We start from the raw sequence: 57,123 nt of genomic DNA on the forward strand, positions 1-57,123 counted from the left end.
TTTTGCTCAGATGGTACCTTGTAATGCAGCTGAGCTATTTTTTGATTATTGCTTTGCTTGTAATTCGCGCGGTTAGGGAACCGCAGCTATTTGCGGGTTTAACAGATGGCGAACAAGCCCTGGGCTTATCCGTAATAGAAGGTTGTGATAAGGGAAAGTGCAAAGCTGACGAAACGACTCAGGCGGATGCCCTTTTCAAGGAGCTTAACAAACAGGTTCATAGTCAACAGCTCTATCGCCTACCAAGGCTATCCCTCCGGGACTTGGCACAACATACAGGGCTTGGAGAGAAAGATATTTCCTGGGCCATCAATCAGGGCTATGGCGGTAACTTTAATGACTATGTTAATGCTCAGCGTTTGGCAGATGTAGTTTCGCAACTTGATTCAGCAAAAGAGAGTGATTCGGACAAAAAAGTTCGTCTCCTCGATATTGCACTTGAAGCGGGCTTTAACTCTAAATCCAGCTTCAACAGCCTGTTTAAGCGCCACCTTGGGATGACTCCTAGTCAGTATTTAGCAGCAAAACCCCAATAATGGTTACTTTGGACGTGCAAAATCTGGATTTCGGACGCTAGAAGCTGATAATTTTGGCATTTTGGCCTCTTTGATTCAAAAGAGGTCATTATGAAGTTTTCTTCCTATTTTGCTCGTTCATGGAAAGCAGCGGTAGCTATTTTAGTGTTCATTAGCGTTGCTGCGCTCGGATCTTGGGGATGTGCATGGTACAACCCTCCCTCTTCCTACGGGTTAGCTGAACAGAATGCTCGCATTGTAGTTACCGATATCACAGTCATCGACACCCAGCATAATACAGCCGTAAGTAACCAAAACCTTGTCATTCAAGATGGAAGAATTGCCCAAATAACTAGCGATGTAATACCTGAGATTGAAGGCGAGCTGAGGATTAATGGCCTGGGTAAATATGTGATGCCAGGCTTAATCGATATGCACAGCCATGTATGGGGGCGGTCCGATCTATTTGCTATGTTAGCGCACGGAGTCACTCGCACAAGAGTTATGGCTGGCAATTCCCCTCAGCGTATTCTTAAAAAATGGATCGATACTGGGGATATAGCCGGCCCTCATATGGTGTTATCCGGTGCACCTGTTAATCAACATTCCCACTATGCCAGTGGCCGACACCACAAGTTTATTGGTAGTAAAGAAGAGGCTCGCCAGCTGGTTCGCCAGCAATATCAACAGGGGTACCAGCAAGTTAAAGTTTATGACGGTTTATCCCGTGAGGTTTTCTTCGTTATAGCTGATGAGGCGCAGAAGCTCGGCATGCCTTTAGCTGGCCACCCACCTTTTGGTATTACTCTCAATGAATACTTATCGGCTAAACCGCAGTCATTAGAACATGTGGAAATGATCTTTCAGGCACATTTGAACTACGGCTATCAGCAGGAGAGCTTCGATGAAATTGTGCAGCAACTACTAGATAGCAACGTACCAGTTAGCCCTACATTAATCGTATATGACAACGTAGCACAGATCGCTCAGCATGGGCCAGACTACTGGCACAGCATAGCTGATGATCTCGAGCTCAATCACCCCGCGATAAAAGCAATGGGTGAGCAGAAGGTTAATGGGATACATAGTGCTAAAGCGCAACAGGATTGGCAGGGTAAATCCAACATTTTCGGAGATATGGCCAAGCAGCTAAACCAAGCCGGTATTGAGATACTGATAGCGTCAGACGGAGGAACCTTCTATACGCCCAACGGCTTGGGCACTATTCAAGAAATGCAACGATTAGTGGAGGTGGGGATTCCTGTTAAAGATGTATTGCGAGCCGCAACCCATCACCCAGCAAAAGCACTGGGCATTAGCAATAAGGTGGGCTCAGTTTCCACAGGCTTTAATGCCGAACTATTATTGCTCGAAGACGATCCACGAGAAAACTTAAACACACTCACCAAGCCCCTAGGGGTAATTTTTGATCAGAGATACTACGATAGACATAGCCTTAGTGAAATGAAAGAGCTAGCTAAAAGCACAGGATCGAAAAGTAAATTCTATTTTTGGTGGATTTTGGATAATTATATTTATTAGCGACGATGCCAGTTAAATAAACTAAGAATGTAACCCACAAAAGACAAAGTCCAGCCGAATTAGAAGGGAATTCCATATTAAAAGGTATAGTCCCCCCACAAAGTGAAGGTGACCAAACCTACTAATATCCTCACTCAGAACCATCTAATTCGGCTAGTAAGCCATACAAACCTCAAACCCAAAGTTTAAAAGTAGATTTTTTAACCTGAGGTTCACTACCAATGATTCAATGAGTTCGAAGTGCGAATTTACAAAATATAGGCACAAAAATGATCTTATTGGATTTTATTAAGTTTGTTTTAATATCAAAGCTACGTAAAATCGATGGATATGTATCGGCAAATAAAGGTTACTTGAACGAGTCTCTATGAGGTTCAAGTAAGCTACAAGAGAGACCTAAGATCTCTGAAAAAGACTCACCTACTTAAAGGAGAACGCTAGAGCAATATAAGAATAAGTAAAAGGCGCTGACCCAAGGTGCTACCAACACCAGGGGCCAGCTAACCACATTGATACGCAAACTATCAAAAGTCGAGTAGACCAAAGGAACTTCCCCTTCGACCTCTCACAGAACCGTACGTGAACCTCTCAATTCATACGGCTCTTCGTATTCAGCACATTTTCAATCTTCCCATTCTCCAGTGTGCAAACAAGCCGCGCATTTGTTGACGAACCTTACCAATAAAGGCCCAACTCTTGAAACAGCTTCGCTTCAGATGCTTAAACTTCTTCCTAGCCCAACGCATCAGCGTTTGATCAAGATACTTCTGTAGCCGATAAACACCATATCTCCGCCCAAAGTGACCATAATAGTTCAGCCAACCCTGTATTGCGGGATTAAGTACCTTTGCCATTTCAGATAGTGATCGATCCACCCAGTTAATCACACGCCACTGCCTAACCTTATCCTTGATCCTCTTGAAAGCTTTAGGGCTCATTGATGGACCAAAGGCGGTGAAGGTTTGTCCATGGCGATTCTTTGCTTTCCTGGGACCAAATCGATAACCCAGAAAGTCAAAATGAATCACAGGGTGGTTGTCTTTGCGGTTGCTGTTCTTGCAATAAACCTTGCGGGTTTTCTCTGGATGAGCTTCAAGCCCGCAGGAAGTCAGGCGTGCCTTCAGCGCTGCCAGTAAGCGATCTGCTTCCCGGGGATTACGACAATGGTAAACCGCATCATCAGCGTAACGCTCAAAAGGAATTTCTTTGTGCGTTCTTACCATCCAGACGTCCAGCGCGTAGTGCAAAAACAAGTTCGCCAACAGTGGGCTGATTACGCCCCCTTGTGGAGTGCCTTGTGTTCGCTCTTCAAACTGTCCATCCTGATGCTGTACCGGAGCCGTCAACCAGCGCTGCACATAGAGTCTGACCCACCGATGATCATTATGTTTATCTAATGCCTTCAGTAGGAGTTCGTGATTAATATTGTCAAAGAAACCTTTGATGTCTAAATCAACCACCCAGATTCTATCCCAGCATCGTTGTCGAGTTCGGCGCACTGCGTCTATAGCAGACTTACCTGGTCGATAACCGTAGGAGTCAGGGTGAAAGACCTTCTCCAATTCTGGTTCCAGCAGTTGCTTAGCCACCATTTGTGCAATGCGATCTTCGATTGTGGGAATACCCAGTGGTCGCAGGCTGCCATCGAGCTTCGGAATATCCACTCGTTTGACGGCTGATGGAAAATAGCTGCCAGATGACATTCTATTCCACAGCTTGTACAGGTTTCTGGCGAGATTCGATTCGTACTGCTCTATCGTTATCCCGTCAATCCCCGCACCGCCTCCATTGGCCTTGATCTGCTTCCACGCTTCCCAAACCGCCCGTTTGGGAATATTGAATGGCTTTGCGCTAATCGTTAATTCCTCCCCCTCTGGGTTGATTACACGGTTAGTCGCCGAATACGACAACCCCTTCGCTCCACGACCATTACAGTCACTTCTCCACTACTACGGGTTGTTCCGCCCCTGTGCCCAGTCTTGGTACTCAACGTCTTGTAGGGCCTCTACTTGACGCTCTTCCTTAACACCTGGACGACAGGTTCTCCTGTTCCACCCAAAAGCCTGTTGTGTGTTCACGCCGCCTTTATGCCGGATGTCACTTGGTCGGTAAACAGGTAACCTCCAAGCTTATCCCCGCACTTAGCCAGTGCACGGGTTTTGACATCATCTTGGTAATCCGCTTTCGACACCTCATCAGCGGTTCATTTGCATTCGTCTCTACACAACATACCTGACGTATCTCGTACGCCTTTTCCTCAAGCGCTTCTAACCAAAGCTCTTTACTCCGATCACCTTGAGGCGGTTTGTTACCACTTCCTGCAAAGCGATAACGGAGGGCCGACCTCCATCTCCTGGATAGCACGTATTTATTTATTTTTTTTATTTATAAAAAATAAATTAAAAAAAATACTCAGGACGCACTGGCTGTATGGATGATACGCTAGATACCCGCTCGTCTTCAATAAAGTGGAGTAGATTCAGCAGCTTGGAGAGTGTCCTCAAGCTCTGGGAGCGTTGCGCCCGCCTTTTCTTCTTCTATGCCTATCGTTCTCGCGCCCCACCTCTTTCAAATCCCACACATTACTTCTTGAATCTTCCCACTACGGAAGGCCATCTTCTATTTTGCAATTCAGCAGGAACGAAATATGTTAATTTTAAACCGCCGAGTTGGTGAAAACCTCAGAATTGGGGCAGAGATCTCAATCACAGTATTGGAAGTTAAGGGAAACCAGATAAGCATCGGCATAGACGCCCCAAGGTCAATATCCGTGCACCGTGAGGAGGTCTATCTGCGTATTAAAAAGAACAAGCGGTAATAGATAAGAGCTACTGATCACAAGTTTGATTTTGTACTACTTTGTGAGTCTATAGCTCGTAAACCCTACAACGGGAAGAGCTGAAGCAGCTGATTTGTGTGAAGTATTTCAAATCCCATGCTTGATTGAACTAACAGGCTTTCGCAGCCAGGAAGATCTATCGATGTCTACATCGTGCGTACAGTAAACTCATTAACACTACAAAAATAGCCTTTGCCCAAGTTCAATAACGTACTCACATCGCCACTATAGAAGCTAGCCTCTAAACCAGTTCTCAATGACCAGTGTCAAGCAACAATACTGCACACAGCCCTGCCCTTTAGCTGCTTCACGCCCTTAACTCGGCTAAGGAGAACCAGAACCTCTCCTTAGCCGCCTAAATACTTTGATCTTTTAAGCAGATAACCCCCACCTAGATTACTACTTCAAACAAAAATTGAGCAGATTTTCCCCACTAGACTTCTACTACTCAATCGTCAGCTATTCAGAGCAACTGTTCCTAGGATTCCACTCTGCTTATAGCCCACTTTCTGTATGTTTTGCCGTTTCAACCTATCTTACACGACGTCCAAATAAAGTTAGCAAGCGCTAGCTCGCCAGATTTTCGATCATCATGACCGTTATTTTCTTACTGTCGATAACTACCACTGAAATAGTAGATGATTCAATAAGTTAAGAGCTTTCTGATATTGCTTGATAGTAGTCATGATGATCGTTTTTCCATTTTGTACGATTAGCCCAAATTCGTATAACCTTCTGATTTAAAATGAAAATTGATCTCTCTCTAACTAGATTGATTCCGAGATAGCAATCAGGATAATAGTGATCAGAATGATTACTATATAAATGTTAAGTGCCTATTGGTGAAATAAGGTAAAGCTGGTGGATAAAGCTCTCTTAAAAAAATATAAAGAATACGCAGCTACGGAGGAGGCTTTTGCGGTACTGTTCGTCCGAAAGTATTTGCGTAAAGCTCAAGGGCATTGGATAGATATCACAGATAGTCGCCAATATGAGATGTCTGATGATGAACTGCATTTCCGCTATGTGCATGGTGGCTTATTTACACGTAGATTGCGGCCTAAATATCCGCCAAAATCAGAATTCACGCGTAATGGTAGTTTTGATGAACGAACTTATACACAGGTAGTTAGGGCTATTACGTGGGAAACCGCACATAAGGATATTGAGCATCAAAAATCGAAGCGAGTATCACCACTAAATTTCAGCATCACAGGTGTAAGTTTCGACAAAAATAAAGGGCACAAAGGATACTTTCGTGATGATGCACCATCAGAAATAAAAGCTTTAGAAAGTAATTTGTCGAATCGAACTGATCCGCTTTGGGATACTGCTATGCAGTACGTAAGCGAGCCTGAATTCGTGTATAAAATTAAGGGGGTGCGGCTGTACAAGGGCCGCACTTAACAAACAGCGGCAGAGCGACAGCCAACGCTGGGCGTTATGCAAAAAAAATGAAAATACTAATTCTAATACTTACAGTCTTATGGTCCTCATCAGTTTTTTCGTCATGTTGGCTGGATCTTGAATCAGAGCAGGTCAGTTTTGAGATCATTGACCTAGGTGCGGATGGTATTGTGACGGTCCGGGCGATATATCCATATGAAATCGACGAGTGGCAGCTGGGTTCTGTCGATTTAAGATACTCCGAAAATCTAGGTGTGCATGTAATTTCCACTTCTTTGGCTAAGGAAGAGCATGGAGATAAGTTAACATCTAAAGTCACGTACAATTCAAACCACTATAATTCAATCGCTATTTGGGTGTCTTATACACACCCAAAAAGTGAATGCATCAAAATAAAGCAGTATGGTGGTTGGTAAATGCATAACAAACCGCAGCAAGCGCACCCTTTGGTCGCTGGGACAGCCAAAACGCTGCGCTTATTTGTCAGCCCCTGTGCGGGGCGTTCAGGCTGTAGAAAAACTAATATATGTCTTTGCCTCCTTAGATGTGATCAAATATTAACCATAAATGGTGATTTTATGTGAATTCTGATTTAGCTTTCACTGATGAGTAGGCTATTTTTCACGTAGAAGCACAGTACGAAAAGAGGGCTGAGTTTTTCTACAGCCTCGTTATGTGTAATTCACGATGACGAAATCACGAAAAATAATTGCTGGGCTTTTACTGTCCTTTATCGTATTCGGAATAATTGAGGCGTTTTTTCCCAAAGAGGGGGATGCCTTGGGACTATTCCATGGTTTTGTGATCTTGGGTTTTTTGTTTTGGTGGATCGGAGTTCATGCGAGTGAAAATGGTATTGTTACTCCGAGGGGAAGCAAAATTCTAACCTTGCTCCTAGCTCCGCTAGGCTTGCCATACTATTTCTATAAGGGGTATGGTTTTAAGAAGGGCACAATACTTTTAGTGGGGGCTCTGTTGCTTTTGGTTCTATCAGTCGGCATGTATATTGTTGGCTTCGGCGCTACCACTCAGCTAAACACATAACAAACGCAAGCAGGATGCTACGGCCCTTCGGGTCTCCGCGGGACGCCCAACGCCATGCGGAAGTAAAAAACTAGAGAAGGAAAACAACTATGAATCCAAATGATCTTGTCGAGCTTTTTGTTAAGCATGGTTTAATTTCAAATGAGCCAGAAGAAAAAGAAGAGGCTTTAGACCTCTTAGATGAGGATGAAGAAATTGAGGTTAATGTGGCTGAGTTACTTTCAGATTGCGCCGAGGAAAAGTCAATTTGGTTTTCAATTGGAGACTGCGTACCAGAAGATATTATCGGAGAGTTTCTAGAAAACTTCTCGCAAATCAAAGAAATTACTGATGGTAAAGTAGAGGTTGAAAACTTATCTTCAGTACCGGCTATTGGTACGCCAGTAAAAAACAGCGAGAAAGTCACTATCTCTTATTCATGGGGTAATAACGATTATAAAATTACATTCTCACAACATGACCCAGATAGTTTTATTAATGAATTTTCAGAATGGGCTAATCAAGCTCTAAATGGCGATTTCTTGTTCTTTAATGACGATCATCCTTTTGGCTACCATATACCAAAAGCCTTAATTAAAGAGTTAGAAAAGGTTGGCATCGAGAACGCGGTGCAAAGTGCAATCGCATAAATCGGGTAGCCGGTAGTTTCTAGCTACCGGCCCCCACACCACCCATCGTGCGGGTCCGCAATGGGCGGTTCCCTATCCGTAATGAATCTCTACCCAACGATCTCGCAATGAAATCAACCCCATCTCTTCGAAGAACTCATTATTGAGCGCAATATGAATACCCTCAGTTTTTGCGCTTCGCCAGTAACTTTTACCGGACGAGCCGCAGGTAACTGCCAGCGACTCACTCACACCCATACGCAGTAAATTTCGAACTTTCGTTCTCACTCTGCGCCAATTCTTCCAATAGCTCATTCATAATCGCCGCCGTATCCAGCAGTCAAGATCTATACATTTTTGATAGCCTTGCGCTATCCCAAAGTAGTTGATCCAATCACGGAGGTATACGGTAAGTTCTTTCAGTTTCTTTTCCATAGAGATACCACGAGATCGCCCTGTAATCTGGCGGACGCGGTATTTAAATTGGCGCAGTGACTTATCATGCCAGACAAGCTTTGCTCCACGGAAAGAAAAACCCAGAAACTTACAACGACTAACGGGGACTACTTGGCTTTTAGTATCGTTAACTTTGAGCTTAAGCTTGCGCTCAACAAAGCGTTTAATACTCACCATTACCCGTTCACCCGCGCGCTTGGAAGCAACAACAATCACAAAATTGTCCGCATAGCGGACGAAATTGTGTTGGCGTTTTTCCAGCTCTTTGTCGAGCAGGTCGAGTACAATATTGGACAGCAGCGGCGATAAAGGGCCACCTTGTGGCACCCCCTCATAACACGCTTGCCAACATCCATCTTCCACCCAGCCTGCACGCAAATAGCTTGCAATCAGTTTGAGTAAACGCTTATCGCTGATTCTTTGGCCAAGTAAACTCATGAGGAAGTCATGGTTGACCCGGTCGAAGAACTTAGACAAATCGACATCTACGGCTATTCGCTTGCCACCTTCGATATACTTCTGTAGCTTTTTCACCGCATGATGCTGTGATCGCTTTGGCCGGAAGCCATAACTAAACTCTGAAAAAGTCACATCGAAGATGGGGTTGGTGATTTGCGCGATAGCTTGCTGAATAACACGATCAAAGATCGTAGGTATCCCAAGGCCTCGCTGACCACCGCCTGACTTGCGAATGTAGACGCGTCTAACAGGCAGCGGCTGGTAATGACCTTGCCGAATGGCTTCGATAATTTCAGCCCCAACTGCCTTGAAGTGCTGCACAAAATCATCAACGGAAATCCCATCGATACCTGCGACACCTTTATTGGCTCGAACGTGCTTCCATGCAGCATTGAGGTTTTCTTTGCTGAGGATAGCGTCGAGTAGATTTTCATTTGAGTTGAGTGTCATGGCAGTGCGCTACGTCAATTTTATATCCGGCTGGCAACATATCGGTAGGCTAGCCCTGTCTTTTAACTCGTGGATTTTGGGTTCAGGTCTTCACCCTGTCCAAGGTATTAATCTTGGCATTTGGCTACTATGCCGTCGGCTGACTTCTGTTCAATCACCTTGGCCATCACTGGCCGAGGCGCCTCTGTGTTCCACCACTTTTTTTTTTACCCCCGCGATGGTGGCTAGCGGGCTGAGCCTACTTATGAGTCAGCGGCCACGCTGACAGCTTTACAGTAGCAGGTTGAACAGATCTCCCCAGATAAGAACGTGAACTTTCACTACACAACTGCATCATTTACTTTACCCGTTAGATCACATGGCTTCGGTGTTCTTGGCCACCTCGCCTCCAGGCTAAGCCTTATATGATGTTTCTGTCCGTCAGCTCGTAGCTTTGCTAGCGGCTTCCTCCCCACAAGACCTCACGGTGTTGCAGTTGCCATTCGCTAGTAGTTAGCATTTAATGGAATTCATTAAACGGTGATCCTCCTACAGGGGACTTTCACCCCATTAGTTCACGCCCATGCTGGGCGTACCAAATTGCTGCATCCGACCACCTACACTCCGCCCGCTTTGTGCTGTACGCTACGCTAGCACAAAGCGGCTCCATTCCGGTGGCGGTTGAGCAAGGCGTTATGCACATGGGATGTATATGAAGAAATATCTGACCGTCTTTGTAGTAGTGATATGTACGAATTCACTCGCTAGCATTCAAGAGCAGCTTACATATGAAGAAGCTCAAGACCTTAGTGCTAAACAGTGGAAAGAATATAAGGATAGTAATCTATACAGAGATTACTTTTCGATATGGACGAATTTCAATAACCAAAACAGAATCGATGAAAGAGGTGGTTGTTACAAATTTGGGCAAGAAACAGTAGATTTGGTTTCAATTCAAGGTTCGGATGGCATAATTCGCGAAGTAATCACGAAAAAAGATGATGAGAAGTCTGCCTGCTTTGTAAAGGCTTATAAAGGGGTGAAATTTCCTAAACCGCCTATTTCCCCCTTTTACCATAGGATGCAAATGAAGTAATGCATAACAAACGCAGGCAATCGGACAGTCAAAACTGTCACGCCTTTTGTATTAAAAGACGCGCCATTTTTTCCTGCCTTCGCTACGGGCGTTATGTGACCGAGCTGAACTCATAGATATGGAAATGGATGAATGACAGAAATTAATGTTAGTGTAGAAGCGGAGATGAAAAGCGATAGCGAAGCAAAGGTATTCGCTAAAAACATGAAGTCGGCAGCAAAGAGCAATGAATATGATTTCTATAAAACCATAAATAGTCTGTCTAGAAAATCTATAGAGAAAGATTATCAAGAGCTAACTATTGAAAATATAAGCCGAAGTAAAAATCTAGTGTATATAACCGCATATAGCGGACGGTCTTCATCAATAAATTGGCTAGGAATGTCTATCTCCAAACTAGGAGTAAAAAAGCTATATATGCGAGAGGGCTGGGATGAGGGTAGCTTTAACTACTATTATCTAAATGGCGATACTGTTTGCAAGAAAACCTTCGATGGAAAAGTGGTACCAAAACTCTCGCCAGAAGATATCGAAATTAATAAAAGACTATTCCTACCTGAAGGCCGTGTGAAAGTTACTGCAACATTAGAGGCATATGAAGAAATATCAGGAGGTAAAGGTAAAAAATTATTGATGGAGTTCTTAACCTCTAGGAATGAGAAGTTCTACTACCAGGGTGAGGGTGAGTTAACGGATCTTGTTTCTGAAGACTATGAAAGCTTGACTGAGTTTAATGCGTCTTTTGAACGAGGAATGCTAAAAGGTGAATATGTGTCTTTTGCTAAACGACCATCAGAAATTGCATACTCATTTAATGAGGAAGTCATGAGACAGAAACACCCAGAAATGTTCCATAAAAGAGTAGAGGATCTACATACTGTAGCTAAATGTCCATTTTGTGGTAGCTCACTTAGGACAGAGAAGGCTAAACAATGTCCAAGTTGTTATAAAAGTTGGAGGGAATGAAATGAGTGAGCACATAAATCGGGTAGCCGGTAGTTTTTAGCTACCGGCCCCTACACCACCCATCATGCGGGTCCGCAATGGGCGGTTCCTATCCGTAATGAATCTCTAACCAACGATAGTGTCGAGCAGATCTTCATTTGAGTTGAGTGTCATGGCAGTACGCTACATCAACTTTAACCGACTGGAAACATATCAGTAGGCTAGCCCTGTCTTTCAACTCGTGGATTTAGGTTCAGGCCTTCACCCTGTCCAAGGTATTAATCTTGGCATTTGGCTACTATGCCGTCTGCTGACTTCTGTTTAATCACCCTACTCATTACTGAGCGGAGCGCTGCTGTGTTCCACCATTTTTTTCTATCCCCGCGATGGTGGCTAGCGAGTTGGGCCTATTTATGAGTCAGCGGCCACGCTGACAGCTTCATAGCGGCAAGTTAAACAGATCTCCCCAGATAAGAACGTGAACTTTCACTACACAACTGTATCATTTACTCTACCCGTTGGATCACTTGGCTTCGGTGTCCTTGGCCACCTCGCCTCCAGGCTAAGCCTTATATGATGTTTCTGTCCGTCAGCTCGTAGTTTTGCTAGCGGCTTCCTCCCCACAAAACCTCACGGTGTTGCAGTTGCCATTCGCTAGTAGTTAGCATTTAATGAAGTCCATTAAACGGTGATCTTCCTACAGGGGACTTTCACCCCATTAGTTCACGCCCATGCTGGGTGTTATTGTGGCGATCGGTTTTATTGATTTTTCGTAGTAACTGAAGGTTTAGTGCCACTAAATAGCACTCAGTATTACGCAATTTTACTGATTGCTATTCGAGCAGTTTCGCTCCTAGAGTGTTCGCTCAGGTATTGTAAAAAGAGGCAGTCCGCTGCAATTTTGTAGAGTGCCAGTAAGATAGGAATTGGTTGGGGAAGGTGCGGTATTCTTTCCTCGTAAATATTGGGCAGCGGCCAGCCAAGCTGTGGCTGGCAAATTGCTAGTAGTCAGTTCTGAGCGCGCCAGCCATAACCAGTCCAGTCAAGCTCGCCCAACCCCTTCGGGGCTGGACAGCCTACGCTCCGCTTCGGCTGCCCTTGCTAGCAGCGTTATATGGCGGGGCCACTAATCAAGAATGTTCAGGGTATAAAAAATGAACGTGAGTTATAAGCAAGGAACTAAAGTAGATTGTCAACGTATAGCTGAACTTGATTATTTGGCATCTGACGGTGCAGTTGAATATCTTTTTCGCGACTTGATACCGAGTTGTTCTGCTTTGCAGCTACTTTGTGATGGATTAGAACAAGACGTTTATCCTCATACTTTTCGCAGTGCTATTGTGGCTGAACTTGATCAAAAAGTTATCGGAATGGCCCTCTCATATCCAGCGCACTATCACTGCATAACTGATGAATTAACCAACTTTTTACCAGCTGATCGAATTGAAAGGTTCAGAGAGTTTTATACCAGTAGAGTTGAAGGAAGCTATTTTCTCGATGCTATGTGTGTTGAAGAATCGTATCGAGGATTGGGTATTGGTAAGTCATTGATAAATCATACAAAAGAAAAAGCGAGTAATGACGGTTACAATGAACTCAGCCTCATTGTGTTCGCTGACAACATTCGAGCTATTGGCCTTTATAAAAACCAAGGATTTAGCGTGGTGAAATATATTAAATTGGAACCACATGAGCTTATTCCTCATGAAGGAGGCTGTTTGCTCATGAAGGCTGAAATATAAAACCATATAATAAGGTTATGATGTTCGTTCCGGCCCTTTGGGCCTCCACCGGACGGTCGCCGCTTCGCAGCGCCCGTCGCATATCACGGCGTTACACTTCTATGAAGGAAAAAATGTGATCGTAGTATATGGAATCAAGGAGAATCTAAACCCGATAAAGGCAAAATTATCCAATGTCATTCACGGCTGCATGCGGTCCGTTCTTGGAATGCCCGAAGACAAACGTGCTCACAGATTTGTGCCATTGGAGAAAGAAGACTTTTATTATCCCGGTGGAAGAACTGACGCATACACCGTCATAGAAATAAACATGATGGCAGGCCGCAAACCCGAAACCCAAAGACTCTTATCAAATCTCTCTTTCAAGAGCTTGAAAGCCAGCTTTCTTTAGCCCCAGCCGACGTTGAAATAACCATTAAAGAACAAGCGCCTTATCAATGGGGTTTCAGGGGTATTACAGGTGATGAGGCAATTGATCTCAAGTACAAAGTCAACGTGTAACAAGTCAATGGTGTGGGACTGCCAGTAAGATAGGAATTGGTTGGGGAAAGTGCGGTATTCTTTCCTCGTAAACATTGGGTAGTGGCCAGCCAAACGGTGGCTGGCAAAGAGCAAGTAGGTCGTTCAGTACGCGCCAGCCATAACCAGGCTAGTCAAGCTCGCCCAAACCTTTTGGAGCTGGGCTGGACAGCCTACGCGTTGCTTCGACTGCCCTTGCTAGCGGCGTTATGCAACTTTAGGATTCGACATGCTAAGCAATGATCAAAAATTGGAGACATATCGAGTTCTAGGTCTAACGGCCATGTTTTCGGGCGGTTCCGAGTATAAGATCGTTTGGGCTATGTACCTACTTGAGTCTGGTATAGAGACAGAAAATTTAGCGGTCCTCGCAACTCTTCTAAAACCCGTTAATGAGTTTGAAGCGGAAGATTACTTTAATCGAGTTTTGTCTGAACTTCGCATAACACGCCCAACCTCGCTTACCGCTATCGAAGGTTATGCCAAAGTTCTAACCAAAGAAATTATTGAAGGTATATTGACCCCAGAAAAGGGGGTGGCAAAGATCTACGAAGCTATTATCCATTTAGATTACCCAGGTTCTCTAGGAGAGTTTACTGCTCTAGAGGATGAATGGTACTGTGAATGCATTAATGGCTGGTCACTAGAGCAAAGAGCCGAAGAAATTGTAAAGGCGAGCAAAGATGCTTATGGGATATTGCGATATCCTAGCTTGTCTGAGGCCTAACAAGTTGCTGCTGTACGTTCCAGCCCTTCGACTTGCTTTCCTATGACCCGATATAAATATATAGTTAGGTTCGAGCAATCCGCATATCCCAATATTTCGATATAAAATAAATAAGGCCAACCCCTATTTTTATAAGCAAGATCCATAAATAGAAAATACGAGGCATCTAACTATGAAGCTCACCAGTGCGCGAAATATCCAAATCATAGCTTTTCTGCTGTTGGCGCTAGTAGTTACACAGGCACTCTTTACCATGCTGTATGTTGCAGAGATTAACCCCTCACGGCAACTTTTCTGGGGGCTGGAGGGCTTGCTATTTACCATTCTTTCAGCTTTTGCTGGAGCGGCCATGGTGCAGACTAAAAACCACCATGTAGGGTGGTCCGCTATTGCATTCAGCTCTGTATTCAACGTGATGCAAGTGAGCATTGGCGCCACTATGTTTATGCCATTTCGGGAGGTCGCTAGCCAATTAGAGGCGCTTGGAGCTGCGGCGGGGGCCGTTGTGGCTTTTTCATTTATGATCTATTACGCGGCGAAATTTTTGCTGGGCTTTGCTGCTCTTATTTTTGGGGTTGCCAAAATGAATGGGAGCTCCAAAGTGCTGGGAGGTTTGACTGCCTCAGTTGGCGTTATTGCAATGTTTGCTAATGCTATTTCGGTTACGTTTGGACGTGATTCCTATTTACCCTCTTCCGTTGCTGGAGCATCGGGTGTTCTTGCAACCTTACTCTTGGCGATTTGTCTTTTGACTATTGCCCGCGAGGACTGATATACGAAATTCAATCTAATAATCAAGTCGGGCGTGACTTCACAACAGATTGCTCGGCCGCCCATTTAAGACTTATAGAAAGAGACCTTTATAGTGGATGAACTAATATATAGCAAAGAAGAGATCCTGTCGGTTCTTAGAGATATCAATGAATTTGTGGTCTCACTGGATCAAATGAATAAAGTACACCACGAGTTTGGTGAAGAGGCGTGGAAAGATGAAATTATTGATTATTTTCAGAGTGCAAGGGTAAGTGATAGGCTAGCGCAAGTACGCTCAATACTTTCAAAGCCGTTTTCGAGTGAAATTGGACCCGATGATATGGATGAGCTGGAGAGAGAAATGCAGGGGGTACAGTATTGGACTTTTAAGGAGTACCTGGCAAAGAAAAATGGCAAGGCGTAGCGTAGGGCGTTTAGCAATGCATTCGATTACACTGCCCCGGCAATGAACAACTCACCCTACTTTCCAAAAACCGCTTATCGAATACGTTAAATTTCGGCAAGGTGATCGGTTGTTAATATATAAGAAAATCGTTCCCAGCCTATCATAGGCTTTCTTAAGGAGCCATCTACAAAAAAGAGGGGCATACTAGTAATGAAATTACTCAAGTAACATCGTTACACTTTACAAGACTAGTCAACGCCACCTACTATGAGGGTTGGATCTCCATTCTTGGGCTTCGAAGGCTTCAATTAAAGAACTCGCCTCCTCACGGGACCCAAAATCATGGCGTTAAGCAATATGAATAAAATTCGAAGAAAAATCCTAACCAAAATCACTTTAATTGTTTTCCTAACAGGTATAGTTTTCTATATATCAATTGTATTCAGGTCAAATAAACCTATAGATTACGCAAGGAAAAATCAATTTAGAGTTGTTCCAATAGATAACTTATTGGTAGATAGGCCAAAGTTATTTGGGCGAGATGAATTGCCAGTCTTTATTTATATTTCCTCTGCTACTGGTGATCCTGTGGTATTGGAAGCTTCTGTTAAATATGATGACTCCGAGTACTATAGATTGATCAGATACAGATCAGGAGTTTATTCAAATGGGAAGAAATATGCCTTCGTTGAGGAGGGTAAAGGTGGTTGGTTTTCTTTGAACGGAACAATGGTTTCAAATCCTGGCTGGTACACGGGTAGGATAAAACCAGTGAGCTATGAAGTAAGAATGGGCAATTTATATTTCGTAAGGTAAATACTTACCAAACAAAGGCACTCGACATCAAAAGTACCACTTCGAACCTCTCCACTATTCAATTGTTACATACCCATCTGTAACTTTGCCTTACGACCCTTTCTTTCTGTAAAGTGATGGTTATTTATCATACGAGGGTTATCAGTGCGAAAGGAATTCTCTAAGGCTTGGCGAAGTCCGAGTCATTGCGGCATAGAGCTTTTTCACGCCTACTTCCATAAGTTTTCCTTTGCCAAGCATTGGCATGATGAACTCGCTATTGGAATCTTCCTTTCTGGCGTAGAAAAGCTCGATTATCGCGGTGAAACAGTGACTATTCCTCAGGGAACCCTTGCTGCGCTTAATCCAGGGGAGATTCATACCGGTTTTTCCGGAAGTGACTCCGGTTGGTACTACCGTATGTTTTACTTTGACACGGCGCTTATTGAGGAAACCCTCAGAGAACACACTCTGCTGAATCAAACACCCGTACCATTTTTGAAAGGGCCACTATTGGATGATCCTGAGCTTTTTCAGCTTCTCTACAAGCTACATAGCAGTCTTGAAATGAACGCTTTATCCCTTTCAACAGACTCTCTACTCACCCTGGCAATTAGCCAGCTCTTTGCCCGTCACGGCGACCAAAAGATCTACCCGAAGGCATCGTCTAACAAACAGGGAGTCTTGAAGGCCCGTGCTTATTTACAGGAAAACTGGCAAAGAAATGTGACACTGGATGAGTTGTGCCAATTAACTGGCATGAGTCGATATCAGCTAATTCGTAGTTTTAATGCCCAGTTTGGCGTTCCTCCACATCAATTCCTAATCCTCCTAAAAACCCAAAGGGCCCGTGCATTATTTCGTACGGGAGCCCAGGTGGCTAAGGTGGCTATCGACTGTGGATTTTTTGATCAGAGCCACTTAAGTCGAAATTTCAAGCGTGCATTCGGTATCACACCTGCTCGCTACTTGAAGTCTGCTCAGCGCAATTTTGTACAAGAACCTTCCTTCTACTCTCTCTAAGCTCACCTATCTCTGGGAAAACAAAGCGCACCGTTAAACGGTGTGAAGCATTTCTCATAGCGATATCTCTTCTACGACATGAGTAATATATATGAGCTTAGAATTTCTATTAGCCTGGCTGGCAGTAATGTTCCCACTAATTTTTAGCCCGGGACCTGCCAATATCACCTTTGCAGCAGCCGGAGCCAGCTTGGGTATTCGTCGCTCCTTACCTTTACTGGCAGGCATAGACATTGTATTTCTAATGAAGGCCTTATTGGTTGGCTTCGGATTTATGAGCTGGCTAATTCACTACCCTATGGTAATGACCATCTTACAGTGGACTGGTGCCATCTACTTAATTTACCTTGCTTACGTTTTTATAAAGCCTAATAGAAAGCCTGGAAAAACTACCACTAAATCGGTAAGTATTTGGCAGGGAATGCTGATTCAAAGTATGAACATTAAAGCTTGGATGATAGTAATTACTATGTTCTCTGTATTCGCACCAAAGCAAGAGGAGAGCAATGAAAGCAGTGTTATCACCTTGATTATTATGATCACCATACTCAACTTTGTAACACATTTCTCATGGATCGCTTTTGGTCGGACCTTATCGAAAGCACTTATCAGCGATAAAAATAGAAATCTGCAAAACAAGCTTTTTGCACTCAGTCTGCTTCTTGTCGCTGTGTGGTTAATTGCTGATAACCCAACCGCTATTAGCCTAAAGGCTGTATGACTTGGAACCTTAGCTCAAAGGTTTAATTTATGAATCAAGCGGCCACTGGTAGTCCCCTGTACCAACAAGGAGAAAAGGACCACGCCAAATACCATAGATTGAATTGTCCACCAATAGGGCAATTCAACTGGAAGAGAAAGCACCAAAGCGACCGCAATAACCCCTCGGAGCCCGCCCCAGCTCATTAACAGACGCCAGGATTTCGGTATCGGGGGGCCAACAAAGCGAGTCAGAGGTGCCACTAAGAATACAGATAATGCTCTAGCTCCTAAAGCAGCCGCTGTAGCAATAAGCATTGCCAGCCATTGGTGGGTAAACATCTCAAAAGTTATCACCAATCCCATAATCACAAAAATAATGCCGGTAAAAAACAACCCCATCCACTCCCAGGTTGGACCCGCATGAATCAAATAGGTGTTATTTTGCTTGCTTAAGCACGCTCGAGCAACAATTGCACATATCATTACCGAAATGATACCTGATACATGAAAGATACTTTCCGCCAAATAGAAACTACCAAATGCAGCGATTACTAAAGTCATTAAAGCCGCACTGGGAGATCGTAGAAACAATATGACAAGAGTGGTTATCAAGCCAAAAATAAGCCCAATCGCAACGCCACCGAAAAATACCATGCAAAAATATAGTGTCACTGAAGTCGCGTCCAACGAAGGAGCTGCAGCCCCCATCGACGAGCTTTCTACAATACCATAGGTAGCTAGCCCTAATACTAACGAATAGAGCACTACAGCTGCAGCATCATTGAAGAGGCTCTCTCCATCCACCAAGGTTAAGAGATCTTCTCCTGTTTTTTCCTGACGCAACTTATTAACTACAGAAACAGGGTCAGTAGCCGCTAAAATAGCCCCGGTTAGCATGGCCGCTACCCAAGGAAAACCCTCCGGATGACCAATGCCGTAATAAGTAATTGCTGCAATAAGAACTGCACAAATAACCAAACCGAGTGTAGAGAATAACAGTACAGGTCCAATCCAGCGCTTTAAGACTTTGGGTTCCAGCTGCCAGGCGGACTCAAAAATTAATACCGGTAAAATAACAAAGAATACCAGCTCTCTGATACTGGTTGCACGCAAACCTGTATCATAGTCAATTATGGGAAGCAACAAAGCCGCCAGCACTCCTGCGACAAGGCAGCCAAGTGTATTATCAATACGTAAGATCCTTGCAATGCCCAGTCCAATAACTGCAGCGGCAGCGAGATATAACCCCTGCCCTACAACAGTGACTATATCATTCACCTATCCACTCCCATTGCCAGTGCATTCTAACTTCGAATACAGACACATCCTCACTGAACACGCCCATCTACAAGTAGAGACTTTACAAGTTTTATATAAGACTCCACATACAAGTGCGCACTCTCATGGCTAGTTAATGGCTCACAGTATCCAAATACAAAAATAGCGTTTCTACTGGTGGTATACGTAATTACCATTAGCGGGTGTGCGGCATGGGTTTGTACGACCATGCCTGACTCAATTTCAAAGTATCGAAGCTCTCCGGCTAGCCGCTGCATATTGCCGGCATTAGAAACACAAATACCAGATGGAAATACAGTGCTTTCTGCCGTCAACATTTTTGCAAAATTTTTCACATCAGAAAATTCGTAATGAGTATCAAAGCTTATTGCAAATGGAGCCTCTTTATTCAAAATCAAACGCAGCTGTTTATCTAAGCCTTTAGCTAGAGACTTTAGACTTTTAGAAAGCATCTCTTCTGTAACACATAAATTGGCCGTTGCCGAAAAGGATCCGACTTCATCCAAGCTTACTGATGGCTTGCATAGTCCACGAATATCTAACGTTACAACTATTTCAGCCTCCCCTGGGAAAGTAGGCATGCTCTGCGCAGCGCAAACGGCTACAGCTCTAAACAATGAACTTAGTGAAACTCCCCAATTTTTAGCAGTTTGTGATAGAGCTTCTGCTACTTCAGGAGGCATCAATTTAAGAATTGAGTGTCCTTTTCTATCTTCAATAGGTGCCGCTTGCTCTACTTCCCATCTTCTACAGCTATTGGATTTCTGTATGCTAAATAAATCAACATCCTTAAACCCAGCCAAGTGAAGATACTCACCCGCACTTTTCCTTAACGGCTTAGGTTCTTGGCTAATATAGCTTCCCTCCCTCTCCAGAAAGCTGTCTAAATCACGAAAAAGTGCCATTATTGACCGGCCATCCAATGCAGCATGATTACTAACAATGATGACCCACTTAACTTCACCATTCACATTAACATGCAAGGTAACCCCATAGGCGCAGTTTTCTATGTCAATAAATTGATTTTGCTGCCAAAGGTATTCACTTTCGTATTCTAACGGTTCATTTAACTGCTTTATGCTTAGAGGCACCTTTTCAAAGCTGACATCACAAACCCAAAAAGGCTTGGCGCCCATTTTGATCCTCGCCCGAAGCATTGGGTGTTTTCCATGCAAAAAGATAAAGCCCTTGCATAACTGCTCGACAGTAACAGAATCGCAGAGACGAACAAACGATATTAGCTGAGTTCCACCACGAGACTCATTAGTCAATTCAATAAATAGAGCTTCTTGGGGCCCCAACTCACGTGAGAGTGGCTCATTCTCCATGCAGGCCTCATATTTGCTAATGGGTAGATCACCAGTGATACAAGAAGCACTCTCCTCAGTATAGGAAAATAGTTAGAAACTGTTTGTTGATATTGGCTATTGATACAGAGAGCGTATCACTAAGACAGCCAGCACAATCACAATACAGTTAACAATCAATTGATTCCTTCGTCTATACAGATAAAAGATTAAAAATACATTGCTAATGGATAGATATCTTATTATCCCTCACTTAAATAGAATTCAACTAACCTTCGTATGAAAAGCAATTTTAAATAACCTCTACAAGAATTCCTTTGCACCAAACCGTCATCACCACTATGGAGAAACTCACCGCAACCGGGTAAGAAAAAGCAAATGCGACTAGCAATCTATGTATTTAAATTGATAGCTTAAACAACACAAGAATAATTCAATCTTCTTTTGAAACCCTCACATAAAAATAAGAAAGCATTCTAGAAACTCTGTATAAAAATTAATGAATTAGACCACCAATAATATCCATATACTGCTTTATATACAGAAGAACACTGTTTCGACTCAAAAGTGGTTCACAGTAACCAAACACAAAAACCGAATTCTTATTGGTTGTATACGAAATGACCGTCAATGGGTTTAGCCCATTAGTTTGAGTCACCATTCCTTTTTCGATATCAAAAAACTTCATCCTCCCACCTAATTTGTTCAAACTTCCTACATTAGATACGCAAATACCAGCAAAGAACGATTCAGAGCCTAAGATTGTCTCTCTCGCCATATTCTCCACTTCAGTAACAGTGTATTCAGACACTATTTTTTTTGCCATCGGACGTTGTTTAGTTAGTACCGTGTATATTTGGGACTGTAAATTTTCAGCATAATCTATGATATCAACCGATGTAGGATCTTCAGGAATAGATAACTGAGTAGTTTGCGAAAACGAACCAATATGCTCTAATGGGATCGGGGGGTACATAAGCCTCTTCCATCTAAAGCTAAAATAATCTCCTCTCCCTTTTTATAGGTTGGTAGGACTACTGAAGCAATTGCACAAAGAATTGCAGTTAACTTTACTCCTCGGTCTTTACCTATTTTTGCTAGCTGATGGAGATCTTCAGGACACAATAGTCTCGCTATTGCACCAGCCTGCCGTTTACTTGCCGGTGCAACCTTCTCAACAGGCCAGCTTAATTATTGATCATCCGCCTCATGAAATATATGGTTTTCACCTACATATCCAGCGACTTCTAAATTTTTAGCGATGCTTTCCCTAAGAGGTAGCGTTTTATTGTCTCTAAAGGGTTTATTTTTTTGCACTAACTGATCCAACTGCAAAAACAGAGTCATAATAGAACGACCATCCATAATCGCATGAATATTATTGACAATAACCCACTGAACCAAACCTTCTTGATTGCAAAATATACTTAGACAATATGCATATCTATCACTATCTATATATTTTTTGGCTTGATTTGAGTATTCTTTCTCAAAATCCATCTCCTCATCTAGCCGGTACACATCTATAGGGATTTCGGAAAAATCCACATCACAAACCCACCGATATTTATTATCTTTCTCGACTCGGGCTCGCAAGAGGGGATGATACTGGTGTAGTACTTTAAGGCCAGAACGTAGCGTATCAATTGCTAGAGGCTCACCAACTCGAATAAAAGAAATAAGTTGCAAGCCCCCTTTTGACTGCCTAGACAGCTCTACAAAAAGAGCTTCTTGGCGTCCCATCTCCCGAGAGGGTATCTCCGATTTCATGGTTGAAGCTACCGTACCTAATAGGCATTCATACCAATTATAGAAAATAATAAAAGTACATATAAATCAAACAATTACGGCATAAGAAGAGAAGTAACACACTATTTCGTAGCAATGTACACCTAGCGGCTTTGTAGATAAGCTCACTTTCAGTTGATATCATAATGACAGCTTTGAATCTGCTCACTAATGATAGCGCTAAATATTCAAACAAGCCGCCATGGGTATTTTCAATATACAAAATAGAGTCAAATATTAACTCAAGGTCACCAGCTAGATAATCAAAGTTCTCAATTGAAATTAGACAAGGATAGAAATATGAAAAATAACATGAGAATACAAGAGGTTATTGACGAACTATATAGTGGAATCTCTGGTCCTTCGGGTTTTCAGCGAGACTGGGAAAGACAGGCATCATTATTTTCCCCTGATGCAAAAATGATACGCACATTTGTGGATAGCAATGGCAAGCCCCAGTCTACGATCCTCAGCGTCCAAGAATATCCAGAAAATTTTGAAAATCTAATTGCAGATCGTCCTTTCTATGAAACTGAAATACACAACATTATCGAGCAATTTGGAAATATTGCTCACGTCTTCAGTGCTTATGAGGCCTGGAGCGATAAGGAGAAAACCCAATTCCTAAAAAGAGGGATAAACAGTATCCAGCTATTGAACGATGGCGAATCCTGGAAGGTAGTGCATATGATTTGGGATGACGAAAGACCCGGGCTGACAATGGAATCGAAATATAACCCCGCAGTCACTGCCTAAACAGCATCTAAGAGCACAATTAGACCCTAAGAGGCATTGCCTCTTAGGGAAACCAAATCCAGACTTATTTTCCTCTCCAGGTAAATCCGCTAAGGCTTGCAATCCTTCAAAATTAAGGCGTAAACTGTACATTAATACAGTTATCGCTAAAAAAATGTCAGATCATCCTTCCACTAAAGCGCCATCCCCATGCAAGGGCCGAGGAACCGCTTCTAACCTCCCTGGGCGCTTTGCTGAACTTTCCAGCTCCCGTGAAACTGATGGCTGGCAAGTGGAGCCTGATCAGCCGGTGAGACTAATAACCTCATCCATTGAGGAAAAGGCGAAAACTATTATCTCAACTAATCAATCACCAGATATCCCTTTCTCCCAATCGATAAACCCCTACAGGGGATGTGAGCATGGTTGTATCTATTGCTATGCCCGCCCAGCCCATGCCTATATGGATTTATCGCCAGGCCTCGATTTCGAGACCAAGATTTTCTACAAGCCAAATGCTGCTGAGCTTTTAGAGAAAGCGCTACGAAAGAGCAGCTACCAGTGCAGTCCCATCGCTCTGGGAGCCAATACCGATCCCTATCAACCTCTGGAACGAGAGAAAGAGATAACCCGTAGTTTGTTGGAGCTTATGCAGGAGTTTCGCCAGCCGGTAACCATTGTCACCAAAAGCCAGCTAATCTTGCGGGACCTCCCACTGCTGGCAGAAATGGCACAAGATAACTTGGCCCAAGTCGCCATTAGTGTGACCACACTAGATAATGCCCTTAAGCGCAAGCTTGAGCCAAGGACCGCTGGCCCTGCTGCTCGTCTGCGAACAATTGAACAGCTGAGTACAGCGGGCATTCCTACCGCAGTACTCGCTGCGCCTATGATCCCCGCTCTCAATGACTGTGAACTGGAATCGATTCTTTCAGCTGCACGGGAATCAGGGGCTGTAAGAGCCGCATATATCCTATTGCGCCTCCCCTATGAAGTTGCCCCTCTATTTCGGGAATGGTTAGAGGTACACTACCCAGAAAGAGCAAAGCATGTCATGAGCCTGGTGCAGCAAAGCCGTGCAGGTAAGGATTATCAAAGTGAATTTTCCCAAAGGCGAACTGGCACAGGCATATTTGCTCAACTACTCCAAAGACGCTTTCAAGTGGCAATGAAAAAGCTGGGCTTGGATCATCGGCGCCTTACCTTGGATTGCTCCCAGTTCAAGCCGCCGCCTCGCACTAATGAGCAGCAGGATTTATTTTCTTGAATCTATGGGCCATATAAAAAAGAAGGAAGAGCTGGGCGTGAATTGGTTTCTCTATCTTGTTCGAACGGCCAGAGGAACACTCTATACCGGTATAACCAATGATTTGGAGAGGCGTTTTGCTGAGCACTGTAGTGATGGCCCAAAGGCGGCAAAAGCACTACGAGGTAAGGGGCCCCTTACGCTCGTGTTCTCTGTGGGGCTACCCGATAAATCAACCGCCTTGAAAATGGAAATAGCCATTAAGAAGTGGCCAAAATCAAAAAAGGAAAAACTAATACTTGGCTCTCATTCCCTGCCAGAAATTTAACTTGCAGAGAAAGCCATTATCACTTTGGAGTTAACAACCATGCCTCTTCTCTTGCAGGAATCTTGCCTTTAAGTCCACCAACAACGTCTCTTGTCGCTAATACTTGTAGGCTATAATCGGCATCATAATATTCATAAATCAAACGGCTCCCAACAGAAAAAGGTGGGCCAGGCATCTGAGTTTGTTCATACTCGAAGGATACGAGGAGTTGAGGTGCGACCTGGGTAATAGCCATTAAGTGTCTGACATATTGCTCACGAATATCTGTGGGGAGGGCTACCAGTGCAGCCCGATCATAAATCGCTACAACCGGCCCCAACTCCTCTCTACCCAAATCGAATATGTTGCCAACAAAAATATCGATGTTGGCACCAGAGTAGCACTTCAGATTACCAACCTGGCTTACCTGTGGGATTACTGCCATTTCACTGAAGAGCTGCTTCACGGCCTCCTCATTGAGTTCACAGCCAACGACTGAGATATTCTGTTCTAATAACCAAGCAATATCTTTCGTTTTGCCACATAGCGGCAAGAAAATCCGATCACCCGGAGACAGAGAGAGACTGGAAAAGAATTCTGTCAACAACGAATTGCCGGCCGCCTCGTGAAAGCCAATATCATTTCTTTTCCACTTATCATGCCAAAATTCTTCCTTCACAACTGGCTCCTACAATCCAAGGTAAAAAAATAGATAAGAAACGAATTACATCAATGAAGAAGTGTTCTGTAGTATTCCATTTCGATACTACTTTCAGACTCATAGGGTTCAGTAAACGCCAAAGCCGTAACAAATACCATTGCTGTAGATAGCAATATACGTTTTAACATTGAACTACACCTCTATTCAATCTTACTGAACCCCTTACAACCCTTTCTCTCAAGCACTCAGATTCATCTTTCAACAAGTCCTTACTGCTCGTTGCTGACGCGGCCATAAAATATCAATCAGGCCGGCAAATGCTGCACCGATGGATACCGTTGCAATCAGTTGAAAGTAGGCATCCAAGGTAATGTCCAACTGCGCAAGAAACGCAATAATGATACCAATGGCATAGCTGGTGACATTCCTAATACCGGTCACCATTCCCATTGCCCATACACTGATAATCGAGAAGAGAAGTGCAATCGGCCCAACCAGGATACTTGGGTCAATTTGCCATTTATGTGCCGCTGTTTGAGCGCCCAACCCCAACCCCAGCCCGGTCACCACACATGCGAGATTGTAGGCACCTGCCCGCCAATCACGCCCCCTGGAGTAATAGGCAATAACACCCAACACCGCTACCCATATTGGCATTCCGCCCAGATAACCGACGAGTGCCGCAACAATGAGAATTGCAAGGATTGGTGACTTCAGTAACTGGGGGGACAAGCTTTTACGCTTGGTTAAAACACTGGGCCACTTCATGATTTCCACTCCTTCGAAGACACCCTGATAAGAGGTAAGATTCCTTGCCTAAAACGTAAAACCCGCCAACACTCTGAAAGGATCTATCAGAACCATTCCTTGATATGAAGCTATTTTCAGGTAGTTCCCACTCTGGGGGATAGAAAACTTCTTCCGTATTCTTGCCCAATCTTGCAATCAGCAGGCAGTAGCACGAAGCAGACAAAACAGACTCACCCGCCGGCCATATGCAAAAAAGTTGAAATGCATAAATTCGACTGATCAAGGCTACTCAAGCGACCTCGTATTCAGGCCGGCAGAGTGTGGGAGCTGCATTCTATTAGATTCTCAAAGGAGTTTTGTCACAGCCCATTACAAGCGTTACCAGGGAATTTCTATCCCGTCATAGTTATAAAATCGACCCGTTTTTGCTGGCGTTGCTGATAAAAGCAGATTTTTTAGTCCGCCGACACTCTCCTCAGCAGAAATCAGTGCTCCGGGGCCGCCCATAGCCGTTTTAACCCACCCCGGATGCAAAGCGAGAACCGTGATTCCTCTCGGCTCTAAATCGATAGATAAGCTTTTAACAACCTGGTTTACGGCTGTCTTTGAAGTTCGGTAGATATATCCCCCGCCAGAGCGATTATCAGCGATACTCCCAACCTTGCTGCTCATCACCGCGATTAGCTTGTGCTCACTGGCCGCAACATTGTCACAAAAAGTTTCTGCCATCATATAGGGGGCGATAGTGTTGGACTCTAAAACTCGACGCCACTCTGCGCGGTCAACAGCGCCAAATCCCACGCCCTTCGGCCCGTAGTAGCCTGCATTGTTTAGCAATATGTCTATCGGCTCTCCTTGAAAGGCCTTACCTAGAGAAATCATCTGTTCGTAGTCGGTCACATCCAAGCCAATCAACTGTATCGAGGCGTAGCGCTCTTGCAACATCGCGAGCTCAGCGGCTTTCTTCGGTTCCCGGCAACAAGCCAGGACCTTCCAACCAATTTCGGCAAACTGGGCACACAACTCAAGTCCAATTCCGCGATTGCAGCCAGTAATTAAAATCGTGCCGGACATTGGCGCTCCTTAAATGGTATTCTTGCAGGAAAGCGATCATAGCAACTGTATAGCAATGTATTACACTCTCAGCGACATACTGTGGCTTTCCCTGTTCTTTGTGGTTCTTTGGTATATCTGGGCCAGTATGGCCGCTAAAGAGCACGTCCGGCGAGCCGCTTCTGATCACTGCCGACAGCTCGGTGTCCAACTGTTAGACGACACCGTGCTTTTGGTTCGTACTCGAATCAAAAAGGATAAGAGGGGATTTTTCAGCCTTCACCGCAGTTACAAGTTTGAGTTTACTTCTACAGGCGAACATCGCTATTCAGGCACTGCTGTACTTCACGGGAATCGCATCCAACAGTTACAGCTTGCCCCCCACCACGTAAGTTAGAGGTACCCATGCAACGCGGCCTATATCGTCACTACAAAGGAAATCTGTACGAGGTTTTACATACCGCAAAACATAGTGAATCCGAAGAGGTTATGGTTGTGTACCGAGCCCTTTATGGAGGCTATGGCGTCTGGGTGAGGCCCCAAAGAACATTTAATGAAACAGTTTCTAAAAACGGCGTTAAATCTCCACGCTTTGAATTAGTCCAGGCATTTGACATAGCTGCCTGACCTGCCTGAAATATCATTAATTTTGGAGGGGCCATGCTTCCTCCAAAGTCACTTTATCTGTCTATTATTTTTTCCAATAAGATAAGCAACTTTCTTCAGTTATACCTGCACCCAATCCAACTCAATTTTTTGTCTAATTTGCTGCTACTCAAGTGTACTATCAGCTTACAACTGACCCCGAAAACCCCCAGCGTTTATTAATCGAATTACTTATAATTTTGAATTGGAATAATCTTGCGCCAACTAATCGTTGGATTTTTCAGCCTTTGAAATAAGCTCTTTCATTCTATTCTTCCCGCCTGGTCAAGATTTCATTATTGCGACATAAATCGGTCAAGTCCGTGCAATAATCGATTTGTAACTTGTCGGCATGCGAGGCTTACCGATGAATCTAAAGAGTTTTGATGTGTCCATAGTGCTGTATATGGTTGAGCGGGCATCACGCCCCAGCTCTCGCCGGCGCTATCTGTGGCTATCTAAATCTGGGGATGGGTGGGCAGCCGGGGCACTTTTATTCACCTATGTATGGCTCAATTCAGCCATTCAACTGCTGTACTTGGCATGTACCGCAGTTGCCTTGGAGCGCGGATTGTACTGGGGGATAAAAAACACGACACGACGACTTCGCCCGCCCCAAGCAATTCCGGGCATGCGTCCCGTAATTGTGGCGCACGATCGTTTCAGCTTACCGTCGGGCCACACCTCATGCGCCTTCCTATTTATAACCGCGATGTCTATACAGGTGAGCCCCATGTGGAGCTTCGGTTATATCTGGGCCACCGGGGTCGGAGCCGCCAGAGTTGGCCTGGGAGTTCATTTCCCGTCTGATATTTGTGCCGGCGCTATTTTGGGGACCAGTGTCAGTTTAATTGTGAGTGCTGCCTTTATATGAAGATACTTTACGGCGTTCAATCCACGGGCAATGGGCACATCAGTCGCTCCCGTGCGCTGGCTAAGCAATTCGAAAAGTATCCAAATCTCGAAGTCCAGTGGTTGTTTTCAGGCCGTCCTAGAGAAAGCTTATTTGAGATGTCTTCTTTTGGAGACTATTGGTGGCGGGAGGGAATGACTTTTATCCACAGTCACGGCCGCTTAAATAGTTTCGCAACACTACGAAACATCAATGCAGTAAGATTCATCAAGGATATAAGAACACTGCCGGTTAATAATTTTGATTTAATTATCAGTGACTATGAACCTGTTACGGCCTGGGCAGCGAAATTTAAGAAAAAACGCAGCATCGGTATCGGCCATCAATACGCCTTTGAATTCCCGATTCCTGCACCTCGCAATAAGTGGGCATCCCGCACAGTACTAAAGTCATTTGCCCCAACACAAGAGAGTATCGGTTTGCATTGGCACCACTTCGGCAACCCAATACTACCGCCAATCGTCCCTCAGAAACCTGGACTCTCCCAAGAATTGGGTGAACATATTCTAGTTTACTTGCCTTTCGAACAGCCTATTCCGATGCTGGACGAACTTTCCAGGCTGCCCTATCGGTTTATCGTCTACGGTATACCCCACAATTTACCTACTTCTAGTAATATTCAAGTTAAGGCCCCCTCAATTAATGGCTTTCAGAAGGATCTGGCAACCTCTAAAGCAGTAATCTGTAATAGCGGATTTGAATTATTGGCTGAAACCCTGGCTCTGGGAAAACCCATTCTCAGTAGGCCTCTCGCCAATCAATTTGAGCAGGAAGCCAATGCCAAAGCACTCGATCAGCTCAAACTGGCCACAATCGTAAAACAGATAAATGCCTGTACGATCGACAAGTGGCTAACCAACTGCCCCCCTCCACTTCGGATAGTTTGGCCTGATGTGGCTCAATCACTGGGCAACTGGATTGCTTCCGGGTGCCGACAAAGCCCAGCTGAACTATCCTCCCAGCTGTGGCGCAAGGTGGTACCAAAGCCCGTTGCAGACGCAGCACCAGTATTTCAAAGAATATCCGAGTAAAAGCACTCTAATAATCGCCAAGTCTATTCATAGAATCAGTCATTGCCCAGTGCACCCTCTCCACGTTTACATATACACTTGAATCGTAGTGTTCCAGCATAAAAATATTCAATGGAAAACTACCTGGAAATTAAACGGATTACCCAAAAAGAATAATGTAAGAGGTAAACATGGCCCATCAGCTGCTCAACGAGCGTGAAATCGATTTTTTGCTTTACGAATTTTTAGATACCGAGGCCCTAATCAATCGCCCTCGGTACAGTGAGCATTCCCGTGAAATTTTTGATGCAACACTGAATACTGCACACACCATTGCAGAAAAATTTTTCGCTAATCACAACGCCAAAGGCGATGAGATTGAACCGAGCTTTGATGGTGAAAACGTCAGCGTTATCGAAGAAACCAAACAGTCCTGGGATGCTTTTGCCTCTGCAGGATTTCTTGCCGCTCACTGTGATGCTGAGGAAGGCGGGCTGCAATTGCCAGAAGTTATTCTGCGCACAGCACTCGCTTATATGGCTGCAGCAAACGTTGCCAGTGCTAGCTACCCGTTCTTGACCATAGGCGCGGCCAATCTGGTACGCACTTTCGCCAGCGAATCGCTTAAAAAGCAATTCCTTCCACAAATGTTGGACGGGCGTTTTGCCGGGACTATGGCACTAACTGAACCGGATCAGGGCTCCGCGCTGTCAGATATTCGCACTAGCGCCCTACCAGAAGAAGACGGCAGCTACCGCATTCATGGGCAGAAAATGTATATTTCTGGTGGCGATCAAAACCTCACTGAGAATATCGTTCACCTGGTTCTGGCAAAAATTAAAGGCGCACCCGCAGGTGTGAAGGGAATATCACTTTTTCTGGTTCCCAAATTCCTTCTGGACGAGCAGGGGAATCCAGCAAAACGCAATGATGTAAAACTCGCAGGCCTGCTACATAAAATGGGCTACCGCAATACCACATCAACGGTATTGAGTTTTGGTGAGGACAGTGGCGCTGTAGGCTACCTGATCGGTGAACCCCACCAGGGCCTGAAGTATATGTTCCAGATGATGAATGAGGCTCGTATCAGTGTGGGAGCTGGCGCTTCTGTACTTGGATACCAGGGGTACACTTACTCTCTTGAGTACGCCAAAGGCCGCCCGCAGGGGCGTATGCCCTCTAACCGAGATCCTGAATCCAAACAGGTCCCTATCGTCCAGCATGCCGATGTTCGCCGTATGCTACTGATGCAAAAAGCCTATGCTGAAGGTGGCTTAAGCTTGAGTGTTTATGCCACCTCACTTTACGAGGATGAGCATACAGCCCCTACAGAAGAGCAGCGCAACAATGCTGCAACACTGCTCGATCTGCTAACTCCCATAGTAAAATCCTGGCCCTCCAAGTACTGCCTAAAAGCTAATGAGTTGGCGATTCAGGTTTTGGGGGGAGCGGGTTATATTCGTGAATACCCGGTAGAGCAGTTGTATCGAGACAATCGTCTTAACGCAATTCACGAAGGTACAGAAGGCATCCATGCCCTGGATTTACTGGCCCGGAAAGTACCGTCAAAAAATCTTGCTGGCTACCAACTGTTACAGGCAGAGATCCGCAATACGATTATGCAGGCCAGGGATAAACCTAAGCTCGAATCGATGGCCAAAATGCTGGAAGAAGCCCTGGAAAAGTTGGATGAGACAAGTTTTGCATTATTCTCCCAGCTTCAGGAAGATGTGGATCGCGGCCTGGGTAATGCCACCCTATACCTGGATTTATTTGGCTGTACCGTAGTCGCCTGGTTGTGGCTACAGCAGGCAGTTATCGCAGAAAAAGCACTGGAAAAGAATCCTAATAGTGAAGCTCAGGATTTTTACCAGGGTAAATTACACACTGCGAAATACTATTTTGAATGGGAGCTACCAAAAACAGAGACAGCTATCGCACTGCTGAAATCAGGCAATAGCATTCCTTTCGACATGCAGGAAAATTGGTTCTAGTTAAACGACTTGTCGAGCAAAACGGAAATTACAGTTGTACCGTAATTTCCGTACCTCCCTGAGGAAGAGGGGCTGCATTTATTTGCCCTTCATAGCTCTCAACAATATCCACTACCACGGCAAGTCCAATACCCTGCCCAGGTTGCTGTTCATCGGCGCGAACGCCCCGCTGGGTAACCGCTTGCCATTTCTCACTGTCCAGCCCTGGGCCATTGTCTTTAATTCGAATAGACAGTTTGCGAGTATCTTCCATATTCTCAACGGCAACCGATAATTTCCCGTCACCATATTTATAAGCGTTATCCAGCAAATTACCCAGGACTTCCATCAGGTCACCTTCGTCACCATAAAACAGGGTGTTTTCAGCACAGGAACTTTCGACATCACACGGCTTACTGCGATACACCTTTTCAAGCGCATCCAGTATTTTATGGAGCAGTGGCGCGACCGGTGTCCCCCGTATAATGGATTTCGGCGAACTGGTTACTGCCCGCTGCAGTTGATAGCTGATAATACTGTCCATCCGCTGCACCTGATCCGTTAGCGTCTTGCCGGCGGTTGTTGAATCTCCAGAAAATTTGAGACCTTTCAATACCGCTAATGGCGTCTTCAGGCTGTGGGCCAGGTCAGCTAATGTATGCCGGGTTTTTTCTCTCTGGCGGCGCTCATTTTCAATTAACAGGTTTAAATTATCTGTTAACGGACGCAGTTCCCGAGGAAAATTCCCCTCCAGTCGATCTGCACCCCCACTCTGCATCTCCTGGAGAGCGTTAGCTAAGGCTGTTAACGGCGCAAATCCCCAACGTAGAACCAGCCACTGAGCGAAAATTAATAGCAACCCGCCCAATCCAAGCCAGTGCCACATCGTTGAACGGAACTGTTCCACCTGGGCCTGAAGCGGAGCCGCATCCTCAAGTACTGCAAAGGTAAACAGCTCTTCACCTTCCAGCCCCCAAACAACGCCTTGGCGAAAGCTGCTAAAGCTGCCTTCTTTCCCCGGAATAGATACTTGTGAATAGGATTCTTGCCCTTGGGAGAGCGGATAGAACTTCAGTTGTGGCATTGCCAGCGCCGACTCCGACCGCCAGATAACCTCACCTTCACGATCTATAACGGCCCCAACCAAACCTGAATCGGGTTGGTTAAAGCGTTGCTCTGGCAAACTTGGGGGAAGAGTCAGAGTGTTGCCTTCCGGCTCAGCAACAGCCAGTAGAGTGTAAATATAGAGCTGTAGCTCCCGCTGCTTAGCGTCATCTAATGAAGTTCGGTAGGCATGTTCAAGGACTCCCGAGATGAGAAGGATAAAACCAATCAGCACGAGACTGGTAACCAGGGCCAGGCGGCCCTTTAAGGAACCCAAAATGTAAGAAAGCAGGGAAAAACCGACTGATCTCACTGCGGAATCACAAAGCGATAGCCACGACCGCGCAGAGTTTCAATGGGCTTGATCTTGGCCGCTGCATCAATTTTTTTACGCAGGCGACCGATGAACACCTCTATCACATTGCTGTCCCGATCGCAGTCCTGCTCGTAGATATGCTCAGTCAGAGTAGTTTTTGATACCACCTCATCTGGGTGCAGCATCAGATATTCAAGTACCTTGTATTCAAATGAAGTCAGGTCCAACTCAACTTCATCCACGCTAATTCTTTGCGCACTGGTATCCAGAACGATAGGTCCGGCTTTAATCGTCGGTGATGAGAAACCTGCGGAACGGCGAACCAGGGCATTCAACCGTGCGAGCAGTTCTTCAGTATGAAAGGGTTTTACCAGGTAATCGTCCCCGCCAGCTTCCAAGCCGGAGACCCTTTCCTGCCAGTGTCCCCGAGCCGTTAAAATCAGGATAGGAAAATGCTTCTCTTCACGGCGTAGTGTTTCAATAACCTGGATACCATCAATTTTGGGTAAACCCAGGTCCATTACTGCAACGTCGTAGGGATATTCCCTCCCCAGATAAAGTGCCTCTTCTCCATCGGGGGCTTCGTCAACAGTGTACCCGGCCGTGCGCAGGGACTCTGCCAGCTGCTGCCGCAGTAATGCTTCATCTTCAACTAATAGTGCGCGCATAGTAATTACCTTATTGCGGCTCGCAATTATTCTGCTAGCGGGATATACGGCCGCTCTGTTTATCAACAAACACCACATAAACCTGGCTTTTGGCCGACAGTCCTTTCACCCGATACACGGCTCGCCCCTGTTTCTTGGTCTCAGAAATGGCGAGAATTTTTCCACCAAAGCGTTGTTTTACGATTGAAGCAGCCCGATCCCTTGAGATTTCTCCCCCTTGAACACGAAGAAAGTGGGGCTGGAAACTCTCCCGCTCATAAGCGGGGTAGCTGTGTACCGTGGCACTGCAGAGCGCCGGCAAAAACACAGCGGTAAAAGCAATAAAGCCAAGTAAGGTACGATTCAGTTTCACGGTGCGGCTCCTGTGGATATCCAATTTTCCACCCTTTATAAACTCCCTGCCGCCCTCAACCGGTCTCAAAGAGCCGGTGAGACGTCGACATGGACCCGGATTCTATCGCCCGGATGATGGTCAGTGCGAGTCAAGTAAACTTGCCCATTATACCGATAGCGGACATCGTATCCGACTAATTCCCTTCTTGTAGAGTATTCATCTACAACATGGCAACGGGATTCTGTTGCATAGTGGACTGGAGCATTGGCACGGCTGATCTGGTTACCTACCAGGGCGCCCACCAAAGCCCCTGCGATTGTGGCGCCGCCACGATTGTGACTGCGATGATAACCGTAGCGTCCACGGTGGCCGTGATCGCCTAAGTTATTGCCGATTGCAGCACCTATAAGTCCCCCCACTACAGTACCTGCCGGGGAAGTCGGCTCGCGATAGACAACCTGTTCATCGCGACACTGGGTCCTCGGTGTAACAACCTGAACATCGGTGTAGACGGGAGTAACCTCGGTAACTCGCGCATAATCATAGCCACCCGCAGCATAGCCTCGGGGGCCCGCGCTGGCAGTAGAACTTAGACCCACCAGTGCCGCAACTGCCGCACCCGCGATTAGCTGTTTGTATAGTTGCATGATATATCTCCCGCTAGTCATCATCGGGAGCCAGATTACTTAAGATGATCTGAATAGACGCTGAATTACACTGTCGTACCAGCGTAGTAGCGAGGTAAAACGATAAGCCAGCCTCTCAGGATTGGAATTTGAATGGCAGGGCACTATTCAGAAGCCCCAGATGAACTATCAGTCTCCTCATCACCCTCTCGTCGGTCACTGGCCTCTCGATCACGCCTTGGCCGAGAATCCTGGTGCCTTCTCCCCCTTTCGTGTTCCCTTCTGGGCCTATCTCCTCTCGCCCGGTCGCCCCTTGGTCGGTCTTCTCTGTGCCGGTTTCCTCTAGGTCTATTCTCATCGGACCTATCCCTCCTAGGCCCATCTTCCCTGAGTCTATCCCCTTGCGCTCGCTCTCCCCGAGCCCTATCACCTCTGGGCCTTTGCGGCTCGCTCCTATCGCCCCTGGCTTCCCGCCAGCGCTCGCGCACTTGCTCTCTCTGTTCGGGGGACATCTGCCGAAATCTCTCACGAGCCTCACGGATACTCTCACGCCTGCCTTCCGGCAGGGCGCGGTACTGTCGATAAGATTCCCGCAGCTGATTACGGCGTTCCTGGGGCAGAGACTGCCATTTTTCATAGCGCTGCCGAGCATTGTCACGCTGCTCAGGGCTCATTGAGTTCCATCGACGCGCACCCCGCAACAACCTCTCCTGCTGGCTATCAGACATGTTGGGCCAGCGCTCTTCCATGCCCTGCAACAGCTTGCGATCACTATCACTTAGGCTTTTCCACTCCACCGACCACGCCATACCAGCCCAAAGCAGAGAGGCTGCCATCAAACAAGTTGCGACCAGGGTTTTAATCATGACTGTCCCCCAGCCATATATCTTTGCTTTTGGTGCCTTCTTGGGTTTGCCCGGGACCTTGAACCAACTCGGGATCTTCAGGGATAACGACATCACCTTGTTCATCGACCCACTCTTCCAGGAATAACAGGAATTCCTCCGGCAGAGGCTCAGCTTCCTCCGCCTCGGTAGTACCTGGAAATACGAGCGCACACATAGATATGATGAATAAAACACTACGAAGAGTGCCCATCCAACTCCTCCGCCAACCACTGATAAAACTCCATATCCTCAATCATCTCGATATCCATATCTTCATCCAGCAGCCAATCACCACTCACTAGCAGCTCTGTACGACTTTCATTATTGATAACAGAACTGGGCCACCATAGAGCAAGAAATAGCACTGCGGCAGAAGCCGCTGTAACTGGAAGGTATGGATACAAGGTGTTGAGTGAAAAGTACCGTTTTTTATTATTTTGATCTTGCGCTGCGGAGCGGATTCGCCGCAACTCAGCCAGGGTTTCCGTATCGAGCGATCTCTCTCTACGTATAACAGCGGCACTGGCCGCTCCGAGTATACGCTTCTCGTTAGTCGATGAATTGTTTTCTAAATTACTCATTCCATCGCCTCCAAATGAACCCGCAGGCTGCGCAATGCTCGAGAGAGGTGAGTCTTCACACTTCCCTCGCTACAAGCCATAGCCCCTGCTGTCTCACTGACATTAAAGCCTTCAACGCAGCGCAACAAAAAAGCCTGCTGTTGACGCAGAGGTAACTTTTCAATGGCGCGGTCAATGGCATCAATCGTACGTTCACCGATTAGGACACTATCCGGGCTGCGGCCGTTGGGGTCGGGAAATTCACTCAGATCCCATTCATCGCCTTCGCTATTAATAGGAAGTTTATCTTTCAACAGCTGCCAACGGGACAGGTTTTTCTTGCGACGATGCCAATCGGTTATGCGGTTATTAAGAATGGTAAAAAATAATGGGCGCCACTCCGCACGGTCTCGGCAGCTATAGCTTTTGACGAGTGCAAGCATAGAGTCCTGAACTATATCCAGCGCATCATCACGGTCCCCTACAGCATATTTCGCCATAGTGAATGCCCGCTTTTCAACTGAAGCGAGAAACTGATCCATAAAAGCCGATTGAGGTCCCTTGACGAGGATGCAATCCTTCTACGGCTATTGCGGAGCCTCTAAATAATTCCGTGATATTTCTTTGGCTGTCAGGGCAGCTCACAGTCTAGGCGCGGCTTCACAGGAGTGTTTAAACCTTTTGAGAAGTCGCAGCACAGAGTATGAACCACTCTGAAATCCCCGTAGGACAGACTTAGAAGGCCCCAGCTACTGCATAGCTCTTGCAAAGGACTAAGGCTTTTATCAGCAGGCTGCGCCTAGCGACTGCAGTCTTCCAAGACTATAGAAATATCACGGAATTATTCAGAGGCTCCTTAGTTTGCCGCAACCCACTAGATAATGCCTGCTACAACCAACAATCACTAATCGTTATTGTTGTCACGGGATCTACGATGGTGCTTTTTTGTCCGCTCGCCGCGTTCGTTCTTCCGATCGTATCTATTATCTATTCGCTCGCCTTTTTTATCGAGGCGCTCGTTTATTTTCTCACCTTTGTTATCCAGGCGCCTATCGATACGATCACCTTTTTTATCTAAATGTGCAGCTAATTTATCTCTCCCATTAGCGGCAGCCTGCTCAGACCGCTGGTCCAGGCGCTCATTAATACGATCACCTCTATCGTCGAGGCGCTCTTCAATACGATCCCCCTTTCTGTCGAGACGATTTTCAATACGGTCGCCGCGATCATGTCCATCATCCTCACTGCTTTCAGCTTGCAGCGAGAGGGGAAAACCAAGGCTAAGCGCCAGTACTGACAGTCCTATCAGTTTATTCATAAGTTGCTCCAGTTCCGTGAACAAAAAACTCAATGCGTTAACAGCACTGACTATAACGTCAGGCACCAGAGCTGGTTGACAGGACTCCTATGAAAAATCGGCGAAATCAGAAGACAAAAATAATCGGTGCACAAAGTACCATTCTCTGTTCAACCCTCTACAACTTCCGGGCCGGGCACTTCATCGCCGAGCCAGCGTTGTGTCAGGGTGCCAGCAGTCATAGCGCCGTTAACATTAAGCGCGGTTCGCGCCATATCAATCAGAGGTTCAACAGAAATTAGCAGAGCTGCGATAGTAACTGGCAACCCCATTGCCGGCAGTACCACCAAGGCTGCAAAGGTCGCCCCGCCACCAACGCCCGCTATACCGAAAGAACTGATCATTACAACCGCCACTAAAGTAGCAATCCATACTGGGTCCCATACATTGATCCCCATCGGCACTGCCACCATCACTGCCAGCATGGCCGGATAAATACCGGCGCAGCCGTTTTGCCCAATAGTCGCACCGAAAGATGCAGAGAAATTGGCAATTGCTGGAGACGTACGCAGCTGGTCTACCTGAGTCTCGACATTCAGGGGAATAGTTGCAGCACTGGAGCGGGAGCTAAAGGCAAAAACCAGCACCGGCCATACCTTGGTGAAATAGTGCAGCGGATTGATACCATTAATAAGTAGCAACAGACCGTGCACCAGGAACATCAAACCAATAGCCGTAAAGGAGGCCAGCACAAAACTCAATAAGTTAAGAATATCCCCCATACTGGATTTAGCGATCAGGCCTGTAACCAGGGCCATCACGCCGTAAGGGGTAAAAGCCATCACTAGTCGCACCAGCTTCATAACCCAGACTTGAGCCACATGAACGAAGCGCTCAATCGCTGCGCCCTCTTCGGGAAATTCACGGCGAACCGCCAAGGCTGCCAACCCTAAAAGCACCGCGAATATAACCACCGCTATAACAGAAGTAGAGCGAGCCCCGGTCAGGTCCAGAAAAATATTGCGCGGCACAAAAGAGGTAATAATCTCAGGAATGGAAAGGTCTGTGACCTTGCCAATACGCTCATTCAGTACTTCCACTCGCGCAGCTTCCCTGGAACCCTCAACCAATCCCGCAGCCGACAAACCAAATAGCTCGGCCATAGCCACGCCAATTAGAGCGGCCACCGCCGTTGTTCCTAATAGCACCCCCAGGACTGAAATACTGATTTTGCCCAGCGCCTGGGTATGGCTGACTTTAACTACCGCCACTAATATGGAAGTCAGCACCAGGGGCATCACGAGTAAATACAATAGATTTACGTAACTGTCCCCTATCATCTCTACCCAGGGTATCACCTCTGCGGGTGCAGCCCCCCATCCGCGAGACAGTTGCAGGGTGCTTCCAAAGATAACCCCAAGAATCAGGCCAGCCAGCACTGCTGGTGCGAGGGAGTCACGGCCTCGCTGCCAGCGAAAAAGTCCGTATAGAAAAACAATAAATAGAAGCAGGAAAGCAAATGAACTGATATGCATAAGGTCTGGGTCCCACCCGGAACAAAAGGGGAAAGTGGCGGCATGCTATCAGCGATCCGCCACAAGCCTATAGATGTGTTAGTTATAGTTTTATAAAGTTTGGGAGCTTCTAATAATCCACTGTTACCCCGCCGGCTTTTACCAGCACTCCATTAGTACTCGCTATAGATTGAGAGCCGAAATAAAGTCGTCTCTATCCTGCGGCCCAACCAATGTTTTATGCCAGCGTCCATCCGTACCAATAATGAACGTAGAAGGCAGCACCTCCGGCTTCTCCTGCCCCCAGCGCCCTTGCGGTTCGGCCACTAGAACGGGAAAAGTAATACCCAACTTATCCGCCTGTTTTTGTGTTTCCGCAATCGGTAAATTGTCGAAGTTCACCCCAACAACAACGACATTGTTGTTACCGTCGGCCAGTTGGTTAAGGACCGGGATCTCCTCTCGACAGGGCTTACACCACTCTGCCCAATAGTTAACCAACAAAATCTTACCCGATACATCCAACTCTTCCCCATCAATGGCAAGAAGCGATTTATCGTCTTTAGCGCAGGCGCTTATTCCGCATACCAACAAAAGAAAGGTGACCGCTGCTGCTCTTGTCATCTTCACTTTGACTATTTTCATCAGGCCCACTTTCTCCCCCGGTTTCAGAGTTTGTTTGCTTATCATCAATCCCACCGTCGTGGCCCAGCTCAAGGGGCTTATCTTCAGCTTCCTTTTGCTCGGCTTCCAGGAACAACTCCCCAACAGTAATACCTAATTGCTCTCGGGTTGACTCTCTGGCATTGGCAAAGCGTTGCTCTACCTCTCCATACCAGGGCAATCCATCCAGACTCGCAGGAATTCCACTGGGCATCCAATCCGAACTCAGCCAACCCGCCAATTCAACCAGGGACACCGTATTCAGATCCCTTAGCAAAACATAATCATTGCGATCAGTCTGGGTCACCATACGATTAGCCTGAAGGATATTCCGCAACCTTCGCCACTGAACAAACTTGATTCCCATACGGGAAATATCTCGCTCCTTCAGAGGCCTCCCCTTCGCGCATTTCTTATACATCTGCCAGAGAACAATAAGGAGGGCAACCAGGTCAGAATGCTCCCGCTCCTGGGTCGCAGCTTGATAAACCGATAGTGTGCGCACCAACACACAGCCGGCCAATACCAGTATCCACATCAGATAAATCCAAAGCAGGAACAGGGGAACAACAGCGAATGCCCCGTAGATTGCCTGGACCGAACTCCGCGCTACCAACAAGCCGAATAAGTACTTCATAACCTCGAAAACAATCGAGATTATGATCCCCCCCTCTATTCCGTGGCGCAACGGGACATAGCAATTGGGCACAGCTATGAACAATAGGGTAAAAACTATGGAGCTGAAAACAAACGGTAGAATCCTGAATAACAACGAAGTTACCTCAAAGGAATCAGCTCCACCCAAGAAAAATTTTTGAGAAAAGACAAAAGTACTTGTCGCCAGTCCCGCCCCTAATAGGATTGGACCGAGACTCAATATCGCCCAGTACAAAAGAAAACTCGAAACGCCGCTGCGGCCTTTTTGGACGTCCCAGATAGAGTTAAAGGTCCCCTCGATGCCGCGAAGGGTCAAACCCGCAGTAATAATCAGCATCGCGATACCAACGCCAGTCAAACGCTGTGCCTGTTCGGAAAAACTGCTGATATATTTTTGGATCTCGCGCCCACTCTGAGGCAAAAAGTGGGTGAACAGTTGATCCTGTAACCTACTCTGCAAGCCGGCAAAGTCGGGAAACAGTGATAACATGGCGTAGCTCACCGTCACTAGGGGAACTATGCCAAACAGTGTCAGGTAAGTGAGAGCAGCCGCGCGTTGCCGACAATCCTTTTCATCAAACAGTTTCCACAGTGACGTCGCAAAGCGCAGCCAGTGGTTTCCCCAATCCTTTACGGTGCTTCTCATTGTGATCTCTCTATGCCTGGACATCTCGCCCAGGCCGCAGTATTACTGCCCCAAATAGCCAAGGAGCTCCCGAAAACCCCGCAGGACGTTGGGGGGATTATTCAGAAGCGCCTTAGAACTCCGCAACATTCTTCGGTTAGAATACGCCAAACAGTAACAGGATGCCGCCACAATGTGGACGATTTACCACAACCCCCGCTGCTCAAAATCCCGCCAAACCCTACAGCTATTGCAGGATAACGGTATTGAACCGGAGGTGGTTCTCTATCTACAAACTCCACCTTCTGCCGAGGATATTCAGCAGTTGCTGCACAAACTGGATATTGATGCACGACAGTTGTTGCGCACTGGTGAAGAGCCCTACAAGCAGTTAAATCTGAAAGACAAAGATCTGGCCGAATCCCAGTTAATTGACGCAATGGCTCAAAACCCTATTTTGATCCAACGCCCGATCGTTATAAAAGGCGACAAAGCAGTGATAGGGCGGCCCCCTGAAAATGTACTGGGGCTGATCTGATGGATCGGGACAACGAAGGCTATGTCCTCATCCTCTACTACAGCCGCACCGGTGCTACGGCGCGCATGGCCACCGAACTAGCTCGCGGCGTAGAGGCCAGCGGGATCACCGCTCGCCTGCGCACCGTGCCCGGCGTATCCCCAGACACTGAAGCCAGCGAGCCGCCGGTACCCACCGAAGGTGCCCCCTACTGTACAATCGAGGACCTGCGCAATTGCTCCGGTTTACTGATGGGCAGCCCCACCCGCTTTGGCAACATGGCCTCTCCGCTTCGCTATTTCCTTGACCAAACCAGTGATATTTGGCTCGATGGCAGCCTTACCGGTAAGCCGGCTGCGGTATTTACCGCCACTGGCAGTCTTCACGGTGGCCAGGAAACTACGCTGGTATCCATGATGCTGCCCCTGCTGCACCACGGCATGTTAATCGCCGGCATCCCATACTCCGAAGCCGCCTTAATGCGCACCCGCACTGGCGGCACACCCTATGGTGCCTCACACTGGTCCGGTGAACACGCCACATCGCTTTCCGATGACGAAGTAACCCTGTGCCGGGCACTGGGCAAGCGAGTCGGCAGCCTGGCACAGACGCTGGATAATGCGCATAACGGCGACAACTAGAGGATAAAGTGTGAACGATTCTGTACAGCGCAAGCTCAAGATAGCGCTGCGAATTAACTGGATTTGTTATATCGGCATGCTCGTACTGTTTGTCGCCTGGAATCTATTCGTCGAAGGCGGCTCGTTGTTCCTGTGGTGCTTGCAGACCATACCACTGCTATTGGTACTACCTGGGTTACTAAAGCAGCGCTATCGCAGCTACCTATGGCTCTGTTTTATTCTTTTGCTGTATATCACTGCCAGTATTGTCGGTGTAACGATGCCTACACGCGGCTGGCAGGATGGCGTACTGGTAGTCCTTAGCCTTATCCTATTCTTTTCATCAATGATGAGCAGCCGCTGGCATCGCATGCAATAGCCACCGGCACTACTCACATTACTAATGATTTTGTAATCGATAAATAGACAACGCTTGCCCCTCAGCGCACTAAGGAGTTTTGAGGTTTGACTGATTCATCCAATGAGAAAGGACTGTTCCGCAGCTTTTTTGGTGCCATTGGCGGCTCAATTACCTGGCTGAGGCGAGTGTTTACCAACCTGGTGTTCCTGTTAATACTGGTATTCCTGGGTATCGCAATTTTTGGCAAAGACGAACAGCTGGTAGTCCCACAAGGTGCAGCCCTGCGCGTGGCTCCGAGTGGATTTCTGGTAGATGAGCTCAGCCAGCCCAGCGGATTACCGATTTTCTTCGGTGGCTCCCAGGGGCCAGCGGAAATCAGGGTTAAGGATCTTGTCGACTCTATCGACAAAGCCGCACAGGACAAACGCATTTCCGCACTGGTGCTAGAGCTCGACAATATGGTCGGCGGCAGCCTCAGTAAGCTCGACGAGATTGGCGCAGCCCTGCAGCGCTTCAAGGCTGCCGACAAGCCCATTTATGCGGTGGGTGATAACTACACCCAGGCGCAGTATTTCCTCGCCAGCCACGCCGACAAGGTGTACCTGAATCCAATGGGTTCCGTGATGCTCACCGGCTTTGGCGTCTATCGAAATTACTATAAAAGCGCCCTTGAAAAGCTCAAAGTTAATTTCCACGTGTTCCGCGTTGGCGACTACAAGGATTTTATCGAACCCTATACTCGCGACGACATGTCTCCGGCTTCCCGTGAGAATAACCAGCGCTGGCTGCATGAACTCTGGAGTGAATACACCGAACAGGTGACCGGCCTTCGCAACCTGCCAACTGAAAGCATCGATCTATTTATCGACGAGCTACCCCAGAAACTGCAGCAGCATGAGGGCGACTGGGCACGTACTGCTCTGGCCAATAAACTGGTCGACCAACTCGCCAACCGCAACTTGGCTGTTCAAGAGCTACGCAAAACCATTGGTGAAGATGAGAACGATGAACGCAGTTATAAGGCCATCGATGCCCTCACCTATTTACGCAGCCAAAAGCTCAGCGAAGTCGCCGCCAAGAAAGAACCCAATAAGATTGCCTTAATCACGGCAAGCGGTTCCATTGTCGATGGCCGCGCTCCCGCCGGCAGGATCGGCAGCGAAAGCCTGGGAGAACTAATCGCACAGGCGCGCAAAAAAGAAGTTGATGCACTGGTTCTGCGCATTGACAGTGGCGGCGGCTCCGCCTTCGCGTCAGAAGCAATTCGACAGGAGTTACTCGCCACCCGCGAAGCCGATATCCCTGTCGTTATCTCCATGGGCAGTCTGGCCGCATCTGGAGGCTACTGGATTGCTACCGGCGGCGATCGAATCTGGGCCTCTCCCGCAACCCTGACAGGTTCCATTGGCGTATTTGGCGCCTTCCCGACCTTCGAGGATTCCCTTGAGGCACTGGGTATTTATACCGATGGTGTGGGCACTTCAGACCTGGCCGGCAGCATGCGGTTGGATCGTGCCCTACCCGAGGCAGCCGCCAGTATCCTGCAACAGGGAGTGGATAATACCTACGCCAGGTTCCTGAGAATTGTGGCCGAGTCCCGTGGCAGCACTCCCAAGGAAGTGCACAAAATTGCCCAGGGCCAGGTCTGGACCGGGCGCGCGGCTAAAAACCTGGGGCTGGTAGACGATCTGGGCAATCTCAACGACGCCATTGCCGACGCCGCACAGCTTGCTGAGATCGAAGAATACGATGTAATAGAGATCCAGCGCGAGCTGACTCCCGGCGAAAGATTCCTGCGCGCCCTGAGCGATAATGTGGATGCACGTATCGCCGCCAGCCTTGAGGCAAACCTGCCACTCGGCGCCTGGTTAAACAGCTTACAACCGGTTTTGGCACCAATCGGCGAACTGCAGAGCTTCCGCGACCCGCGCGGACTCTACGTGCGCTGCCTGCCCTGCCTAGCCCCCTAAAAGACTTCATCGCCTCTACCCTGCGCCGGCTCAATACCGGCGCGGACGCCCATAAAGCTCACGCAATTCATTTTTCGCGGCCTCCAGGATTCTGCGCCTGCGCACAGGCAAATGGTGACCCGCACGATTGATATAAAAAGTGAGCATAGACATGGCTGAGCGGAAAGGCTCTGATTTGCGCTGCTGACTGGCCTCAGCTGCGCTCTTCAGGGATTTGGCTATCGCTTTTGGATCATCCAGGCTAAATACACCGGCTTCAAGGTCCAGCGCATGGCTGTTTGTCGTGACTCTCTGTGACCATTTGGCACTTTTTACTGATACCAAACCCCACCTCCATAACCGCAGTTCCCTGTTAAATATATGGTGGCTCATCCGGATTTGGTCGTTGCGGAATTCCTAAACCTCGCTATCGGAAATTTTAACCTGCCTTAGAGCCCCACTCAGGGCAACCAGTGCGAATGCCAATAAACTCAGGATTCCCGCCCACAATAGTGTCGTCAGAGGCGCTGCAACCTCGCTCAAAACACCCGCAGCCAGGGCCCCCAGCGCCGCAGAACCAAATAGGGCAAATTGATAAATGGAGATAATGCGACTGCGATAATCCGCCGGCGCCAGCAATTGCACAATGCCTCGCCCCAGCCCTGCGGAGGCTGCCGCAACCGCCCCCCAACACAGACACAACAGAATCAAGCCAAACTTTGTTGGCCCCAGGCTGATAGCAATCAAGAGTGCTGCGCTGTAAAGCAAGCACATCAAAATTCCTCGCCCTGGCTCCTGTCCCTGGCCCCGTCTCAACATAGTCACCGTCGCGATCACCGTGCCCGCTATAAATGCCAGCTGCAGGGTCGCGTAGTAACCGGCACCGCGACCGTAGTCCTCGGCCAGTAACGGTAAGACCACCAGAAAAACCCCGATATGCACAAAGCCATTGAATGCCATCAATGCAGTCAGCTCCCGTAAAACCGGGTGTTTCCATGCCTGACTGAGACCATCCAGAATCAGGGTGTGGGGTCTCTTCTCTGGTGCCTTTTGACGCTCTTGAGGCTGGCGCAAGGAGAAAAGCAATAATGAAGCCACTAGCACAACGGCAATCTGTACACCCAGCAAGTGCTGCAAGCCCCACTGGTCAAATCGACTCGCTAGCAACATTCCCACTGCCTGGCCGCCGTACTGCGCCAACATCATCCAGGTTACGGTTTTTTGCACGCCTCGCTCAGTGGCCTGCCCCTTGCGGTTGCGGGCACTGCGCTGCACCAGGTTATCCCGTGCCGGCTGTAAAAAAGCGCTGCACACCCCCAGGCAAATTCCGTAAACCATCAAGGTGGATAAATTCAGGACATGGAAGGTGAAATACAACAACAATGCAGTATGACAAAGCGCCAGGCCCAAACAGGCTAGAGCCGACACCAGAGCCGGGTCTCGCCTATCTGCCAAAGCACCGCCAAACAACAGGAATACCAGGTTTGGCAGCAATACTGATGCCTGAATCCACCCCAATTGCAGGGCCGGAAGATCCACGATCGTCAGCGCAATCCAGGGCAGCAATATCACCTGCAACCCGGTTGCCAGGGAGGTGCCGCTATAGCCCAACAGAAACCTTTGCAATTGGGTTGGCATTCTAGATACGAAATAACTCAATGATTAATAACCTGCCAACTCACGCTTGTGCGGCGTCATATTTGCCGAGTGCCGCAACCAGAAATACCAGCTTGATAGCTTCCGAAGTGTTCTTAGCCCAGAGCCATCACCACCATAGGCGGCAGACTCAAAAGCCTCTGTCACTGCTGCGGCATAACCAGACATCTCCGGTTTTTCCTCGGCAATCCGGCGGGCATAGGATCCTGCAGCCTCACCGGAATGCCGCTGGACCCCATTGCGGGCCATGCGCCGGCAAAAGCGCTGGTAGAGCTTCTCCGCAGGCGCCAACTTGGGTCCTCCTGCGGAGCGGGCCGCCCATAAACTGATACCCAACAAAAGCACAAGAATCGGTGCCCCCAGTAATAGGGCGATACGCATTGGAGACAGATCACCAAATAGCCGCTGTAACAAATTCTGCTGTCGATCGGCATCAAAGCTCACTACGGTTTGATACCAACGGTAGTTGATCATATCCCACTGTAAGCGCAACTGGCTGAGAATGCCGATACGGTGTAAAGGAAATAGGGAGTCCTGCATAAACTCCCCACCCGCCGCACTCTCCAGACCGTCGCGCACCCGCTCCGGAGCTACTGCCGCTGTGGGGTCTACACGTTGCCAGCCTTGGCCGTCGAGCCAAATTTCTGCCCAGGCATGGGCGTCGTACTCTCGCACCAATAAGTACTCTTCTCCACTGACCCACTCACCGCCCTGGTAACCAGCCACTACTCGCGCCGGTATCCCCGCTGCGCGCATGGCAAACACATAACTACCGGCAAAGTGCTCGCAGAAGCCCTGCTGGCTATCGAAAAGAAACTCATCAATAGTATCGCCGCCCAGTGCTGGAGGCTTCAGGGTATAAGTGAAAGCACTGTGGAAGTGCGACAGCAGCTGGGAGGAAACCGCCTCAGCACTGAGCCCCTGATCTCGTAGGGAAGCCATCCACTGACGAGTACGGCTATTGCCGTAACTGGGAAGTTGCAAATTCCTGCGCCGCTCCGCATTGCTGAGAGTAGCACTGAGTGACAGGGTTTCTCTCGGCCAGGAACTTACCTGGTAAGAAAAGCGGTTGAAAACCGGGGTCCGTTTTACCAGGCGATCATCCGTTGTCTCTCCCACACCCGCGCTCTCTGAAGCCGGTTTTGCCATAGCGAACAACCAGGGGCTCCGGCTCGCTTCCTGGATAACCTGGTAGCGATAACGAGGACCCACTTGCGGAAGCACCTGCTCACCACTTCTCCAATACACTCGCCCGCCATTTCGAGGGTCAACACCATAGCCCTGGCGCCAGGTACGTCCATCAAATTCCGAGTACACCAAGCCCCTCCAGTAGCGCTGCTCAGGCGGGGGGACAGGTCCATCAAAGGAGATACGTAAGGTCGGCTTGCTGGATTTGGAAAGCTCAGTAAAGTCTCCCGGGGCCATCGAATCACTGACACCAGTACGCCCAGCGGAGGTATTCTGCGGCACAGACCAAAGGGGCCCCAGCCTAGGTATAACCAAAAACAACAACACCATTAACGGCGTGGCCTGTGCCACCAACCGCAGGGATAACCCCAGAGCCCGGCGCGGGCGCGCACTAAAGTGTCCCAGCTGCGCCGCCATGGCTGCAGTAATTACCAACACACTCAGTAGACCGTAAAGTGCATAGGGAATGGTCTGCTCTTGCACAAACAGAGTGGCGGCTACGAAGTAGGCCAGCAGTAGACTGACAAAGGCATCCCTGCGGCTGACCAGTTCGAGATTTTTCAGGGTGAATGACAGCGCCAAGAGTGCAATCATCGGCTCCAAAGCAAACAAGCGCCGATAGGACAGAGCCAGTCCCGCCACCGTCAATAGAATCACTGTCAGTTTAAGAGCGCGGCCGGGTAAATCCCTGCGCCCGCGAAAGACTTCCAGGCGCCAATAAACCGCAAAGGCCCAGGCAAAAACCACCCACAGTGGCAGCATTGTGAATTGCGGCAAAAGGGCGACAAACTGGGCAGCAAAAATCCACAGCAAACTTTCCCTGGGCAATAAATCCTTATTCGCAATCATCACTGGCCTCGCCCGGGGTACAGGGCCAATGCCTGCAAGACCTGCTGCTGATGCTCGGAACCGAGCGAAGGCTCTATTGAAATGCCAGGCAGGCACAAACCATATGCAATGCCTTGCTTTTCCGCTTGTAGGGTCCAGTCACAGAGATTGCTCAGGCGCATCTCTATATCCCTACCATCGAGTAAACCCCAGTCGAGCCACAAGCGCGTGTCAGTTTTGCGCTCATAGTCCTTGCTGTAAAGATCGCGTCCGGCCGCGTATTGCTTCCAGGCTACATGGCGTAACGAGTCACCCGCTTGATAGGGTTTTAGCGCGGCAAAATCATCTCCCCCCCGCTTCACCTCACCAAACTCCCCCTCGGCAACAGTCTCTCCTAGCGGTAAAGGGCCCGCAGAAATTGGACGGGGGTAAACCAAAAATTCAACATCCAGGTCAATGCGGCTCCAGCAGCGAAATAACCCGAGAGGGAAACGACTTTCAACCCTCAACCGAGGTGCCTGCACTCGCCCACGTTTTACTACCGGCATAGAGATACAAATATCCGCACTTTTCTGCTCGCACAAATCCACGCGACTGCCCTGCTCCGGTGGCCAACTCAGCTCGAGCCATTCCCGCTCCCGCTTGCCCTCACAACTGACATTAATTTCCGCCTCGGCAAAATCACCAGCAAAAGCTGCTCGGGTATCCACAAGGCGCAAGTGCACGCCACTTAAATTGGCAAAGGTGTGTAGTGGCAACACCGCTAAAATGCTGACCAACAAAAATGTCAGAGCGAAAACCAGATTGTTTTCATAATTGGTGCCCAGCAACCACAATAATGCCACCACTATTAGGAAACCTAAGCCTGCGCGCGTGGGCAGGATAAATAATCGGCTGTGGTTCAAGGTAATCGCTCGGGCCCGCGGTGCCCGGCGACTAAGCCAGCGCTGCATAAGGTTGCGCCAATATTCCACCAGCAGGTGTATCGGATTGCGGGAAGGGTTCCGACGTTGGGGGTGACTTACATTCATCGACTCAGGCCGCGATCACATCCACTTGGCGCATCAGACGCTCAACCAACTGCTCGCCGTTGCTGCCATCGCTCTGTAATCGATGTCCTGCCACCGCCGGCAACACAGCCTGGATATCCTCAGGCAAAACATGGCCACGATTGTGAATCAACGCCCAGGCTTTGGCTGCGCGCAAAAGGGCCAAGGCGCCTCGGGGTGATAAACCCACTGCGCAATCCGGGCTCTGGCGGGTTTGCAAAACCAGTCGCTCAAGGTAATCCAACAGACTGTCAGAAGTTTTCACTTGCGTAACCAGGTTTTGCATTTTTCCGAGTGTGGCGGTATCGATTCTCGGCTTTAACTTCGCCAGCTGCTGCCTCGGATCGGCCCCCATAAACAAAGCCCGCTCCGCCTCCCGTGTGGGATAGCCGAGACTGATACGCATCAGGAAGCGATCCAACTGGGATTCCGGCAATGCAAAGGTGCCCGATTGTTGCATCGGGTTTTGCGTGGCAATCACAAAAAATGGCTGGGGCAGTGTGCGGGTCTCACCATCGACACTCACCTGGCGCTCTTCCATGGCCTCTAGCAGCGCACTCTGGGTTTTTGGCGATGAGCGATTAATCTCATCCGCCAATAACACCTGGCTAAACACAGGTCCCTCGTGAAAGTGAAATTGGCTGGACTCCCGATCAAATATCGAAACACCAAGAATATCTGCCGGTAACATATCGCTGGTGAACTGCACCCGCTTATACGTTAGCCCCAGCACCTGTGCGAGTGCATGGGCCAAGGTGGTCTTACCCATGCCCGGTAGGTCTTCAATTAACAAGTGGCCTTTTGATAACAAACAGGCCAGCGCCAGCTTTACCTGGCGCTCTTTACCCAACAAAACACTGCCGATATCGGACACTATGGCGGAAACTATTTTTTGCACGGCAAATCCATTACTGCTCAATTTTTCTCAAGGGGGCTATTTCTGCACACCGGCAGGGGCGCGACAAAATGCAAACACTACCGGAAGCAGCGAACAGTATTTCACTGTCCGCTAATAATCATAGGTAGCTGGGCGCTTACGCCAGCGCTTATAACTGGGATAATCCACGCATCAAGTCGCGCTTGAGGTCCTCAACATTTTCCAGCCCTACCGAAACTCGAATCAAATTTTCAGTAATTCCGGCGCGAGCCTTATCTTCATCACTAAGGCGGCCATGGGTTGTCGTGGCAGGGTGCACAATAGTGGTTTTTGCATCCCCCAAGTTGGCGGTGCAGGAGAGGATTTTACAATTGTCGATCACTTTCCAGGCAGCTTCGCGACCACCGCGCACAGTAAAACTCAGCACTGCGCCAAAAGCGTCTTGCTGTTCCCGCGCTAGGCGGTGTTGGGGGTGTTTAGGCAAGCCGGTGTAATTCACCTTCTCAACCATCTCCTGCTCATCGAGCCACCAAGCCAAGTCGAGTGCATTGGTGCAATGCGCCTGCATACGTAGCTTTAAAGTTTCCAGGCCTTTGAGGAATACCCAGGCATTAAACGGGCTCATGCTGGGTCCTGCAGTGCGCAGGAAAACCACCAACTCATCCATTACTTCCTTGCGACCAACAGCTACACCGCCCAGGGCCCGCCCCTGGCCGTCGAGGAATTTGGTTGCGGAGTGCACCACAATATCGGCGCCCATGGATAGAGGTCGCTGCAGTGCCGGGGTACAAAAACAGTTGTCGACCACCAGCATGGCACCAGCGCTGTGGGCGACCTGTGCCAACGCGTGGATATCGGCCACTTCACACAGCGGGTTGGAAGGCGTCTCCATAAACAGCAGCTTGGTGGAACCATCTACGGCCTGCTTCCAGGCATCCATATCGGTCAAATCGACATAGCTCACCCGCACGCCGAACTTTTCCATATAGCGGCCAAATAAAGCCGTGGTGGTGCCGAAAACACTGCGGGAACAGATAACGTGGTCGCCACTTTTCAGTAGCGCCATACAGATACTGAGAATGGCAGCCATTCCGCTGGCAGTAGCTACCGCAGCTTCACCGCCTTCGAGAGCAGCAATGCGCTCTTCAAAAGTGCGCACTGTGGGATTGGTATAGCGGGAATAGACGTTACCGGAGCTTTCGCCAGTAAAACGCGCGGCAGCTTCCGCAGCGGAGGGGAAAACATAACTGGAGGTGAGGTAAAGTGCCTCGGAGTGCTCTCCTTCCGGTGAGCGAACCTGGCCGGCGCGCACCGCCAGGGTTTCCAGAGCGTAACCGTCGTCTTCAAACATATACCGCTTCCTGGTCAGTATTTTTGGAAGCAGTCATCTTAACCGAAACGATCTTAACTGGCGCCCTCTTCTGCCGCGAGAAAAGGACGCTTACGCTTTTTTACTATTGGCAGTCTACAAAAAACGGTTTTTTGCCGCCCGCCAAATCAGGTGAGGGATATTTAGATATTCCCCCAAGGGCGAATTACAAAGCATTGGCGTCGGCCTTTTTACGCTTGGCCGTATCATTGCGCTGAGCGTGCAGATCGTTCAGGTATTCCTCGTCAACATCACCGGTGATGTAATTGCCGTCGAATACAGAGCAATCAAAACGATCAATTTTTTGCTTGCCGCCGCTGGAGCTGACTACCAGATCTTCCAGCTCCTGGTAGATCAACCAGTCTGCGCCAATCTCCTCACAGATTTCCTCGGTGGTGCGACCGTGAGCCACAAGCTCAGTGGCGGAGGGCATATCGATACCGTAGACATTCGGGTATTTTACCGCTGGGGCAGCACTGGCGAAGTACACTTTGGCAGCACCGGCATCGCGGGCCATCTGGATAATCTGCTTACAGGTAGTACCGCGCACAATGGAGTCGTCTACCAGCAACACATTCTTGCCACGGAATTCCAGCTCGATGGCGTTGAGCTTCTGGCGAACCGACTTCTTGCGCTGCTTTTGACCGGGCATGATAAAGGTCCGGCCGATATAGCGGTTCTTCACCATACCTTCACGGAATTTCACCCCCAAGCGGTGGGCTACCGTCTGACCTGCCGTGCGGGCAGAATCCGGGATCGGGATAACCACGTCGATATCGTGATCCGGGCGCATGCTGAGAATTTTGTCCGCCAGATGCTCACCCTGACGCAAACGCGCCTTGTGTACCGATACGCCATCCATAATGGAGTCAGGACGGGCAAAGTACACATGCTCAAAAATACAGGGAGTCAAAGACGGGTTATCTGAACACTGCTCGGAGTGCACAGTGCCATCCAGCTCGATATAGAGCGCTTCGCCAGGAGCGACATCGCGCACCAAGGTGTAACCCAGTACGTCCAGAGCCACGGACTCGGAAGCCACCATATATTCGGTGCCCTTCTCGGTTTCACGCTTGCCGTAAACCAGCGGACGAATTCCGTTGGGATCGCGGAAAGCAACAATACCGTAACCGACAATCAGGGCAACGCAAGCGTAGGCGCCGCGCACGCGCTTGTGTACAGAGCGCATCGCACTGAAGATATCTTCGGCTTTCGGCTGCAGCTTGTGCAACTTGTGCAGCTCGTGGGCGAACACGTTCAGCAACACTTCCGAATCAGAATCTGTATTGATATGGCGCAGGTCCTGCTGGAAGATCTCATCGACCACCTCGTGCACATTGGTGAGGTTGCCGTTGTGAGCCATGGCGATGCCGTAGGGGGAGTTCACGTAGAACGGCTGAGCCAGCGCCGGGCCGGAGCTACCGGCAGTGGGGTAGCGGACGTGACCAATACCAAAATTGCCCTTCAGACGCTCCATGTGGCGCGCGCGGAATACGTCGCGAACCAGACCATTGGCTTTCTGCTGGTTCAGGCGATCATCGTCACAGGTAACGATACCGGCGGCATCCTGTCCCCTGTGCTGTAGCAGAGTGAGCCCATCATAGAGCTGCAGATTGACGTCACTCTTACCGACGATACCGACGATACCACACATATATTTGACCCTATTGACTCGAGAAGAGCGCTTTTGGCGCTCTATTTAAAACAACTTTACGAAGAATTCCTTAACGGAGCCCGCCAGCTCCCGCGCACTATCCTCAAATTCGAGGAAATGGGGAATCAGAACAGACTGACTCCACCAACTGTCTTGTTCCACCGGCACCAATGCCGGGGCCAGGATCAACAGCGCCATCACGACAATGGCTCCCCGCACCAAGCCAAACGCCATTCCCAGCACTCTATCTGTACCGGATAGCCCAGTTGCCTCAACAAAGGCAGAAAGCACCATGTTGAGACCGGCGCCAGCGAGTAAGGTGCCGATAAACAGGATGCCAAAAGCTGCAATCATTTGGAGGGAGGGAGTGTCGACGAGGTTGGATAGCATTGGCGCCAGCTGGTCGCGAAACATCATGGCGACGATAAAGGCGGCAATCCAGGTAAGCAGAGACAAGGTTTCCTTGATGAAACCTCGACTAAGGCCGATAAGCGTGGAGATACCCACAATAGCCAGAATGATCCAGTCAGCCCAATTCATTCAATCCTACCTGCGTGGCGGCTGCTGCCGCGAAGAGCGCGCATTCTAACTGAAGGGACTAAGCGCGTGAAGCCGTAGGCCAACCGATTGGAATTTATTACTTGTAGTACCGCTTTCCCTGGACGTTTGGCGCAGTGGCAATCGGTTAATTGCGAATAAAAGTGCAAAGTGGAAGTCTGCCAGCGAGTTGCCACCATCCGCCTCGGGCTGAAATAGTGGCAACCTGAAGTCAAAGGCCCGATCAGGCCTTGAACTGAAGCACGAGGGTCTGGGCTTTCAGAAGGGTATCCAATTCTTTTTTCAGCTGATGGGCATCGGCCTTGTTGACCTTTGGCCCAACAAAGACCCGCACCAGGCGACCCTTATCTGTATCCACCGCCCGAGTATAGGCACTGTAGCCCTCGTTCATCAGGCGCAAACGCAGCTTGTCCGCATTGGACTCATCCCGGTAGGAAGCCACTTGAACCACCCAGGCCACAGGCAGGCCATAGGCATCCACAAGGGGCGAGGCCCCCTTTTTCGGCGCGGCCAGTTTTTCCTCCGGCTCATCACTCTTGGCGATCTCTGACCGTTCCTCTCCCTCATCAGCTACTGGAGCCTTCGGGTTGGAGAAGTTTTCTGGCAAGTCCGGCTGGAAAGCCTCACCCGGCGCCGGTGCAGGCACAGCATCCGCTACCGGTTGCGGCTCGGCAATTTCAATAGGGCGTATATCCGGCTCCGCCGGAATCTGGCTGGTTTCACTGATATTGCCTGCGGCCTCCCGGTCTAACAGGCTGGGCAAGAAAATAACGGCAAGCGCAGCCAAAACCAGCGCACCGACAATGCGCTGCTTAAATCCGTCGTTCAATCGCCCTCGGCGGGAGGGTTTACCCTCGCAATTCTCCATTACCTTCGTCTCGCATCTGCTGCAGAACCTCAGCCACAGTAAAGAAGGAACCAAATACAAGCAACCTGTCTTGTGGACCAATGGTCGGCAGCAGCTGTTGTAAACCATCGGCGACGCTTGGACAGCGGCTATCGGCGTTCGTTGCCTCAACACCTGCTGCGGCCAGACCTTCCAGCAAGGTCTCTCCGCTCGCAGCGCGGCTATTGCCCGGTAACTCTGCGGGGTGCCAGGCATCCACCACACCCTGCAATGGCGCGAAGAGTCCCACCAAATCCTTATCGGCCATAGCCGCTACCAGCGCATGGGTTTCACCATCTACAGGGTGATCTGCAAGCCATTTAGCCAAGTGTTCGGCCGCTGCCGGATTGTGCCCCACATCCAGCAGCAAGTTGCGCCCCAGCCATTGAACCTGCTGACAGCGCCCAGGCAGGGCAATTTCAGCCAGTGCAGATTCAATCCCACCCTGGGGCAATACATTGAGCAGAGCCAGCGCGGTAATCCCAGCAGCGATACTCGGGCGCGGCAAGCTGATCGGGGGGATCGCAAGTTCCAACTCACCAAAGCGGTAAAGTTCTTTTTTACCCTCTCCAAAATTCAGAGAGAAATCCTGACCTATAAAGTAACTGGAACTGGACAATTTTTCTGCCGCAGACAGCACAGATTGGGTGGGATTGCTATCAGCACAGACAAAAGGCGCCCCAGCACGCAGGATACCGGCTTTCTCACGGCCGATTATTTCCCGGTCACTGCCAAGCCAGTCCTCGTGATCAATGGCAACACTGGTGATAATAGCCAGATCCGCATCCACCAGGTTAACTGCATCCAGGCGTCCACCCAGGCCAACTTCCAGAAGTGCAAACTCGACGCCTGCCCTTTGAAATAACCAGAGCGCCGCCAGGGTGGTGTATTCAAAATAGGTCAGGCTGGTCTCACCGCGAGCAACCTCGATAGCCTCAAACGCCAGCACGAGATCTTTATCGGCAACCTCTTCACCCCCGATACGCACCCTCTCGTTAAAGCGCAGAAGGTGTGGGGAACTGTAAGCGCCTACGGAGCGCCCCCCCTTACACAGCAGCGCCTCCATAGTCGCCACGCAGGAACCCTTACCATTGGTGCCCGCCACAGTAATCACTGTCGGTGCCGGTTTCTGGATACCCAGTGCATCGGCCACAGATGCGACGCGCTCAAGACCTAATTCAATTTCGGAAGGGTGCAGCTGCTCCAGACGGGAGAGCCAATCTTGCAGTGAAGGCATAGTTGAAAACATCGATGATGGGGGCTGCAATCAGCGGAAATTAAGCTGATCACAGCATAACCCCAAGGGAATGGAAATCAGTTGCCGGTCAGTTTACCCAATATGCGGGACACTGTAGAGCGCATTTCCTTGCGAGGAATAATCATATCAATTGCGCCGTGCTCCAGCAGGAACTCACTGCGCTGGAAACCTTTCGGCAATTTCTGGCGAATGGTCTGCTCGATAATATTCGGGCCGGCAAAACCAGCGCGCGCTCCGGGCTCCGCCGCGTTGATATCACCCAGCAGGGCCAGGGATGCGGAAACACCACCGTATACCGGGTCAGTCATAATGGAGATATATGGCACGCCGGCCATCTTCATTTTTTCCAGCACCGCTGAGGTTTTAGCCATCTGCATCAGGGAGATCAGGGCCTCCTGCATACGGGCACCACCGGTAGCAGAGAAACAAACCAGCGGGATACGCTGCTCCAAGGCACGCTGAGCGGCACGGGTAAAGCGCTCACCGACCACATAGCCCATGGAGCCACCGTGGAAAGCGAACTCAAATGCTACCGCTACCAGGGGAGCACCATTCAGGCTGCCCTGCATGGCGACCAGGGCATCCTTCTCACCAGTGGATTTTTGCGCCTGAACCAAACGGTCTTTATATTTTTTGACGTCTTTAAACTTCAGGCGATCAACCGGCTGCACATCGGTGGCCAGCTCTTCACGACCTTCCTCGTCGAGGAAGATATCCAGGCGGCGACGGGCTCCGATTCTAAAGTGGTGATCGCACTTGGGGCACACATCCAGATTGCGTTCCAGCTCCGGGCGATAGAGCATCGCATCACATTTGACGCACTTCTTCCAAACCCCCTCGGGGACCTTGCTACTGCCGGTGCGACGCTCTGTGCGAATTACCGCAGGGACAATTTTTTCTAACCAGCTCATCTCGTTTCCAAATCCGGAGGCTTTCTTTGGGCCGGCACATTTTACCGACCAGTGGGTTTCAGGCTAGGAATTAAAACACTAAGCTGAACAACAAACCCGGCCAGATCAGCCGCTATTTTTGGCTTTCTGGCCAGCTTTGTGCTTAGACCTATAGCTGCTTTTAGCGATCCAGGGCTTCGCGCATCTCGCTGACAATAGCCCCAACCGCTGTTTTAGCGGCTTCCAGGTCTGCCGCCGCATCTACCGCCGACACCAGTACACTACCGACTACAGCGCCGTCGCCATGGGCACTGACCTGGCGGGCCGAGGTACCATCTTTGATACCGAAGCCAACACACAGGGGCAGATCGGTAAACTGGCGAATATGGTCCAGATTGTTACGCACTGAATCCAAATCCAGGTGGCCTGCTCCGGTAACCCCCTTCAGGGATACATAGTAAACAAAGCCACTGGCAACATCGGTAATTTCACGAATACGCTCTTCAGTGGTGGTAGGC

60 protein-coding genes and 1 pseudogene (2 of these 61 only partly in view) are annotated in these 57,123 nt (G+C 48.4%); 27 read left to right on the top strand and 34 right to left on the bottom strand.

The genetic code is table 11. The features are described from left to right. Together ACJJI6_RS09765 and ACJJI6_RS09770 are read left to right on the top strand one after the other, a co-directional pair. Positions 1–536, top strand: partial view of a helix-turn-helix domain-containing protein gene (locus ACJJI6_RS09765; RefSeq protein ID WP_475713256.1) — the final stretch only. It extends 541 nt beyond the left edge of the window; 536 of the gene's 1,077 nt are visible here — the last part of the coding sequence; its start codon lies off the left edge, out of view; the stop codon is at positions 534–536. Positions 537–626: 90 nt separating this feature from the next. Next, positions 627–2,057: an amidohydrolase family protein gene (locus ACJJI6_RS09770; RefSeq protein WP_475713257.1), complete on the top strand. Its 1,431-nt coding sequence runs from the start codon at positions 627–629 to the stop codon at positions 2,055–2,057. Between the two features lie 611 nt (positions 2,058–2,668). Here ACJJI6_RS09770 and ltrA (ACJJI6_RS09775) read toward each other — a convergent pair. Continuing rightward, a complete protein-coding gene (gene ltrA / locus ACJJI6_RS09775) occupies positions 2,669–3,967 on the bottom strand; it encodes a group II intron reverse transcriptase/maturase (RefSeq protein WP_475711195.1) in 1,299 nt (432 codons plus the stop codon). A gap of 737 nt (positions 3,968–4,704) precedes the next feature. Here ltrA (ACJJI6_RS09775) and csrA point away from each other — a divergent pair. The 3 genes from csrA (at position 4,705) to ACJJI6_RS09790 (ending at position 7,976) form a co-directional block, all read left to right on the top strand. Next, a complete protein-coding gene (csrA, locus tag ACJJI6_RS09780; protein WP_475713258.1) occupies positions 4,705–4,875 on the top strand; it encodes a carbon storage regulator CsrA in 171 nt (56 codons plus the stop codon). An 882-nt stretch (positions 4,876–5,757) separates the two neighbouring features. Then, positions 5,758–6,303 (top strand): hypothetical protein, encoded by a 546-nt coding sequence (locus tag ACJJI6_RS09785; protein ID WP_475713259.1) that lies wholly within the window; start codon positions 5,758–5,760, stop codon positions 6,301–6,303. Between the two features lie 1,133 nt (positions 6,304–7,436). Then, on the top strand, positions 7,437–7,976 hold the full coding sequence (locus ACJJI6_RS09790; RefSeq protein ID WP_475713260.1) for a hypothetical protein: 540 nt from the start codon (positions 7,437–7,439) through the stop codon (positions 7,974–7,976). Between the two features lie 72 nt (positions 7,977–8,048). On the opposite strand, the gene ACJJI6_RS09795 is transcribed toward ACJJI6_RS09790, so the two are convergent. After that, a complete protein-coding gene (locus tag ACJJI6_RS09795; protein WP_475713261.1) occupies positions 8,049–8,270 on the bottom strand; it encodes a hypothetical protein in 222 nt (73 codons plus the stop codon). Beyond that, positions 8,271–9,320 (bottom strand): group II intron reverse transcriptase/maturase, encoded by a 1,050-nt coding sequence (gene ltrA, locus ACJJI6_RS09800; RefSeq protein ID WP_475713262.1) that lies wholly within the window; start codon positions 9,318–9,320, stop codon positions 8,271–8,273. Positions 9,321–10,011: 691 nt separating this feature from the next. On the opposite strand from ltrA (ACJJI6_RS09800), the gene ACJJI6_RS09805 reads away from it, so the two are divergent. The 10 genes and pseudogenes from ACJJI6_RS09805 to ACJJI6_RS09850 all read left to right on the top strand — a co-directional run bounded on the left by ACJJI6_RS09805 (position 10,012) and on the right by ACJJI6_RS09850 (position 18,026). Next, positions 10,012–10,395 carry a hypothetical protein gene (locus ACJJI6_RS09805; RefSeq protein ID WP_444912535.1) on the top strand — a complete coding sequence of 128 codons (384 nt, stop codon included), beginning with the start codon at positions 10,012–10,014 and terminating at the stop codon, positions 10,393–10,395. A gap of 132 nt (positions 10,396–10,527) precedes the next feature. After that, on the top strand, positions 10,528–11,361 hold the full coding sequence (locus ACJJI6_RS09810) for a hypothetical protein (RefSeq protein WP_475713263.1): 834 nt from the start codon (positions 10,528–10,530) through the stop codon (positions 11,359–11,361). Positions 11,362–12,494: 1,133 nt separating this feature from the next. Continuing rightward, the gene (locus tag ACJJI6_RS09815) at positions 12,495–13,082 is read left to right on the top strand and encodes a GNAT family N-acetyltransferase (RefSeq protein WP_444927262.1); all 588 of its coding nucleotides are present in this window, start codon (positions 12,495–12,497) and stop codon (positions 13,080–13,082) included. Between the two features lie 208 nt (positions 13,083–13,290). After that, positions 13,291–13,583, top strand: a pseudogene (locus ACJJI6_RS09820) (tautomerase family protein). Positions 13,584–13,830: 247 nt separating this feature from the next. Continuing rightward, on the top strand, positions 13,831–14,328 hold the full coding sequence (locus tag ACJJI6_RS09825; protein ID WP_475713264.1) for a hypothetical protein: 498 nt from the start codon (positions 13,831–13,833) through the stop codon (positions 14,326–14,328). Positions 14,329–14,500: 172 nt separating this feature from the next. Continuing rightward, on the top strand, positions 14,501–15,100 hold the full coding sequence (locus ACJJI6_RS09830) for a thiamine biosynthesis protein ThiC (RefSeq protein WP_475713265.1): 600 nt from the start codon (positions 14,501–14,503) through the stop codon (positions 15,098–15,100). 93 nt (positions 15,101–15,193) lie between these two features. Beyond that, complete coding sequence (locus ACJJI6_RS09835) at positions 15,194–15,505, top strand: hypothetical protein (RefSeq protein ID WP_475713266.1); 312 nt, start codon at positions 15,194–15,196, stop codon at positions 15,503–15,505. A gap of 339 nt (positions 15,506–15,844) precedes the next feature. Then, on the top strand, positions 15,845–16,303 hold the full coding sequence (locus tag ACJJI6_RS09840) for a hypothetical protein (protein ID WP_475713267.1): 459 nt from the start codon (positions 15,845–15,847) through the stop codon (positions 16,301–16,303). Positions 16,304–16,447: 144 nt separating this feature from the next. Continuing rightward, a complete protein-coding gene (locus ACJJI6_RS09845) occupies positions 16,448–17,305 on the top strand; it encodes an AraC family ligand binding domain-containing protein (RefSeq protein WP_475713268.1) in 858 nt (285 codons plus the stop codon). 91 nt (positions 17,306–17,396) lie between these two features. Next, positions 17,397–18,026 (top strand): LysE family translocator, encoded by a 630-nt coding sequence (locus tag ACJJI6_RS09850; RefSeq protein WP_413664989.1) that lies wholly within the window; start codon positions 17,397–17,399, stop codon positions 18,024–18,026. Between the two features lie 14 nt (positions 18,027–18,040). Here the strand turns inward: ACJJI6_RS09850 and ACJJI6_RS09855 are convergent, their stop codons facing one another. The 4 genes from ACJJI6_RS09855 to ACJJI6_RS09870 all read right to left on the bottom strand — a co-directional run bounded on the left by ACJJI6_RS09855 (position 18,041) and on the right by ACJJI6_RS09870 (position 22,356). Then, the gene (locus tag ACJJI6_RS09855; protein WP_413664988.1) at positions 18,041–19,285 is read right to left on the bottom strand and encodes a cation:proton antiporter; all 1,245 of its coding nucleotides are present in this window, start codon (positions 19,283–19,285) and stop codon (positions 18,041–18,043) included. Between the two features lie 50 nt (positions 19,286–19,335). Beyond that, entirely contained in the window at positions 19,336–20,634 is a 1,299-nt protein-coding gene (locus tag ACJJI6_RS09860) for a condensation domain-containing protein (RefSeq protein WP_475713269.1), read from the bottom strand. 475 nt (positions 20,635–21,109) lie between these two features. After that, positions 21,110–21,589 (bottom strand): hypothetical protein, encoded by a 480-nt coding sequence (locus ACJJI6_RS09865; RefSeq protein WP_475713270.1) that lies wholly within the window; start codon positions 21,587–21,589, stop codon positions 21,110–21,112. A 215-nt stretch (positions 21,590–21,804) separates the two neighbouring features. Further along, positions 21,805–22,356, bottom strand: coding sequence for a condensation domain-containing protein (locus ACJJI6_RS09870; protein ID WP_475713271.1), 552 nt, complete (start codon positions 22,354–22,356; stop codon positions 21,805–21,807). A 345-nt stretch (positions 22,357–22,701) separates the two neighbouring features. Here ACJJI6_RS09870 and ACJJI6_RS09875 point away from each other — a divergent pair, with 345 nt between their 5' ends. The 3 genes from ACJJI6_RS09875 to ACJJI6_RS09885 all read left to right on the top strand — a co-directional run bounded on the left by ACJJI6_RS09875 (position 22,702) and on the right by ACJJI6_RS09885 (position 24,710). Next, entirely contained in the window at positions 22,702–23,157 is a 456-nt protein-coding gene (locus ACJJI6_RS09875; protein WP_475713272.1) for a Cif family virulence factor, read from the top strand. Between the two features lie 154 nt (positions 23,158–23,311). Further along, positions 23,312–24,403: a PA0069 family radical SAM protein gene (locus ACJJI6_RS09880; RefSeq protein ID WP_475713273.1), complete on the top strand. Its 1,092-nt coding sequence runs from the start codon at positions 23,312–23,314 to the stop codon at positions 24,401–24,403. Beyond that, complete coding sequence (locus ACJJI6_RS09885) at positions 24,378–24,710, top strand: GIY-YIG nuclease family protein (protein WP_444957156.1); 333 nt, start codon at positions 24,378–24,380, stop codon at positions 24,708–24,710. The genes ACJJI6_RS09880 and ACJJI6_RS09885 overlap by 26 nt, the downstream gene beginning before the upstream one ends. Before the next feature lie 19 nt (positions 24,711–24,729). Here ACJJI6_RS09885 and tmpT read toward each other — a convergent pair whose 3' ends face one another. From tmpT to ACJJI6_RS09900, 3 genes are all read right to left on the bottom strand, one after another. Beyond that, complete coding sequence (gene tmpT / locus ACJJI6_RS09890; RefSeq protein ID WP_475713274.1) at positions 24,730–25,368, bottom strand: thiopurine S-methyltransferase; 639 nt, start codon at positions 25,366–25,368, stop codon at positions 24,730–24,732. A 240-nt stretch (positions 25,369–25,608) separates the two neighbouring features. Further along, entirely contained in the window at positions 25,609–26,118 is a 510-nt protein-coding gene (locus tag ACJJI6_RS09895) for a DUF1097 family protein (protein WP_413664981.1), read from the bottom strand. 360 nt (positions 26,119–26,478) lie between these two features. After that, positions 26,479–27,174 carry an SDR family oxidoreductase gene (locus ACJJI6_RS09900; RefSeq protein ID WP_475713275.1) on the bottom strand — a complete coding sequence of 232 codons (696 nt, stop codon included), beginning with the start codon at positions 27,172–27,174 and terminating at the stop codon, positions 26,479–26,481. Positions 27,175–27,187: 13 nt separating this feature from the next. On the opposite strand from ACJJI6_RS09900, the gene ACJJI6_RS09905 reads away from it, so the two are divergent. The 5 genes from ACJJI6_RS09905 to ACJJI6_RS09925 all read left to right on the top strand — a co-directional run bounded on the left by ACJJI6_RS09905 (position 27,188) and on the right by ACJJI6_RS09925 (position 31,715). Next, a complete protein-coding gene (locus ACJJI6_RS09905) occupies positions 27,188–27,550 on the top strand; it encodes a DUF3301 domain-containing protein (RefSeq protein WP_444898052.1) in 363 nt (120 codons plus the stop codon). A gap of 8 nt (positions 27,551–27,558) precedes the next feature. Next, positions 27,559–27,780 (top strand): DUF1653 domain-containing protein, encoded by a 222-nt coding sequence (locus ACJJI6_RS09910; RefSeq protein WP_444898053.1) that lies wholly within the window; start codon positions 27,559–27,561, stop codon positions 27,778–27,780. Between the two features lie 406 nt (positions 27,781–28,186). Next, positions 28,187–28,672 carry a phosphatase PAP2 family protein gene (locus tag ACJJI6_RS09915; protein WP_475713276.1) on the top strand — a complete coding sequence of 162 codons (486 nt, stop codon included), beginning with the start codon at positions 28,187–28,189 and terminating at the stop codon, positions 28,670–28,672. Then, on the top strand, positions 28,669–29,742 hold the full coding sequence (locus ACJJI6_RS09920) for an MJ1255/VC2487 family glycosyltransferase (RefSeq protein WP_475713277.1): 1,074 nt from the start codon (positions 28,669–28,671) through the stop codon (positions 29,740–29,742). The genes ACJJI6_RS09915 and ACJJI6_RS09920 overlap by 4 nt, the downstream gene beginning before the upstream one ends. A 170-nt stretch (positions 29,743–29,912) precedes the next feature. Next, a complete protein-coding gene (locus tag ACJJI6_RS09925) occupies positions 29,913–31,715 on the top strand; it encodes an acyl-CoA dehydrogenase (RefSeq protein ID WP_475713278.1) in 1,803 nt (600 codons plus the stop codon). 28 nt (positions 31,716–31,743) lie between these two features. Here the strand turns inward: ACJJI6_RS09925 and ACJJI6_RS09930 are convergent, their stop codons facing one another. The 12 genes from ACJJI6_RS09930 to ACJJI6_RS09985 form a co-directional block, all read right to left on the bottom strand. Then, the gene (locus tag ACJJI6_RS09930) at positions 31,744–33,111 is read right to left on the bottom strand and encodes an ATP-binding protein (RefSeq protein WP_475713279.1); all 1,368 of its coding nucleotides are present in this window, start codon (positions 33,109–33,111) and stop codon (positions 31,744–31,746) included. After that, complete coding sequence (locus tag ACJJI6_RS09935; RefSeq protein WP_444898058.1) at positions 33,108–33,782, bottom strand: response regulator transcription factor; 675 nt, start codon at positions 33,780–33,782, stop codon at positions 33,108–33,110. Before ACJJI6_RS09935 ends, ACJJI6_RS09930 begins: the two co-directional genes overlap by 4 nt. A gap of 34 nt (positions 33,783–33,816) precedes the next feature. Then, positions 33,817–34,134, bottom strand: coding sequence for a PepSY domain-containing protein (locus tag ACJJI6_RS09940; protein WP_282931896.1), 318 nt, complete (start codon positions 34,132–34,134; stop codon positions 33,817–33,819). Between the two features lie 65 nt (positions 34,135–34,199). After that, positions 34,200–34,763, bottom strand: coding sequence for a glycine zipper 2TM domain-containing protein (locus ACJJI6_RS09945; protein ID WP_475713280.1), 564 nt, complete (start codon positions 34,761–34,763; stop codon positions 34,200–34,202). A 143-nt stretch (positions 34,764–34,906) separates the two neighbouring features. Beyond that, positions 34,907–35,608 carry a DUF3106 domain-containing protein gene (locus tag ACJJI6_RS09950; RefSeq protein WP_475713281.1) on the bottom strand — a complete coding sequence of 234 codons (702 nt, stop codon included), beginning with the start codon at positions 35,606–35,608 and terminating at the stop codon, positions 34,907–34,909. Further along, on the bottom strand, positions 35,601–35,840 hold the full coding sequence (locus ACJJI6_RS09955) for a hypothetical protein (protein WP_444898060.1): 240 nt from the start codon (positions 35,838–35,840) through the stop codon (positions 35,601–35,603). Before ACJJI6_RS09955 ends, ACJJI6_RS09950 begins: the two co-directional genes overlap by 8 nt. Beyond that, positions 35,824–36,210, bottom strand: coding sequence for a hypothetical protein (locus tag ACJJI6_RS09960; protein ID WP_413664969.1), 387 nt, complete (start codon positions 36,208–36,210; stop codon positions 35,824–35,826). The genes ACJJI6_RS09955 and ACJJI6_RS09960 overlap by 17 nt, the downstream gene beginning before the upstream one ends. Continuing rightward, on the bottom strand, positions 36,207–36,731 hold the full coding sequence (locus tag ACJJI6_RS09965; RefSeq protein WP_444912518.1) for an RNA polymerase sigma factor: 525 nt from the start codon (positions 36,729–36,731) through the stop codon (positions 36,207–36,209). The genes ACJJI6_RS09960 and ACJJI6_RS09965 overlap by 4 nt, the downstream gene beginning before the upstream one ends. A 362-nt stretch (positions 36,732–37,093) precedes the next feature. Beyond that, positions 37,094–37,507: a hypothetical protein gene (locus ACJJI6_RS09970; RefSeq protein ID WP_444912517.1), complete on the bottom strand. Its 414-nt coding sequence runs from the start codon at positions 37,505–37,507 to the stop codon at positions 37,094–37,096. 149 nt (positions 37,508–37,656) lie between these two features. Further along, complete coding sequence (locus tag ACJJI6_RS09975) at positions 37,657–39,021, bottom strand: L-cystine transporter (RefSeq protein ID WP_475713282.1); 1,365 nt, start codon at positions 39,019–39,021, stop codon at positions 37,657–37,659. A gap of 162 nt (positions 39,022–39,183) precedes the next feature. Next, entirely contained in the window at positions 39,184–39,645 is a 462-nt protein-coding gene (locus ACJJI6_RS09980) for a TlpA family protein disulfide reductase (RefSeq protein ID WP_475713283.1), read from the bottom strand. Next, entirely contained in the window at positions 39,563–40,966 is a 1,404-nt protein-coding gene (locus ACJJI6_RS09985) for a YihY family inner membrane protein (RefSeq protein WP_475713284.1), read from the bottom strand. The genes ACJJI6_RS09980 and ACJJI6_RS09985 overlap by 83 nt, the downstream gene beginning before the upstream one ends. A gap of 172 nt (positions 40,967–41,138) precedes the next feature. Between ACJJI6_RS09985 and arsC the strand changes: the two genes are divergently transcribed. From arsC to sppA, 4 genes are all read left to right on the top strand, one after another. Continuing rightward, the gene (gene arsC / locus ACJJI6_RS09990; RefSeq protein WP_282931887.1) at positions 41,139–41,483 is read left to right on the top strand and encodes an arsenate reductase (glutaredoxin); all 345 of its coding nucleotides are present in this window, start codon (positions 41,139–41,141) and stop codon (positions 41,481–41,483) included. Next, positions 41,483–42,103 (top strand): NAD(P)H:quinone oxidoreductase, encoded by a 621-nt coding sequence (wrbA, locus tag ACJJI6_RS09995; protein WP_413664963.1) that lies wholly within the window; start codon positions 41,483–41,485, stop codon positions 42,101–42,103. The genes arsC and wrbA overlap by 1 nt, the downstream gene beginning before the upstream one ends. Positions 42,104–42,113: 10 nt before the next feature. Next, positions 42,114–42,461, top strand: a complete 348-nt coding sequence (locus ACJJI6_RS10000) for a DUF2069 domain-containing protein (RefSeq protein ID WP_445354740.1) — start codon at positions 42,114–42,116, stop codon at positions 42,459–42,461. Positions 42,462–42,547: 86 nt separating this feature from the next. Continuing rightward, entirely contained in the window at positions 42,548–44,413 is a 1,866-nt protein-coding gene (gene sppA, locus ACJJI6_RS10005; protein ID WP_413664961.1) for a signal peptide peptidase SppA, read from the top strand. Positions 44,414–44,443: 30 nt separating this feature from the next. On the opposite strand, the gene ACJJI6_RS10010 is transcribed toward sppA, so the two are convergent. From ACJJI6_RS10010 to trpA, 12 genes are all read right to left on the bottom strand, one after another. Further along, positions 44,444–44,737: a DUF3175 domain-containing protein gene (locus ACJJI6_RS10010; protein WP_475713285.1), complete on the bottom strand. Its 294-nt coding sequence runs from the start codon at positions 44,735–44,737 to the stop codon at positions 44,444–44,446. 72 nt (positions 44,738–44,809) lie between these two features. Further along, the gene (locus ACJJI6_RS10015; protein ID WP_475713286.1) at positions 44,810–46,030 is read right to left on the bottom strand and encodes an MFS transporter; all 1,221 of its coding nucleotides are present in this window, start codon (positions 46,028–46,030) and stop codon (positions 44,810–44,812) included. A 24-nt stretch (positions 46,031–46,054) separates the two neighbouring features. Beyond that, a complete protein-coding gene (locus tag ACJJI6_RS10020) occupies positions 46,055–48,085 on the bottom strand; it encodes a transglutaminase TgpA family protein (RefSeq protein ID WP_475713448.1) in 2,031 nt (676 codons plus the stop codon). After that, on the bottom strand, positions 48,085–49,095 hold the full coding sequence (locus ACJJI6_RS10025; RefSeq protein WP_444898068.1) for a DUF58 domain-containing protein: 1,011 nt from the start codon (positions 49,093–49,095) through the stop codon (positions 48,085–48,087). Before ACJJI6_RS10025 ends, ACJJI6_RS10020 begins: the two co-directional genes overlap by 1 nt. A gap of 4 nt (positions 49,096–49,099) precedes the next feature. Next, positions 49,100–50,011, bottom strand: coding sequence for an AAA family ATPase (locus ACJJI6_RS10030; RefSeq protein ID WP_475713287.1), 912 nt, complete (start codon positions 50,009–50,011; stop codon positions 49,100–49,102). Between the two features lie 148 nt (positions 50,012–50,159). Then, on the bottom strand, positions 50,160–51,341 hold the full coding sequence (locus ACJJI6_RS10035) for an O-succinylhomoserine sulfhydrylase (RefSeq protein WP_475713288.1): 1,182 nt from the start codon (positions 51,339–51,341) through the stop codon (positions 50,160–50,162). 184 nt (positions 51,342–51,525) lie between these two features. Then, on the bottom strand, positions 51,526–53,013 hold the full coding sequence (gene purF / locus ACJJI6_RS10040) for an amidophosphoribosyltransferase (protein WP_282931878.1): 1,488 nt from the start codon (positions 53,011–53,013) through the stop codon (positions 51,526–51,528). Between the two features lie 45 nt (positions 53,014–53,058). Next, positions 53,059–53,553: a CvpA family protein gene (locus ACJJI6_RS10045; RefSeq protein WP_282931877.1), complete on the bottom strand. Its 495-nt coding sequence runs from the start codon at positions 53,551–53,553 to the stop codon at positions 53,059–53,061. Positions 53,554–53,794: 241 nt separating this feature from the next. Continuing rightward, the gene (locus tag ACJJI6_RS10050; protein WP_413664955.1) at positions 53,795–54,439 is read right to left on the bottom strand and encodes an SPOR domain-containing protein; all 645 of its coding nucleotides are present in this window, start codon (positions 54,437–54,439) and stop codon (positions 53,795–53,797) included. Further along, complete coding sequence (folC, locus tag ACJJI6_RS10055) at positions 54,420–55,694, bottom strand: bifunctional tetrahydrofolate synthase/dihydrofolate synthase (protein WP_475713289.1); 1,275 nt, start codon at positions 55,692–55,694, stop codon at positions 54,420–54,422. The genes ACJJI6_RS10050 and folC overlap by 20 nt, the downstream gene beginning before the upstream one ends. 77 nt (positions 55,695–55,771) lie before the next feature. Then, complete coding sequence (accD, locus tag ACJJI6_RS10060; protein WP_475713290.1) at positions 55,772–56,626, bottom strand: acetyl-CoA carboxylase, carboxyltransferase subunit beta; 855 nt, start codon at positions 56,624–56,626, stop codon at positions 55,772–55,774. Positions 56,627–56,786: 160 nt separating this feature from the next. After that, positions 56,787–57,123, bottom strand: partial view of a tryptophan synthase subunit alpha gene (gene trpA / locus ACJJI6_RS10065; RefSeq protein WP_475713291.1) — the 3' portion only. Its footprint extends 473 nt past the window's final position; only the last 337 of its 810 coding nucleotides appear in the window; the start codon falls outside the window, past its right edge; the stop codon is at positions 56,787–56,789.

The sequence above is a fragment of the Microbulbifer maximicatervae (SeqCode) genome (genome assembly GCF_056232625.1).

Excerpts from the sequence above, each read along its gene's own strand:
- ACJJI6_RS09900 (WP_475713275.1), bottom strand. The coding sequence starts at position 27,174 with ATGTCCGGCACGATTTTAATTACTGGCTGCAATCGCGGAATTGGACTT.
- arsC (WP_282931887.1), top strand. The coding sequence starts at position 41,139 with ATGTGGACGATTTACCACAACCCCCGCTGCTCAAAATCCCGCCAAACC.
- ACJJI6_RS09975 (WP_475713282.1), bottom strand. The coding sequence starts at position 39,021 with ATGCATATCAGTTCATTTGCTTTCCTGCTTCTATTTATTGTTTTTCTA.
- ACJJI6_RS09980 (WP_475713283.1), bottom strand. The coding sequence starts at position 39,645 with ATGAAAATAGTCAAAGTGAAGATGACAAGAGCAGCAGCGGTCACCTTT.
- ACJJI6_RS09815 (WP_444927262.1), top strand. The coding sequence starts at position 12,495 with ATGAACGTGAGTTATAAGCAAGGAACTAAAGTAGATTGTCAACGTATA.
- ACJJI6_RS09825 (WP_475713264.1), top strand. The coding sequence starts at position 13,831 with ATGCTAAGCAATGATCAAAAATTGGAGACATATCGAGTTCTAGGTCTA.
- ACJJI6_RS10015 (WP_475713286.1), bottom strand. The coding sequence starts at position 46,030 with ATGCCAACCCAATTGCAAAGGTTTCTGTTGGGCTATAGCGGCACCTCC.
- ltrA (WP_475713262.1), bottom strand. The coding sequence starts at position 9,320 with ATGACACTCAACTCAAATGAAAATCTACTCGACGCTATCCTCAGCAAA.
- ACJJI6_RS09960 (WP_413664969.1), bottom strand. The coding sequence starts at position 36,210 with ATGAGTAATTTAGAAAACAATTCATCGACTAACGAGAAGCGTATACTC.
- ACJJI6_RS09945 (WP_475713280.1), bottom strand. The coding sequence starts at position 34,763 with ATGCAACTATACAAACAGCTAATCGCGGGTGCGGCAGTTGCGGCACTG.
- ACJJI6_RS09935 (WP_444898058.1), bottom strand. The coding sequence starts at position 33,782 with ATGCGCGCACTATTAGTTGAAGATGAAGCATTACTGCGGCAGCAGCTG.
- ACJJI6_RS09795 (WP_475713261.1), bottom strand. The coding sequence starts at position 8,270 with ATGAGCTATTGGAAGAATTGGCGCAGAGTGAGAACGAAAGTTCGAAAT.
- ACJJI6_RS09865 (WP_475713270.1), bottom strand. The coding sequence starts at position 21,589 with ATGTACCCCCCGATCCCATTAGAGCATATTGGTTCGTTTTCGCAAACT.
- ACJJI6_RS09840 (WP_475713267.1), top strand. The coding sequence starts at position 15,845 with ATGAATAAAATTCGAAGAAAAATCCTAACCAAAATCACTTTAATTGTT.
- ACJJI6_RS09965 (WP_444912518.1), bottom strand. The coding sequence starts at position 36,731 with ATGGATCAGTTTCTCGCTTCAGTTGAAAAGCGGGCATTCACTATGGCG.
- ACJJI6_RS09970 (WP_444912517.1), bottom strand. The coding sequence starts at position 37,507 with ATGAATAAACTGATAGGACTGTCAGTACTGGCGCTTAGCCTTGGTTTT.
- ACJJI6_RS09920 (WP_475713277.1), top strand. The coding sequence starts at position 28,669 with ATGAAGATACTTTACGGCGTTCAATCCACGGGCAATGGGCACATCAGT.
- ACJJI6_RS09790 (WP_475713260.1), top strand. The coding sequence starts at position 7,437 with ATGAATCCAAATGATCTTGTCGAGCTTTTTGTTAAGCATGGTTTAATT.
- ACJJI6_RS09885 (WP_444957156.1), top strand. The coding sequence starts at position 24,378 with ATGAGCAGCAGGATTTATTTTCTTGAATCTATGGGCCATATAAAAAAG.
- folC (WP_475713289.1), bottom strand. The coding sequence starts at position 55,694 with ATGCCTTCACTGCAAGATTGGCTCTCCCGTCTGGAGCAGCTGCACCCT.
- ACJJI6_RS09875 (WP_475713272.1), top strand. The coding sequence starts at position 22,702 with ATGAAAAATAACATGAGAATACAAGAGGTTATTGACGAACTATATAGT.
- purF (WP_282931878.1), bottom strand. The coding sequence starts at position 53,013 with ATGTGTGGTATCGTCGGTATCGTCGGTAAGAGTGACGTCAATCTGCAG.
- ACJJI6_RS09895 (WP_413664981.1), bottom strand. The coding sequence starts at position 26,118 with ATGAAGTGGCCCAGTGTTTTAACCAAGCGTAAAAGCTTGTCCCCCCAG.
- ACJJI6_RS09905 (WP_444898052.1), top strand. The coding sequence starts at position 27,188 with ATGGTATTCTTGCAGGAAAGCGATCATAGCAACTGTATAGCAATGTAT.
- ACJJI6_RS09955 (WP_444898060.1), bottom strand. The coding sequence starts at position 35,840 with ATGGGCACTCTTCGTAGTGTTTTATTCATCATATCTATGTGTGCGCTC.
- ACJJI6_RS09810 (WP_475713263.1), top strand. The coding sequence starts at position 10,528 with ATGACAGAAATTAATGTTAGTGTAGAAGCGGAGATGAAAAGCGATAGC.
- csrA (WP_475713258.1), top strand. The coding sequence starts at position 4,705 with ATGTTAATTTTAAACCGCCGAGTTGGTGAAAACCTCAGAATTGGGGCA.
- ACJJI6_RS09860 (WP_475713269.1), bottom strand. The coding sequence starts at position 20,634 with ATGGAGAATGAGCCACTCTCACGTGAGTTGGGGCCCCAAGAAGCTCTA.
- ACJJI6_RS09805 (WP_444912535.1), top strand. The coding sequence starts at position 10,012 with ATGAAGAAATATCTGACCGTCTTTGTAGTAGTGATATGTACGAATTCA.
- ACJJI6_RS09880 (WP_475713273.1), top strand. The coding sequence starts at position 23,312 with ATGTCAGATCATCCTTCCACTAAAGCGCCATCCCCATGCAAGGGCCGA.
- ACJJI6_RS09910 (WP_444898053.1), top strand. The coding sequence starts at position 27,559 with ATGCAACGCGGCCTATATCGTCACTACAAAGGAAATCTGTACGAGGTT.
- ACJJI6_RS09870 (WP_475713271.1), bottom strand. The coding sequence starts at position 22,356 with ATGGGACGCCAAGAAGCTCTTTTTGTAGAGCTGTCTAGGCAGTCAAAA.
- ACJJI6_RS10020 (WP_475713448.1), bottom strand. The coding sequence starts at position 48,085 with ATGATTGCGAATAAGGATTTATTGCCCAGGGAAAGTTTGCTGTGGATT.
- ACJJI6_RS10050 (WP_413664955.1), bottom strand. The coding sequence starts at position 54,439 with ATGGAGAATTGCGAGGGTAAACCCTCCCGCCGAGGGCGATTGAACGAC.
- ACJJI6_RS10035 (WP_475713288.1), bottom strand. The coding sequence starts at position 51,341 with ATGTTTGAAGACGACGGTTACGCTCTGGAAACCCTGGCGGTGCGCGCC.
- ACJJI6_RS10025 (WP_444898068.1), bottom strand. The coding sequence starts at position 49,095 with ATGAATGTAAGTCACCCCCAACGTCGGAACCCTTCCCGCAATCCGATA.
- ACJJI6_RS09850 (WP_413664989.1), top strand. The coding sequence starts at position 17,397 with ATGAGCTTAGAATTTCTATTAGCCTGGCTGGCAGTAATGTTCCCACTA.
- ACJJI6_RS09770 (WP_475713257.1), top strand. The coding sequence starts at position 627 with ATGAAGTTTTCTTCCTATTTTGCTCGTTCATGGAAAGCAGCGGTAGCT.
- ACJJI6_RS09830 (WP_475713265.1), top strand. The coding sequence starts at position 14,501 with ATGAAGCTCACCAGTGCGCGAAATATCCAAATCATAGCTTTTCTGCTG.
- accD (WP_475713290.1), bottom strand. The coding sequence starts at position 56,626 with ATGAGCTGGTTAGAAAAAATTGTCCCTGCGGTAATTCGCACAGAGCGT.
- ACJJI6_RS09925 (WP_475713278.1), top strand. The coding sequence starts at position 29,913 with ATGGCCCATCAGCTGCTCAACGAGCGTGAAATCGATTTTTTGCTTTAC.
- ACJJI6_RS09950 (WP_475713281.1), bottom strand. The coding sequence starts at position 35,608 with ATGATTAAAACCCTGGTCGCAACTTGTTTGATGGCAGCCTCTCTGCTT.
- ACJJI6_RS09985 (WP_475713284.1), bottom strand. The coding sequence starts at position 40,966 with ATGAGAAGCACCGTAAAGGATTGGGGAAACCACTGGCTGCGCTTTGCG.
- wrbA (WP_413664963.1), top strand. The coding sequence starts at position 41,483 with ATGGATCGGGACAACGAAGGCTATGTCCTCATCCTCTACTACAGCCGC.
- ACJJI6_RS10045 (WP_282931877.1), bottom strand. The coding sequence starts at position 53,553 with ATGAATTGGGCTGACTGGATCATTCTGGCTATTGTGGGTATCTCCACG.